The sequence below is a fragment of the Brachyspira hampsonii genome, assembly GCF_001746205.1.
Classification (GTDB): domain Bacteria; phylum Spirochaetota; class Brachyspiria; order Brachyspirales; family Brachyspiraceae; genus Brachyspira; species Brachyspira hampsonii_B.
The window spans coordinates 526,542-584,212 of the sequence record NZ_MDCO01000001.1 but is presented as its reverse complement, the minus strand read 5'-3'; the positions used below and the strand labels follow the sequence as shown (position 1 = coordinate 584,212).

General features: G+C 26.8%; 48 protein-coding genes, 5 tRNA genes and 1 pseudogene (2 of these 54 cut by a window edge). 24 read left to right on the top strand and 30 right to left on the bottom strand.

The annotated features are described in order from the left end of the window. The 7 genes from BFL38_RS02610 to BFL38_RS02590 form a co-directional block, all read left to right on the top strand. Positions 1 to 2,509 carry the end of an Ig-like domain-containing alpha-2-macroglobulin family protein gene (locus BFL38_RS02610; protein WP_069725583.1) on the top strand. The gene continues 3,254 nt to the left of window position 1, outside the view, so 2,509 of the gene's 5,763 nt are visible here — the last part of the coding sequence; its start codon lies beyond the left edge, outside the window; its stop codon occupies positions 2,507 to 2,509. Positions 2,510 to 2,690: 181 nt separating this feature from the next. Next, the gene (locus tag BFL38_RS02605) at positions 2,691 to 3,308 is read left to right on the top strand and encodes a hypothetical protein (protein WP_069725582.1); all 618 of its coding nucleotides are present in this window, start codon (positions 2,691 to 2,693) and stop codon (positions 3,306 to 3,308) included. Next, complete coding sequence (locus BFL38_RS02600) at positions 3,271 to 3,591, top strand: hypothetical protein (RefSeq protein WP_069725581.1); 321 nt, start codon at positions 3,271 to 3,273, stop codon at positions 3,589 to 3,591. Before BFL38_RS02605 ends, BFL38_RS02600 begins: the two co-directional genes overlap by 38 nt. A gap of 400 nt (positions 3,592 to 3,991) precedes the next feature. After that, a complete protein-coding gene (locus tag BFL38_RS15335; protein ID WP_256097173.1) occupies positions 3,992 to 4,162 on the top strand; it encodes a hypothetical protein in 171 nt (56 codons plus the stop codon). Between the two features lie 9 nt (positions 4,163 to 4,171). Continuing rightward, positions 4,172 to 4,978 (top strand): bifunctional metallophosphatase/5'-nucleotidase, encoded by an 807-nt coding sequence (locus BFL38_RS15330; RefSeq protein ID WP_256097172.1) that lies wholly within the window; start codon positions 4,172 to 4,174, stop codon positions 4,976 to 4,978. Between the two features lie 3 nt (positions 4,979 to 4,981). Beyond that, positions 4,982 to 5,419, top strand: coding sequence for a 5'-nucleotidase C-terminal domain-containing protein (locus tag BFL38_RS15325; RefSeq protein WP_256097188.1), 438 nt, complete (start codon positions 4,982 to 4,984; stop codon positions 5,417 to 5,419). A gap of 684 nt (positions 5,420 to 6,103) precedes the next feature. Further along, on the top strand, positions 6,104 to 6,811 hold the full coding sequence (locus tag BFL38_RS02590; RefSeq protein ID WP_069725580.1) for a DUF6198 family protein: 708 nt from the start codon (positions 6,104 to 6,106) through the stop codon (positions 6,809 to 6,811). A 14-nt stretch (positions 6,812 to 6,825) separates the two neighbouring features. Here the strand turns inward: BFL38_RS02590 and murB are convergent, their stop codons facing one another. The 3 genes from murB to BFL38_RS02575 are packed head-to-tail and all read right to left on the bottom strand — an operon-like array spanning position 6,826 to position 9,286. Further along, positions 6,826 to 7,731: a UDP-N-acetylmuramate dehydrogenase gene (gene murB / locus BFL38_RS02585; RefSeq protein ID WP_069725579.1), complete on the bottom strand. Its 906-nt coding sequence runs from the start codon at positions 7,729 to 7,731 to the stop codon at positions 6,826 to 6,828. Between the two features lie 55 nt (positions 7,732 to 7,786). Beyond that, positions 7,787 to 8,296: a BspA family leucine-rich repeat surface protein gene (locus tag BFL38_RS02580; RefSeq protein WP_069725578.1), complete on the bottom strand. Its 510-nt coding sequence runs from the start codon at positions 8,294 to 8,296 to the stop codon at positions 7,787 to 7,789. Positions 8,297 to 8,299: 3 nt separating this feature from the next. Continuing rightward, positions 8,300 to 9,286, bottom strand: coding sequence for a segregation and condensation protein A (locus tag BFL38_RS02575; protein WP_069725577.1), 987 nt, complete (start codon positions 9,284 to 9,286; stop codon positions 8,300 to 8,302). 123 nt (positions 9,287 to 9,409) lie between these two features. On the opposite strand from BFL38_RS02575, the gene BFL38_RS02570 reads away from it, so the two are divergent. Further along, on the top strand, positions 9,410 to 10,390 hold the full coding sequence (locus BFL38_RS02570; RefSeq protein WP_069725576.1) for a Gfo/Idh/MocA family protein: 981 nt from the start codon (positions 9,410 to 9,412) through the stop codon (positions 10,388 to 10,390). A 54-nt stretch (positions 10,391 to 10,444) separates the two neighbouring features. Here the strand turns inward: BFL38_RS02570 and BFL38_RS02565 are convergent, their stop codons facing one another. From BFL38_RS02565 to BFL38_RS02545, 5 genes are all read right to left on the bottom strand, one after another. Next, positions 10,445 to 10,951, bottom strand: a complete 507-nt coding sequence (locus BFL38_RS02565; protein ID WP_069725575.1) for a GNAT family N-acetyltransferase — start codon at positions 10,949 to 10,951, stop codon at positions 10,445 to 10,447. 102 nt (positions 10,952 to 11,053) lie between these two features. Then, positions 11,054 to 11,632, bottom strand: a complete 579-nt coding sequence (ruvA, locus tag BFL38_RS02560; RefSeq protein ID WP_069725574.1) for a Holliday junction branch migration protein RuvA — start codon at positions 11,630 to 11,632, stop codon at positions 11,054 to 11,056. Further along, the gene (locus BFL38_RS02555; protein ID WP_008726163.1) at positions 11,632 to 11,841 is read right to left on the bottom strand and encodes a heavy-metal-associated domain-containing protein; all 210 of its coding nucleotides are present in this window, start codon (positions 11,839 to 11,841) and stop codon (positions 11,632 to 11,634) included. The genes ruvA and BFL38_RS02555 overlap by 1 nt, the downstream gene beginning before the upstream one ends. A gap of 67 nt (positions 11,842 to 11,908) precedes the next feature. After that, positions 11,909 to 13,672 carry a sensor histidine kinase gene (locus BFL38_RS02550; RefSeq protein ID WP_069725573.1) on the bottom strand — a complete coding sequence of 588 codons (1,764 nt, stop codon included), beginning with the start codon at positions 13,670 to 13,672 and terminating at the stop codon, positions 11,909 to 11,911. A 12-nt stretch (positions 13,673 to 13,684) separates the two neighbouring features. After that, positions 13,685 to 14,371 (bottom strand): response regulator transcription factor, encoded by a 687-nt coding sequence (locus BFL38_RS02545; RefSeq protein ID WP_008726166.1) that lies wholly within the window; start codon positions 14,369 to 14,371, stop codon positions 13,685 to 13,687. A 211-nt stretch (positions 14,372 to 14,582) separates the two neighbouring features. Between BFL38_RS02545 and BFL38_RS02540 the strand changes: the two genes are divergently transcribed. Then, complete coding sequence (locus BFL38_RS02540) at positions 14,583 to 14,996, top strand: metal-dependent transcriptional regulator (RefSeq protein WP_008731242.1); 414 nt, start codon at positions 14,583 to 14,585, stop codon at positions 14,994 to 14,996. 214 nt (positions 14,997 to 15,210) lie between these two features. Here the strand turns inward: BFL38_RS02540 and lysA are convergent, their stop codons facing one another. From lysA to BFL38_RS02515, 5 genes are read right to left on the bottom strand one after another with little or no spacing between them, the layout of a single operon-like run. Continuing rightward, positions 15,211 to 16,449 (bottom strand): diaminopimelate decarboxylase, encoded by a 1,239-nt coding sequence (lysA, locus tag BFL38_RS02535; protein WP_069725572.1) that lies wholly within the window; start codon positions 16,447 to 16,449, stop codon positions 15,211 to 15,213. Positions 16,450 to 16,482: 33 nt separating this feature from the next. Then, positions 16,483 to 17,391, bottom strand: a complete 909-nt coding sequence (locus BFL38_RS02530) for a divergent polysaccharide deacetylase family protein (RefSeq protein WP_069725571.1) — start codon at positions 17,389 to 17,391, stop codon at positions 16,483 to 16,485. 60 nt (positions 17,392 to 17,451) lie between these two features. After that, on the bottom strand, positions 17,452 to 17,736 hold the full coding sequence (locus tag BFL38_RS02525; RefSeq protein WP_069725570.1) for a hypothetical protein: 285 nt from the start codon (positions 17,734 to 17,736) through the stop codon (positions 17,452 to 17,454). Between the two features lie 26 nt (positions 17,737 to 17,762). After that, positions 17,763 to 18,458 carry a metallophosphoesterase gene (locus BFL38_RS02520; RefSeq protein WP_069725569.1) on the bottom strand — a complete coding sequence of 232 codons (696 nt, stop codon included), beginning with the start codon at positions 18,456 to 18,458 and terminating at the stop codon, positions 17,763 to 17,765. A 4-nt stretch (positions 18,459 to 18,462) separates the two neighbouring features. After that, complete coding sequence (locus BFL38_RS02515; RefSeq protein WP_069725568.1) at positions 18,463 to 19,665, bottom strand: HPr family phosphocarrier protein; 1,203 nt, start codon at positions 19,663 to 19,665, stop codon at positions 18,463 to 18,465. A 377-nt stretch (positions 19,666 to 20,042) separates the two neighbouring features. Between BFL38_RS02515 and BFL38_RS02510 the strand changes: the two genes are divergently transcribed. After that, positions 20,043 to 21,626: a helix-turn-helix domain-containing protein gene (locus BFL38_RS02510; RefSeq protein ID WP_069725567.1), complete on the top strand. Its 1,584-nt coding sequence runs from the start codon at positions 20,043 to 20,045 to the stop codon at positions 21,624 to 21,626. Positions 21,627 to 21,717: 91 nt separating this feature from the next. Here the strand turns inward: BFL38_RS02510 and BFL38_RS02505 are convergent, their stop codons facing one another. From BFL38_RS02505 to BFL38_RS02495, 3 genes are all read right to left on the bottom strand, one after another. Continuing rightward, positions 21,718 to 22,332: a DUF1318 domain-containing protein gene (locus tag BFL38_RS02505; RefSeq protein ID WP_069725566.1), complete on the bottom strand. Its 615-nt coding sequence runs from the start codon at positions 22,330 to 22,332 to the stop codon at positions 21,718 to 21,720. A 33-nt stretch (positions 22,333 to 22,365) separates the two neighbouring features. Then, positions 22,366 to 25,620: an AsmA family protein gene (locus tag BFL38_RS02500; RefSeq protein ID WP_069725565.1), complete on the bottom strand. Its 3,255-nt coding sequence runs from the start codon at positions 25,618 to 25,620 to the stop codon at positions 22,366 to 22,368. Between the two features lie 104 nt (positions 25,621 to 25,724). Further along, the gene (locus BFL38_RS02495; RefSeq protein WP_069725564.1) at positions 25,725 to 27,404 is read right to left on the bottom strand and encodes a peptidase; all 1,680 of its coding nucleotides are present in this window, start codon (positions 27,402 to 27,404) and stop codon (positions 25,725 to 25,727) included. A 156-nt stretch (positions 27,405 to 27,560) separates the two neighbouring features. Here BFL38_RS02495 and BFL38_RS02490 point away from each other — a divergent pair. The 4 genes from BFL38_RS02490 to mtnK all read left to right on the top strand — a co-directional run bounded on the left by BFL38_RS02490 (position 27,561) and on the right by mtnK (position 30,430). Beyond that, positions 27,561 to 27,643, top strand: a tRNA-Tyr gene (locus tag BFL38_RS02490). Between the two features lie 41 nt (positions 27,644 to 27,684). Next, positions 27,685 to 28,008, top strand: coding sequence for an STAS domain-containing protein (locus BFL38_RS02485; protein WP_069725563.1), 324 nt, complete (start codon positions 27,685 to 27,687; stop codon positions 28,006 to 28,008). 102 nt (positions 28,009 to 28,110) lie between these two features. Beyond that, positions 28,111 to 29,154 (top strand): S-methyl-5-thioribose-1-phosphate isomerase, encoded by a 1,044-nt coding sequence (mtnA, locus tag BFL38_RS02480; protein ID WP_069725562.1) that lies wholly within the window; start codon positions 28,111 to 28,113, stop codon positions 29,152 to 29,154. Positions 29,155 to 29,167: 13 nt separating this feature from the next. Beyond that, on the top strand, positions 29,168 to 30,430 hold the full coding sequence (gene mtnK / locus BFL38_RS02475; RefSeq protein WP_069725561.1) for an S-methyl-5-thioribose kinase: 1,263 nt from the start codon (positions 29,168 to 29,170) through the stop codon (positions 30,428 to 30,430). Between the two features lie 63 nt (positions 30,431 to 30,493). Here mtnK and BFL38_RS02470 read toward each other — a convergent pair whose 3' ends face one another. Then, entirely contained in the window at positions 30,494 to 31,693 is a 1,200-nt protein-coding gene (locus tag BFL38_RS02470; protein WP_069725560.1) for a pyridoxal phosphate-dependent aminotransferase, read from the bottom strand. A 162-nt stretch (positions 31,694 to 31,855) separates the two neighbouring features. Continuing rightward, positions 31,856 to 33,052, bottom strand: coding sequence for a pyridoxal phosphate-dependent aminotransferase (locus BFL38_RS02465; RefSeq protein WP_069725559.1), 1,197 nt, complete (start codon positions 33,050 to 33,052; stop codon positions 31,856 to 31,858). 321 nt (positions 33,053 to 33,373) lie between these two features. Between BFL38_RS02465 and BFL38_RS02460 the strand changes: the two genes are divergently transcribed. From BFL38_RS02460 to BFL38_RS02445, 4 genes are all read left to right on the top strand, one after another. Then, positions 33,374 to 34,972, top strand: a complete 1,599-nt coding sequence (locus BFL38_RS02460; RefSeq protein WP_069725682.1) for a PEGA domain-containing protein — start codon at positions 33,374 to 33,376, stop codon at positions 34,970 to 34,972. Positions 34,973 to 35,063: 91 nt separating this feature from the next. Next, the gene (locus BFL38_RS02455) at positions 35,064 to 35,621 is read left to right on the top strand and encodes an adenylate kinase (protein WP_008724503.1); all 558 of its coding nucleotides are present in this window, start codon (positions 35,064 to 35,066) and stop codon (positions 35,619 to 35,621) included. Between the two features lie 119 nt (positions 35,622 to 35,740). Beyond that, entirely contained in the window at positions 35,741 to 36,289 is a 549-nt protein-coding gene (gene nusB, locus BFL38_RS02450) for a transcription antitermination factor NusB (RefSeq protein WP_069725558.1), read from the top strand. Continuing rightward, the gene (locus BFL38_RS02445) at positions 36,261 to 38,150 is read left to right on the top strand and encodes a tetratricopeptide repeat protein (RefSeq protein WP_069725557.1); all 1,890 of its coding nucleotides are present in this window, start codon (positions 36,261 to 36,263) and stop codon (positions 38,148 to 38,150) included. Before nusB ends, BFL38_RS02445 begins: the two co-directional genes overlap by 29 nt. A 409-nt stretch (positions 38,151 to 38,559) precedes the next feature. Here BFL38_RS02445 and BFL38_RS02440 read toward each other — a convergent pair. The 4 genes from BFL38_RS02440 to BFL38_RS02425 form a co-directional block, all read right to left on the bottom strand. Continuing rightward, positions 38,560 to 38,633 (bottom strand) — tRNA-Glu (locus tag BFL38_RS02440). 26 nt (positions 38,634 to 38,659) lie between these two features. Next, positions 38,660 to 38,732, bottom strand: a tRNA-Lys gene (locus BFL38_RS02435). Between the two features lie 84 nt (positions 38,733 to 38,816). Next, entirely contained in the window at positions 38,817 to 39,530 is a 714-nt protein-coding gene (locus BFL38_RS02430; RefSeq protein ID WP_069725556.1) for an RluA family pseudouridine synthase, read from the bottom strand. A gap of 74 nt (positions 39,531 to 39,604) precedes the next feature. Continuing rightward, a tRNA-Phe gene (locus BFL38_RS02425) sits at positions 39,605 to 39,677 on the bottom strand. A 205-nt stretch (positions 39,678 to 39,882) separates the two neighbouring features. Between BFL38_RS02425 and BFL38_RS02420 the strand changes: the two genes are divergently transcribed. From BFL38_RS02420 to radA, 3 genes and pseudogenes are all read left to right on the top strand, one after another. After that, complete coding sequence (locus BFL38_RS02420; protein ID WP_069725555.1) at positions 39,883 to 41,925, top strand: GldG family protein; 2,043 nt, start codon at positions 39,883 to 39,885, stop codon at positions 41,923 to 41,925. A 62-nt stretch (positions 41,926 to 41,987) separates the two neighbouring features. Next, positions 41,988 to 42,902, top strand: a pseudogene (locus BFL38_RS02415) (Rpn family recombination-promoting nuclease/putative transposase). 50 nt (positions 42,903 to 42,952) lie between these two features. Continuing rightward, on the top strand, positions 42,953 to 44,344 hold the full coding sequence (radA, locus tag BFL38_RS02410) for a DNA repair protein RadA (RefSeq protein WP_069725554.1): 1,392 nt from the start codon (positions 42,953 to 42,955) through the stop codon (positions 44,342 to 44,344). 463 nt (positions 44,345 to 44,807) lie between these two features. Here radA and BFL38_RS02405 read toward each other — a convergent pair whose 3' ends face one another. After that, complete coding sequence (locus BFL38_RS02405; RefSeq protein WP_069725553.1) at positions 44,808 to 45,653, bottom strand: histidinol-phosphatase; 846 nt, start codon at positions 45,651 to 45,653, stop codon at positions 44,808 to 44,810. A 136-nt stretch (positions 45,654 to 45,789) separates the two neighbouring features. Here BFL38_RS02405 and BFL38_RS02400 point away from each other — a divergent pair. Beyond that, positions 45,790 to 45,871, top strand: a tRNA-Leu gene (locus BFL38_RS02400). Between the two features lie 26 nt (positions 45,872 to 45,897). On the opposite strand, the gene BFL38_RS02395 is transcribed toward BFL38_RS02400, so the two are convergent. After that, on the bottom strand, positions 45,898 to 47,196 hold the full coding sequence (locus BFL38_RS02395; RefSeq protein WP_069725552.1) for a hemolysin family protein: 1,299 nt from the start codon (positions 47,194 to 47,196) through the stop codon (positions 45,898 to 45,900). Positions 47,197 to 47,944: 748 nt separating this feature from the next. Here BFL38_RS02395 and BFL38_RS02390 point away from each other — a divergent pair. Then, positions 47,945 to 49,009, top strand: a complete 1,065-nt coding sequence (locus BFL38_RS02390) for a thiamine biosynthesis protein (protein ID WP_069725551.1) — start codon at positions 47,945 to 47,947, stop codon at positions 49,007 to 49,009. Between the two features lie 66 nt (positions 49,010 to 49,075). On the opposite strand, the gene BFL38_RS02385 is transcribed toward BFL38_RS02390, so the two are convergent. Genes BFL38_RS02385 through ftsZ form a run of 4 tightly spaced genes read right to left on the bottom strand, consistent with a single transcriptional unit; the run spans position 49,076 to position 54,361 of the window. Next, positions 49,076 to 49,891 (bottom strand): SPOR domain-containing protein, encoded by an 816-nt coding sequence (locus tag BFL38_RS02385; protein ID WP_069725550.1) that lies wholly within the window; start codon positions 49,889 to 49,891, stop codon positions 49,076 to 49,078. Continuing rightward, on the bottom strand, positions 49,842 to 50,462 hold the full coding sequence (gene coaE, locus BFL38_RS02380) for a dephospho-CoA kinase (RefSeq protein WP_069725549.1): 621 nt from the start codon (positions 50,460 to 50,462) through the stop codon (positions 49,842 to 49,844). Before coaE ends, BFL38_RS02385 begins: the two co-directional genes overlap by 50 nt. A gap of 20 nt (positions 50,463 to 50,482) precedes the next feature. Further along, on the bottom strand, positions 50,483 to 52,417 hold the full coding sequence (locus tag BFL38_RS02375) for a tetratricopeptide repeat protein (protein ID WP_069725548.1): 1,935 nt from the start codon (positions 52,415 to 52,417) through the stop codon (positions 50,483 to 50,485). A gap of 15 nt (positions 52,418 to 52,432) precedes the next feature. Continuing rightward, positions 52,433 to 54,361 carry a cell division protein FtsZ gene (ftsZ, locus tag BFL38_RS02370; protein ID WP_069725547.1) on the bottom strand — a complete coding sequence of 643 codons (1,929 nt, stop codon included), beginning with the start codon at positions 54,359 to 54,361 and terminating at the stop codon, positions 52,433 to 52,435. Between the two features lie 280 nt (positions 54,362 to 54,641). Between ftsZ and mtaB the strand changes: the two genes are divergently transcribed. Continuing rightward, the gene (gene mtaB, locus BFL38_RS02365) at positions 54,642 to 55,895 is read left to right on the top strand and encodes a tRNA (N(6)-L-threonylcarbamoyladenosine(37)-C(2))-methylthiotransferase MtaB (RefSeq protein ID WP_069725546.1); all 1,254 of its coding nucleotides are present in this window, start codon (positions 54,642 to 54,644) and stop codon (positions 55,893 to 55,895) included. A 110-nt stretch (positions 55,896 to 56,005) separates the two neighbouring features. On the opposite strand, the gene BFL38_RS02360 is transcribed toward mtaB, so the two are convergent. After that, positions 56,006 to 57,307, bottom strand: a complete 1,302-nt coding sequence (locus tag BFL38_RS02360; RefSeq protein ID WP_069725545.1) for a hypothetical protein — start codon at positions 57,305 to 57,307, stop codon at positions 56,006 to 56,008. A gap of 350 nt (positions 57,308 to 57,657) precedes the next feature. Further along, positions 57,658 to 57,671, bottom strand: the final stretch of a protein-coding gene (locus tag BFL38_RS15320; RefSeq protein WP_256097187.1) for an FAD-binding protein. The gene runs 649 nt beyond the window's last position; the window shows 14 of its 663 coding nt (coding positions 650-663); its start codon lies off the right edge, out of view; it ends in the stop codon at positions 57,658 to 57,660.

Here is a 57,671-nt window from a genome sequence, read left to right as displayed (position 1 = left end):
TGAAAAAGAGCTTAATGTAAAAATAACAAAATCTGCTGACAGCTTAGAGCCACGCGATGAGATGACAGTTGATTTGTATGTTGAAACAAAAGAAAGCAAACCTATGGAAACAGAGATAATGTTAAGTGTTGTTGATGTGGGAGTATTAAATTTAATAGGATACAAAACTCCTAATTGGTTTAATACATTCTACGGAAAAAGACCTTTGAGTGTTGCTAGTGCCGATACAAGAATACATTTGATAGGTCAGCGTAACTACGGAGAGAAAGGAGACACACCAGGCGGAGATGGTATGAGAGCTGCCAATTCATTAATGGCTAAAGCTGAAGCTATGGGTATGGATGTATTCAGCATAAGAAAAAATTTCCTTACTACTGCTTTCTATCAAGGAAGAGTAAAAACTGATGCTAATGGTAAAGCTACAGTTACATTTAATTTACCAGACAATATTACCTCATTTAGAATAATGGCTTCTGCTATAAACAAAGATGGTTATTTTGGAGCTTCTGATGATGTTGTTGTAGTTAAGAAAAATATTATGCTTATGCCTACACTTCCAGAGTTTGCTTATGTTGAAGATAAATTAAAAGCTGGTACTTTGGTTTATAATTATTCTGATAAAGATTTAGAAATAGAAGTTCAGGCTGTTGCTTCTAATGCTATGATAGAAAATGATGTTCAGAAAATAACAGTTCCTAAAGGCGGAAACGCTGATGTTAGATTTGATATTATAGCTACAAACAGAGGAGAGGCTAAAGTTACAATACTTGCTAAAGGCGGAGAATATACTGATGCTGTAGAGAAATCATTTGAAGTTAATGTACCTATGACTACAGAGTCAGTTGCAGTATTCTCAAGCACTACAAACAACAGTACCGACTTGATGATAAGAGTACCTAATATTACAGAAGCGTATAAAGGTGCTGGAAGTTTGGAAGTTTATATGTCTCCTAGTGCATTTAGTGAACTTTCTGGAGGAATTAATTATCTTATTAATTATCCTTATCTTTGTTTAGAGCAGCAGTTGTCAAGAGTTTATCCTATAATAACAAGCAAAAGATTATTAGTAGACATGAAACTTACTGATATAGCAGAGGCAGAATTAGATAAAACAGTAACTGATTTCTTAAAAACTATGCCTACATATCAAAGTCTTAATGGCGGATTCTCATACTGGCCTAGTAAAACTTGGATATCACCATGGCTTACTGCTTATGCTGCTGATGCTATGATTAAAGCTAAAAAAGAAGGATATGCTATTGATGAAAACTCTTTAAAATTAGCATTAGAATATATAAACAATTATGCTAAAAGCGGAAATGCTGAAAAACCTAGCTTCTGGAATGATGAATACATTAATTTATCTTCTATAGCTTATATTGCTGCAGTTCTTGCTGAGGGCGGATACAATGCCAATGATGTAAAAGCTATAATAGACAGAATATATCCAGAAGTTAATAATATTCCTTTCTACGGACAGGTGCAGTTAATGAGGGCTATGTACTATAATAAATATGACAATAATGCATTTACTAATGTAAGACAGTATATACTCAATACTATTAAAGAAGACCCTACTACTGCTCATTATGAACTTGAAGTAAGATATGCTAACCTTTATTGGATACACTCTTCATCAGTGAGAGATACTTCTGTGGCTTTATATGCATTAATAGAAACAGGATATGATAATGCTATTAATGAAAAAGTGGTTCGCTGGCTTGTTCAGTCAAGAAAAAACGGCAGATATTTAAATACTCAGGATAATGTTTCAGTATTTGATGCTATGAATATGTATTATAAAAAATACGAAAATGTTAGTCCTAATTTCAAAGCAGAGTTTATATATCAGGGACAAACTTTACTTGCCGAAACATTCAGTTCAAGAACTCAGCCTAGCCTAACAAAAAATTATGCATTAGATGAGTTTATGAATGACAGGCTAAGCAATTCAAATACTAGAAGTGCTTTAGCAAATATTAAAAGAAACGGAGACGGCAGACTTTATTATGGAGTAAGACTTACTTATGCACCTCGTGACTTAGCTGTTAATAGAGATGCTGGAATAAAAGTTGTAAGAGAGTATCAAACTAAAGACGGAAAAGTATTAGACCTTACAAAAGATAAATTCAAACAAGGCGAAGAATATGTTGTTGTAGTGAAAGTTACAGTTCCTTATGAGAGACATTTTGTTGTAGTTGACACTCCTATTGCTTCTGGCATGAGAATATTAAACTCTTCATTTGCTACAGAAAGCAGCGAAGTTAAAAACATCACCGGCAATCAAGGTACAAGCTGGTGGGGCGGATTTAATCATACTGAAAACTACAATGACAAAATATTATTATTTGCCGATATTCTTGATAAGGGAGAGCATGTATATAAATATGTAGTTAGAGCAGCTACTCCGGGTGAATATTTGCTTCCTGCTACTAAAGCTGAAGAGATGTACAATCCAGAAGTATTTGGTTATGACGGACAGTATAAAGTAATAATTGAGGCTAAATAATTTAATATTTTAATTATTATAATAAAATTTTAAGGGTGGTATCTTTTTAAGGTATCACCTTTTATTATTTAAAAGAAATTATAATACATTAAAATTAGAAATTTAGTATATTATATGATGTTTATTTATTTCTATTCTTACTTATTATAACTAAATAAAAATATAAATAAGGAGAATGTATATGGCTAAAATAAGAGATTTTATAAATAGGTTTTCAGGACAAGAGGAGAAGAAAGCTAAGGAAGAAGTTGATAAATTAGTAATGTTAGCGAATTTAAAGCTTGATACATTGGAAAATAAATTAAAAGATTTATTTAAAAATAAGCAATTAGATGGACAGATACAAATAATTGGCGATCATATGGGAAATTTTTCTAGAGAATATAGAGTTAATTATAAAGATGGAAATATATCTAAGGCAGTTAATGATTTGGTTGAGCAGATATTATTTATTGGAGATAAAAGTGCAAAGGATATTATAAGTAAATGTATAACAAATACTTTAAATGCTATGTTTACATCTATAGCAGTAACTGAAGAAGAGAAGAGACTATTTGTAATTATGTTAGAAGGGGTAGCTTTAGTACGTTATGATTTTTATGTTTGGAGAAGTGCTGAATGTGATAAGTCTATATTTAAGCATGCCACTGATATAGTTGCAATTACATATGCAAAATCAGTAATTGATCATATTAGGGTTAGTGAAGATGAACTAAATGATGCTATTTACAAATTTTTAGGCGGTAATGTACCTTTAGCTGATGTCATTAAATATAAAAAAGAACTTATTAATTACTAATATAAATGTTAATAGCGTGGATAGTTTAGTAGCAGATAGAATAGTAAATTCTAATAATATAGAAAATTTATCTTCAGATCCTCATAAAATTCTTAAAACTATAAATTCTATTCTTAATATGATGAAATCAATTAAAGTACCTAATGGTGAAGAACTTGATAAACTTTTGAAAACAAAAAATAATAAAGATAATGATTACATTAAAGAAAATCTACCAAAAATGGTTAATAAATTTTCTGAAGAAAATAAACAAAAACTCCTTAGAGAGTATGCTAAAAAATAATATGTAATAAAATTTTAGTTTTTTTGCTAAGTTATAGGATTGCAATACTATTTTTATTATAAATATATCAATTATTATAATTGAGTAGATTTTAATATATATAACTCCTTTAATGTATTGATTTTTTTATAATCTAAATAATTATAATTTACAAAATTCGATAATTTAGGAATTACATATTGTTTATTTTAAAAATATAGTAATTGAACTAAATAATAGTATTTATTTTATTAATTTTTTATATATAAATATTAAATAATACTATAATTAACAAGGGTATAATTTTATGCTTAGAAAAAATTACTATATTTTTGTTTTTGTTTTAATGACAATTTTATTATGCCAAAATAATGTTTTAAACTCACAAGGGACTTCATTATGAAATCTTATTATAATACATATGAATGATACTCATAGAAAAGATGAAGAGGAAAACGGAAAGTACGGAGCAGCCAGAAGAGCATCGTATATAAAACAGGTAAGAGCTACTAATAATAATGTTTTGGTTCTTCATGCAGGTGATACAATGATAGGAAGTATATATTCTAGTATTTTTAAATGTGATGATTAAGTAAGAATTATGAATAAACTTGGAGTAGGAGCAGTAACAATAGGAAATCATTTTACAGATTACGGATTAGATAATTTTAATAAAATAATGAAAGATAGAAACTTTCCTACTCTTTCAGTAAATATAAAAAACAAGAATAATAACAGCTATTATGAAAAGCCTTATATGGTGACAAATATCAATGGGATAAAAATTGCTGTAATAGGTGTAGCGTCAAAAAATTCAGGATATAATACAAATGATCTTAAAAACTTAATACTTGAAGATGAAATAACTGCATTAAAGAAATTTATGGAAGAGATTCCTTTAAACACTACTAATGATGTAACAATATTTCTAAGTCATGCAGGATATAATATGGATGTAGAAATTGCCAAGGCCATAACAAATAAATTTGATTTTATAATAGGAGGTCATACACATACTGTTATGGAAAAAGCTGAAATTGTTTATGGTACTCCTATAGTGCAGGCAGGTTCTTACGGACATTATTTAGGAAATATAAATGTAAAAATAAATAATGTGGAGATTTCAAACTTTAATTATAAATTAGTTGAAATGTACGAAACAATAGAGCAGGATGCTGATATGCTTGCATTAGTTAATGAAATGAAGAAAGAAGTTGATATTCGAGTTAATATAAAAATAGCTAAATTGCCAAAAGATTTACCCTATGATGCTGTTACTATAAGAAAGCAGTCTACAGCTTTAGGAAATTTTATGTGCGACTTGGTATTAGATTCCAATCAGGGAGGAGATAAAGCTGATATGGTTTTAATTAATGCAGGAGGCATTAGAGAAGGATTTAATAAATGAAATATAACATTAGCAAATATAATGAATATTTCATCATTTGATAATGAGGTAATATTAGTGTCATTAACTGGAAAAGATATACTTGATTTGCTTAAAATATCTTGTAAAAATAGTACAGTAATTCCTACAAATTCAGGCGAAAGTTTTTTACAAGTTTCAAGAGGAGTGGAAGTTGTATATAATAGTGATGGAAAATTAATATCAGCTAAATTAAATGGTAAAGATATTAATGAAAAACAGTATTATAGAGTGGCTCTATCTTCATACATATACAGCGGAAAAAGTTATGTTGATGAAAATGGAAATTTTATAGCTCAAAAAGGAAGGAATGTTAATAAGACAAATAAAGATTTTAGAAATGATATGAAATCAAAGATTAGATCTCTTAATAATATACCTTCAAGCTATATAGACGATACACTTAGAGTAAAATTGCAGTAAATATAGAAATTAATGGTTTTATCAAATAATAAAAATAATCTTAAATGTATAATAGATTAGTATATTAAACTTGTTTCAAAACTATTTTAATAATTATTTATGTAAATTTTAATAAAGTATTTAAAATTTATATATAAACTTTGCTGCAAGCATACATCTAAACCCAATTATTTTACTTATACTCTGAGTATCATATACAGGCATATGGTTATCTTATATAAGAGTCATACATTTGTTATAAAAGAACTTGGGCAGGTGCTGTAATTTCTATGTAAATACTAAATATAATAAACACTAGAATATCAAAGTAAAATTATATAAAATAAAGGGTGGGATATGTAAATAATATTTTAAACTTAATTACATTTTCCCGCCCTATATATTTAAAAACTTTTATCAGTTATTTTTACTTTTTATTTCTTTAAAATATTTACTGTGATTACAAAGCCCGCCCAAGTGCTATTTAACTTTATAGTTTATTAAACGCACGCAGAATGAAATTATAAATATACATTAATTATGAATTCTAATTTTTATTATATTATAAATTTAGTTAACCGTGCGTACAGAGTTTTTTAAATAAAAAAATTGTAAATTATAAAAAATTTCTTGATTAATATATAATTAGCTATATAATATTTGCATCTAAAAATTAATATTGAGTATTTTTCCAGAGGTTGTAATATGATAACAGAAAATAATATTACATTAAATGATCATAATAATCACTTTATAATAAGCGGAGAATTAGCTCTCATTTTAGTTGTGATTATGAATAGTTTCGGTGTGGTTTTGATGCTTTACTCAGGATCTGGAATATCTGCTATATCAAGCGTTCCTTATGCTTTTTCTGAAGTTATAAAAAATATATCGCTTGGCACTTTTACTTATATTTTTCAAACTTTACTCGTATTAGTACTTATGATCTTAAGAAAAAAATTTGTAGGTGAATATTTATTTAGTTTTGCCGTAGGATTCTTTTTCGGTAAATTTATAGATATACATAGTTTATGGATAAATCATTTACCTTTGAGTTTAACATATAGAATTATATATTTTATAATAAGTTATATCATACTTAGTTTTGGAATAGCTCTATCTAATAGATGCGGACTTCCCATAATACCTACAGATCTATTTCCAAGAGAATTATCAAATATAATAAAAGTACCTTATTCTAAAATAAAAATAATATTTGATGTAAGTTCTCTTTTAACAACAGCATTAATAACATTCATTTTTCTAGGACATATAAAGGGACTTGGAATAGGTACTGTGCTTGCTGCTTTTACAATGGGTAAATCAATATCTTTTATAGGAAGCCTTATTGATAAAAAGATAGAATTTGTACCATATATAAAAAAATTATTACATAAAGAAAATAAGTCATAATTCTATATTGAATTTTAAAATTTTTCATTTTCGTCATTAGATATGATTTTAACTTCAGCATTCAAAGTAATCCCTTTGTGATTATAAACTTCTTCTCTTACCTTTCTCATAAGATTTAAAATATCTCTTCCTGTAGCATTATTGTAATTAATTATAAAATTGGCATGATAAGGTGAAACCATAGCTCCGCCTACCCTAACATTTCTCATATTAATTGAATCTATAACTTTACCCGCTATCATATTAGTTTCATAATCATTTAAAAATGTACTTCCTGCTGAAGGATATCTAAATTGATTCTTATTTTTTCTATCTTTATAAAATTTCTTCATTTCAGGCTTAATTAATTTTTTTGATACCTTATTCAATTTAAATCTCACATCAATAATTATATAGTTTTTATCCTGAAAAACACTTTTTTTATAAGCATATTTACAATCATCAATACCAATATGCATATATTCTATATTATCATCTATTATTCCAACACTATCTATAAACTCAGATACAGAATGTTCATAACATCTAGCATTCATATAAGCGGCACCGCCTATAGTACCCGGAAGTCCGTATAAAAACTCTAAACCTGTAAATGCATTTTTATATGCATATTTAACAACATCAAAAACCTTGGCTCCTGAATATGCTAAAATATTATGAGATGTATGCTCTATACGAGAGAAAAATCCTGTATAAATAATAGGAAACTCTATAATCTTGTCCAAAAATAATATATTGCTTCCTCCGCCTAAAATCATATATCTTTTATTATTATCATTAAGATATTTAATCAAATCTATAAAGCCATTAATAGTTTCAGGTATATAAAATTCTAAAGCCTTAGCATTAACTCTGAAAGTATTAAATTTTTTTAAAGAAACATTTTTTTTAGTTAAAACACCATTAAAAGATTTAGCCATTAAATCAACCTCTAATATAATTATAACATATTAATAAAAATATAAAAAATAATTTTTATAAAATATACCAAATAGGTTTTGAATCAATTTTTGTATTAAAAAACATATCTTTGATATCAGCATCCTTATTTATATCCCAAGAATTCAAATCCTGATTAAAATTAAAAGCATTTTTAAACATACAAGCCATATATTTGGCATTAGAAACATTCCATTTATTTAAAGGCTGATTAAAATTTTCTGCCCCATAAAACATATAAGAGAAATCAATAACTTTAGAAACATTCCAATCATTAATATTTATATTGAAATTTTTTATATTATGAAACATAGATCTCATATTAACAACATTAGAAGTATTCCACTTTTCTATTCCTGCAAAATCAGACCTTACATTATAACTTTCATATTCACTATAAGAGCCTTCAAAACATGCATAATTAGGCTTATCAAAAAGCATAGACATGTCAGTTATTAATGAAGTATCTATATCTCCTAAATAAATATTATTATTTTCTATTAAACTTCTTAATTCTATTTTATTATTTGGTTTATATTTACTCATAAGTTAATTATTATCATCATTTCCTAAAGAATCATCTTTAATATTTTCATTAGTTTCTATAATAGTTGTTATTGAACTATCTTTATTATTATCAGCATTTTCAGTATTATTATTTTCTTCTTTTGAAGTATCTTCATTATTTTTATTCATAAAACTCTCATCTCTTTTGAACACATAAATCTCTCTGAACTTCATCTCTTGCTTAAGAAGAATTTCTTTTTCTTTAACAAGTTCAAGCATAGCCAAAAAGAATGTAACAAGCTGCCTTTTAGTAACTCCGTCTTTAAATAAAGTAATGAAAGGAAAAAAAGCCGTTTCAGATAATTTTATTCTTATCATATCAATAGCATTATCTATATGGAAATTAGACATTCCGGAAAGAACAGCTAAATCCGTTTCCGGTACAAACTGCACTTTTGTGAATGCATAAACTAAATCATAAAGTGTAATATCCTTCCAAGCTATTTCATTGTCATCAGCATTCACAGTTTTAAAGAATTTCACTCTTTCAGTATCTTTCCTTTCAAATATAGAATCTGATGTATCTTGCATTTTATCAAGTTCTTCTGAAACCATTTTATATCTTTGAAATTCCAGCATCTGCTCAACTATTTCAAATTTAAGTCTGTCTGTAAACTTGTCATCGTCCATATCATGAGGAAGAAGCATTTTTGATTTATAAAGATGAAACTCTGAAGCAACAACCAAAAAGTCCCCCGTAGAATCCAAATTCAAAGCAGCCTGAGCTTTCAAATATTCTACAAACTGATCTATAATTTCAAGTATAGACACTTCATATATACTTTTCTCGCTTCTTTTAAGCATATCAAAAAGGATAGACAAAGGTCCTTCATAATCTATACTAGATAATGAAACTGTAAACTCTTTATAATCAGGATTACTATTTTCCGTTTCTTCTTTGGCTGAAGCATTTGTATTTATATTATTATTATTATTTTCTTGCTTTGTTTCGTTTATATTCTCTTCCATAATGGATTATAATATATTATAAAAATATAAAAATTCAAGTATATAATTTTCAATTAATATTGACAATAAATGAAATTCTAATATTATTTAAATATATTAAAATAATTTATAAGGGGTAACATAATGAAAAAAATCAATATAGGTTTTATAGGAGCAGGAAATATTGCAGAAAAAATGGCTCAAACTATTTCAAAAATTAAAGAAGCACAATCTTATGCGGTAAGTGCAAGAGATATAAAAAGAAGCAAGGCTTTTGCCAAAAAATACGGATTCAAGAAATTTTACGGCTCTTATGAGGAAATGCTAAAAGATGAAAATGTAGATTTGGTATATATAGCTACTCCGCATTCTCATCATTATGAACATATAAAATTATGCTTGGAAAATAATAAACATGTTATATGCGAAAAAGCTTTTACTGTTAATGTGAAACAGGCAAGAGAAGTTTTAATACTTGCTAAAAAGAAAAAACTTTTACTTGCCGAAGCTATTTGGACTAGATATATGCCTAGCAGACAAATAATTAATGATACTATAAAAAGCGGAATTATAGGAAAAGTAACTTCATTAACTGCAAATCTAGGTTATGTTATAAATAAAGTACCTAGATTAATAGAGCCTGAACTTGCGGGAGGAGCTTTGCTTGATGTAGGTGTTTATACTATCAATTTTGCTTTGATGGTATTCGGTAATAAAATAAAAAAAATAGATTCTTCATGCATAAAAACCAAAAAAGGAGTAGATGAGCAGAACTCTATTACATTAACTTTTGAAGACAATAAAATGGCTATACTAAACTCTACAATGTCAGCATTAACTAACAGAGAAGGTGTTATTAATGGAGATAAAGGATATATAGTTGTAAAAAATATTAATAATCCTGAAAGCATAACAGTTTATTCTCTTGATAGAAAAGCTATAAAAACTATTAAAGTTCCTAAACAAATAACAGGCTATGAATATCAAATAATTTCCTGTATTAATGCTATTAATAATAAAAAATTAGAATGTCCGGAAATGCCTCATGAAGATATTTTAAGAGTGATGAATATAATGGATACTTTGAGAAGAAGCTGGAAAATAAAATACCCCTTTGAAAAATAAATTATAAAATAAAAGCCGCTAATATTTATATATTAACGGCTTATATATATTTCTTTAATTAATATCATAAACATATACGCTTTCTGCTATATCTTCATCATCTATTTTTAAAGTATTTTTTGTACCGGAATCTTTAAAACCGTTTTTCTCATAAAATTTTTTAGCTTCTTCATTTTTATCAAAAACACAAAGACATATATTAGTATATCCTGACTCTTTCATATATTTTACAGCCTGCTCTAATAATAACTTACCTATTCCAGAACCCTGATATATAGGGTGAACATATAATGATATTATCTCTCCATATCCTTGCATATTGCATCTGCTCTTTCCATGAGATATAACTGCTATAGGCTTTCCATCAATATATGCTAAATGTGCCTCTCTTGTTTTATTATTAATACCGTCTTCAAACTCCTCGCACCAATCATCTAAATATATTCTTTTAAGATATGAATCAGGTATAATATTTTTATAAGCATCTTTCCAGCATATAGCATGAAGCTTGCTTATATCAAAAACATCTTCTAATCCTGCTTTCTTTATAGTTATATCCATTTAATTATACCTCAGCATTTTAATGATAATAATTACTATTAAATAAATTATATATCTATAATAAGTTATTTTCAATTATTTATTATTATTTTTAATAAAAAATTATAAAGTGCTGAGATTCCTTAAAGCATTACTTATCAAATCTTCTGTAGTCATATTATCTTTATTTTCTACTTCCGACAAAGCCTTAACAGCTTCATTATTTGAAAAACCTAATGATATCAAAGCCTTTATAACATCGCTTTCATTATCATTGCTAATAACAGATGATGAAATATTAATATCGATCTTTTCTATTTTATCCCTAAGCTCAAATAAAAGTTTTTCAGCCTTCTTAACTCCCATACCCGATACTTTTTTTAGTAAATTTATATCCTTATTAAAAAGTATATGCATCAAATCATTTATGGAATAAGTAGAAAGAACTTCCATAGCCAATTTAGGACCTACTCCTGAAGCAGACATCAGAGTAGTGAACATATTTTTTTCTTCTCTAGTCAAAAAGCCATAAAGTATCATAGCATCTTCTCTGTGTATGAGTTTTGTATAAAGTCTTATATTATCATCATTTTTTACATCTAATTTTTTTGATACTATAATCTCATAACCAACACCATTACAAAGAAGAGCTATGACACCTTCAGATATTATTTGAACTTTACCTTCTATAAAAGCAAACATTATAAACTAGGTTCGTATTCCAATTCTTTTATAGCTTCAAACATTTTATCAGTACCTACTTTAGACTCATCATATTCCACTTCAGCACAAGCATTTTCTAAACTTACATTAACTTTGCTTATACCGTCTAAAGCACTTAATTCTTCTGTAACCGCCTTAACACAATTTTGGCAGCCCATACCTTTTATTTTTATAGTAATATTTTTCATTTACTGCTCCTTTGTTATAATTATCTAACAATTATATACTACATAAGGGTATTTTTCAATTATTTTTTCATTTTTTTTCAATTTTTTTAACATCTTCTTCTTTATATAAATTAAATACAACTGTCATCTCTGTACCAACATTCTCTTCACTCTTAATATGTATGTCAGCATTGTAATAATTGCATATATTTTTTACTATTGTAAGTCCAAGACCTGTACCATGAACTTTTAAATATTTATTGTTTTTAACTCTGAAAAATCTCTCAAAAACTCTATTCAAATACTGCGGAGCTATGCCGCATCCTGTATCCTTCACTGAAAATATAGCTTTATCCGCATTCTTCTTTAGATATATCTTTACTTTACCTTCATCATCAGTATATTTTATAGCATTATCAACTAAATTATTAACAACTTCAGTAATTTTTTCTTTATTAGCCATTATAACAACTGATTCTATATCTAATTGCACATCTATATTTCTCTGTTCAGCTTTTATTCTATTGCTCTCAAATACATCAAGAACAATATCCTTAATATCTATTTCTTCATCAATAGTCTCTTTCCAATTAGCTTCTATCCTGCTCAATGTAAGCATATCAATAACAAGGTCTTTCATTCTTAAAGCCTCATTATTAATCCTTTTAATAAAATCAGCCTGATTCTTTCCTCCGCCTGTAGCAATAAGAAGTTCAGAATATCCTATAATAGAAGTAAGAGGGGTTTTTAATTCATGAGAAGCATTTATAAAGAAATCCTGCTTTTCTATTTCAACTTTTCTTATATCTGTAACATCTTCAAATTTTATTAATGCCGATATATTTTCATTGTTTCTTATAGGAATGATGCTTATTTCTATATCCATATTATCTTCTTTAACATCGAATTTTGAAAATCTGCTGAACTCTATGGCATTATCTATTTTTTCTATTACATCATTATCTTTTATAATCTCATTAAGTTTTTTTATATTACTGTCAGAAATTTCAAGCAAATCTAAAGCATATTGATTAATAAAAAATATTTCTTTATGTTTATTAACTGCAATAATACCCTGTGCTATATTCTCAAGCACATAATTAAGTTTTTCTCTTTCTGTTTGATAACCTGTAATATTTTCATTTAAACTCACAGCTAATTCATTTATATCATAAAGAATAGCATTTATATCATTATATCCCGTTAAATTTTTAGGTGTTGTTGATTTATTATTGTATATATTATCAAGAGTTTCTTTTATCATATAGAAAGGAATCATAATATTACGGCTCATCAAAGGAAGGACCAAAGCCATAACTATAATAACTACCCCTATAACCATAACAGCTGTAAATAAAAAACTTATTAAATATTTATTAACAGACTCTATAGGAATAGAAACTCTAAGTATATAATCTCTTTTGTCATCAGCTTTAATTTTTTTGGACACATACATATAAGGAGTTTTCTGACTAATAGAAGTATTAATAGAAAAAGCCGGTTTATTTTCTATACTATGCAGTGCTGCTATAACATCGCTTCTATTGGTATGATTTCCCATAGGATTTTTGGAAGTATCTGTCATAGTATCAGCTATTACAACTCCATTTGTGGATATTATACTGATCCTTAATTCTTCTTTATCCGACTGCAGTACGAATTTTCTAAAAGCATCTTCAGTTTGTACATCATATAAATCAATCTCTTTTTCAAGCATCTCAATAATATTTACTATCATAACCTGACTGTATACAATATTATTATACTGCACAGTAAACAGTATACCTATAAACATTAAAGCACTTGACAATATCAAAATGAGTAATGATTTATAAAATATATTCTTGATCATCTTTTATTAAAATTATTGTACATCTGTTAATTTATATCCCATACCTCTAATGGTTATAATGTTTTCTTTAGTTAAATCAAGTTTTTGCCTTATTGATTTTATATGCATATCAATAGTTCTTGTTTCCATAGTATGATCAACACCCCATACTTCTTCAAGCATAGTTTCTCTATCAACTACATTATTAGCATTTTCCATCAATAACTTAAGCAAATCAAATTCTTTCTGTGTTAAAATAACCTGCCTATCTCCTACAAAAACATTTCTCTTCTTAACAACAAGTTTTATATCACCAAAAGTAAGTTCTTCTGCATCCAATCTTACATCTTTCTTTCTTAAATTTGCCTTAATTCTTGCAAGAAGCTCAAGCACAGAAAAAGGCTTAGGCATATAATCGTCTGCACCCAAATTTAAACCTGTAACAATGTTTATTTCACTAGTTTTAGCTGTAAGCATTATTACCTTAATAGGAAGATGGGCATAATCTGTTCTAATAATCTTTAATATTTCTGTACCTTCTATGTCAGGGAGCATTATATCAAGCAATACCAAATTAGGAGTTTGTTTTTTCAATGCCTCAAGCATATCATTACCATTAGAAAAACATTCTATAGTATATCCTGCCTCTTCAACAGTATATTTAATAAGATCTCTGATATTATCATCATCTTCTACTGAGTAAATAAGTTCTTTATTCATAAAATACTACCAAAATTAAAATAATTTATTGTCAAATTAAACACTTTTTATATCATAAATATAATAAAAAAATATTTTTTGTCAAAATATTTTATTCAGACTAAAATAACTAATTTATTATGAAATATAAAACTTCTATATTTTACATTATGTAAAAAAATAGGAATTTAAATATTGACTTATAATATTTTTATATTAAAATCATTTATATATGAAACAAGAAATAACACCTATATTAGAAAATTATTTAGAAACTATCTACAACCTTGAAGTAGAAAAAAATTTTAAGGAAGCAATTAGAATAACAGATATAGCTGATTTGGTAGGACGCTCCAAAGCTAGTGTTAATACGGCTATTAAAACTTTGTCAAAATTAGGGCATATAAAACATGAGCATTACGGAGATATAGAGCTTACCGAAAGCGGCAGAGCTATTGGAAAGGATATTGCAGAAAGGCATGCTATATTCTACTACTTCCTTACAAAAGTATTAAATGTAGATGAAAAAATAGCTGATGAAGAAGCATGCTTAATAGAACATGCTATGAGCAAAGATACTGTACATAAGTTTAAAGAGTTTCTTTGCGGATACTGCAAAAAAGAAAATATTTTTAATAAAAATTAATATACTGATAATTTCAGCTAAATATTTTAATACAATTTGTATAGTAATTATGAATTTTCTTTGCTTACAAGGAAATTAATTAATATAGTATTTTTAATACAGTCTGCAGTATATTAATATTTAAATAAATCAAAATAAATATCAAGTGCAATTAAAAAAATAATTATTAATATGTCAAAACTATTTTTATATAATTCTGACATATTAAATAAATTTATATTATTTCATCTTTTATCATATCATCAAAAGTCTGTCTTTTTCTTATGATATAATGTTTTTTATCATCAATCATAACTTGAGGTATAAGAAGTCTTGAATTATAATTGCTTGACATACTAAACCCATAAGCTCCTGCATCAAGTAAAGCTACATAATCACCCTGCTCTAAAACACTGCATTTTCTCTCATAAGCAAAAAAATCTGAACTTTCACATATAGGTCCTACAAAATCATAATTTGCAATATTATCTTTTTTAACTAAAGGATATATTTCATTATAAGCATCATACATAGCTGCCCTTACATAATCATTCATACCCCCGTTTAATATAACATACTTTCTTCCGAGTTCTTCTTTGATATATTCAACTTTCATTATTAAAGCACCGGATTCTGCTACAAAATACCTTCCAGGCTCTGTTGTAACTTTTAAATTCATTTCTTTCAATAAACTAATGCTTTTAGATTTAAATTTATCAAAATCAAATCCTGAATTAGCCCTATTATATCTTACTCCGTATCCTCCCCCTATATCAATATCTGTAATATTAAAACCAATACTTTTAATTTCAGCAATTAAATCTTTCATCACTGAAATGGCTCTGTAAAAAGGCTCGGCATCTATCATTTGTGAGCCTATATGCATTGATAATGATTCTATTTCTATATTATCCAAAGATTTTAATAATTCAGAATTATCTTTTATAGTTTTTATACTTATACCAAATTTATTTCCGCTAACTCCTGTAGTAATTTTCTCATGAGTATGAGCATCAACATTAGGATTAACTCTTATAGAACATTTAACTCTTTTTTTAAGCTCCTTAGATATATTATTAATTCTTACAGCTTCAGGAATAGATTCTATATTAAAACGTTTTATATTAAGCTCTATTGATTTTCTTATCTCTTCCTCTGTTTTGGCAACTCCAGAAAATACTATATTTTCAGCCTTTCCCCCAGCTTTTATATATTTCAAAGTCTCTCCTATAGATACAACATCAGCACCTATACCCTCTTCAGCCATAATTTTTAATATAGATAAATTATTTTCTGCCTTAACGGCATAAACTATCAAAGCATCATTTAAAGGTGAAAATACTTCCTTTAAAAACCTTATTTTACTTAAAATATCATTCTTTGAATAAATATAAAAAGGAGTACCATAAATTTCAGCAATATCCCTAATATCAATATTTTCGCACATCAATATATTATTTTTATACGCAATCATTATTCATTTCCCCTAATTTTTTATTTAAATTTTCTAATTCAATATATCCGCTATATTCACAGACATAATTCCTTCATCTGATAAAAGCGGTAAATTATCTTCTAAAATTTTTAATGTTTCTTCGCTTTGATAATGCCCTATTCCAATCGCTATGCCGTACTCTTTAGACATTTTTATTAACTCCATCCATTGCTTCATTATATAAGAATAATCTCTCTCATTATCTAAAAATACGGATCTTCTAGCTGTCTTTACTCCATATTTTAAAGCCATATCATATATCAAACTGCCGGACACCGTATAGGAATCTATAAAATATTTATCATTATTCTTAGCATAATTAAGCATATAAGAAACTATGCTCTCATCACAGCTTGCAAGCGAACCCGTATGATTATTCATTCCCTTCGCATAAGGCACCTTTGAAAATGAATAATCTAATAGTCTAAATACTTCATCTTCATTCATTGACTTTCTTATCAAAGTCTTTTCTCCGAAATAATCACTGCCCTCCATAGGTATATGCAAAATAACATTAACATTATTACTATATGCCGCATAAGAAAAATCTGTACTATGATAAGAATCAGGAAGCACTGCAAAAGTTATATTATATTCATTAGCCAAAGAAAAATATCTTTCAGAATTATCTAAGGTATTTCCGCTGTCATCTATAATAATACTTATACAATTACTATGTTCATTTATTTTATTTAAAATAGGTTTTGTAATATCAGGAGCGTTTATATCAGCTAAATGAAATATATCATTTGAGTTTTTTTCTGTTATCTTTTTTGTCAAAATTATATTTTCATTTGAGGTATTAGAAATATTATCTGCATATTCAAAACTAATATTATAGTTATCCTTAACCTTTATAAAAGTAAAGGCAAATATAAAAAGTATAATAACTGATAGTGCAAATATAAATATATTTTTCATAAAAATATTAATATAAAAAAATAATATGTTGATAATATCTTATATAGTAATAAAAGTCAATTACTTATGCACCATACAATCAATACTTACAACAGCATGTTCATGGCATTTTGGACATTTTGGACACTTGGGAGAAAATTTTTTGAAAATTTTTTGTATGAAAGATTCTTTTTTTGATTCTGAATTAATTCCAACTATTTTCTCTCCATTTTCATCTTTTTCTATATCTTTAAAATCAAATGATACAAAAGAAAGCTCTGAAGGTGCATTCAATTTTTCATCTGCAGTGAAAAAATATCCGCAGTTTCTGCATCTATAATGAAAAGGCGGCTTATCAGGAAACATAAATTAACTCCTCTTATATAACAAAATTATATATCTAATACCAATAATTTATCCTGCTCAGTATCAAAATGATCTGACATATAAACAGCATAATTATCTTTTTTTATAACACTTCCCGCTTTTACTCTATTATGCCCTACAACCTGATTATATCCTGTCCATGCATCATCATATAAATCTCCTGTATCAGCCCATAATATTCCAGCAAATTCACTGCCTCCTCCTCTTCTGAAAGAAGCTATATTGCAGTCATTTTTATCATTTTTATAAACTAAACTCACTATATCATAAACATTATCGATATTAATATCTTTTATATCATATTTATGCCTTATATATTCAATCCAGCCATTTGTAATTCCTGCATGAGTAAATATATAATTATTTTCTATATGTATAGGACTAAAAATATCAGAATTATTATTAAATATTTCATGCATCTCTTCAGCATAACTTTTTCTATATCTGCTAGCTGTAGGATATCCCACTATATACTGAAAGTCATGATTGCCTATAAGAAGAACAATTTTATCATTATGATTCTTTTTAAACTCTATCACATCTTTTAAATTATTAACTATTTCTTCATCTGTAAAAGTAACCCAGCTGTCATCGCTGTAATCTCCCATAAAAATTATCTTATCAAAATTATCAAATCTTCCTTCAATAAGTTTTTTCCAACAGTTTTTTCCATGCAAATCTCCTATAACTGCAAACCTCATTTTATTAAATCCTCCTTGCAAGTTTAACTATATTCTGATAATCAATATTTGAATTATCATTATTTTTTCCTGAAACTACAGAAACATAAATACTCTCAAATTCTTTTTGCAAATAATCTTTAAACTCTTTTAGATTATTACTATACTCTTCCGCATCAGATTTATTATTAATATATAAAGAAGGTTCATAATCGCCTCTTATCCTATCAATAATATTATCTATAATACTTTCTTTTATTTCATAAATCTTTCCTATAGTCTGTACTATGTTTATTACCCTGTACATATTACTATTTGAAGTAATATTTGCCATTGCCATATTATCCATCATATAAATATTAATAGAATAATCTGCTGATTTTCTTTTATCTTCAATAACATAATCCAAAGTCTTTATAGATTCCTCAACAAAATTATTAATGATTATCGTATCATATTCTTCATGCAAATCTTCTATACATATAAGTTTTTCTATAAATAATTTATAAAACTGATCTGATAAATATTTTTTTATGTCATTAAAAAACATATATGTATCAAAAAATTTCATATCTTTTCCTTTTACTACGCTTATTAGATATGAAATAAAATTCTTTGTCCTGCTCTCTTTTATAGATATTTCATAATGCAATGATAAATGCTTTATTATATCGTATATATCATTATTAATAATATCAATAATTTTTGTTTTATCATTATCTTTAATATACAAAATATTATTATCCAAATTCAGACTTTCTAAATGCAGAGAATCCCTTTTTTCTTTTAGAAGTTTTATCTTTTCTTCTATATTGATTTTTACTATTTCTTTTTTGTCATCAGGTGTTAAAGATAATATTTCTTTTTCTATATATCTATTATGTTCAGCTTCTTCTTCTTTTTTTAATTTTTCTTTTTCCTTTTCTAATTCTTCTATTTTTTCTAAAGTATAAAATTTATTTTTACACAAAAACTCTTCTATATTTTTAATATTATTCTCTCTCTCATCACCGTAAACATACAGTATAAATCTATCTCCATATCTTATATTAACAGCAGATACTCTCACAAAAGACTTGGCATTGACTCTTTTTCCATTCTGATTTTCTATTTCAATCTTATCATCTATAGTCTTAAAATAATCTACAATAGGATAAATCTCTTTGACATCTTGCAGCGTATCATTTCTGCATTCAAATTCTTTAGATATAAAATCATTATTCTCCATATAGTATCCTATATAATTTTATTTAATTATCTAAATACAATTATATACAAATATAGAAACAAATCAATTAGTTATGTATAAAAACATATTAAAAACTATATAGAGCAGTTATATATATACCTATATAGGATATATAAAATATCTATATTAAATTAGAATAATTTAATTAATTATCAATGACATAAATAAAATAACTTTAAACAATTTTATTTTTTAACATTTTTAAACTTAAAAATTTCATTAAAAATGCTATATTTATTTTAAATATATACATAAGAACATATATTATACAAATCATACATAAAAACCCTTGAAATTCTAAATAATATTGTTTATAATAATAAAAAATAAAAATAACAGAGAAAAACAGAAAAAATATGATTGATTTTAATTTAAAAGATATTAGAGAAAAAATTTTGAAGCTAACACAAAGCCAATTCGCTAAAATGTTAGGTGTGCGTCAGGATTATATTTCAAGACTAGAAAGAAATGCAAATAATATAACTCTTGACCTTTTGGATAAGCTTGCAGAAAATACCGGACTTACTATTGATGAACTTACAAAATATAAAAAGAATTCTTTTGAAAGTGAAAATCCATATCTTTATGAGAATCTTATTAATATACAAGTCATCATAGATAAACTTAATGAAGAAATAAGTGCGGCGGATAAAAAGAATAATGAAAAAATATCTGAATTGACTTCTGATATTTATAATAAAATCAGTGAAACTTTTGATATTGTTGTTTATGGAAGATACAGTTCCGGAAAAACTTCATTTATAAATGCAATATTTGATAAAAATATTGATACGAATCCTTATTCTGAAGAAACGAATAATGATGAATATTATTTAAATGATGATTCCAAACTATTTAGAATTATTGAGTACAAGGAAAATCTTCTTAATACTAGAATATACAATAATCAAAATATGTTTATTTATTTATGTGATATAAATGCATTTTCTCAGGAAGATATCACAAATATAAATGCCTTAGCAAATTTTATAGATGATTTCAGCAATATATCTATAATATTCTCCAAAGCTAATATATTTGATGAAAATGAATTAGACAGTGTTATTGATAAAAAATTTCAAGTATTGAAAAACTTCATAGAATCTTCTAATAATATAAAGAAAATAGATTATTCTTTACTAAGAAAAAGATTTTTCCCATTTTCAATTAATAACAATAATTTAGTTAAGCAGATTAAAGATGACTTTGCTGAAAATATAAAATATGCTTACTATAATAAAATATTAACAAATATTAATTTCATTACAGAAATAATAGACAACAAAAATAGTTTCCAAGAAAATGACAAATTAGAAGTTAATTTAAATAAAATAAAAATATCTGTTAAAGAATCATTTAATGAAATATATAAAAATACACTCAATATAGACAGCATAATTCAATCTATTGATGATAATAATGTTTATAGAAAAAAAGATGATATAAAAGTATTATGCAATAGTATAAACTTAAATCTTGATACACAATTATACAATATGATTGCTCTTATAAAAGAAGATTTTAACAGCAAAGAGCCAAACAAAATAAAAACAAATTTAATAAATACTTCCATAGGCATTTTACCCTCATTTGACTTATTGAAAAACAGTTCAATGAAAATAATAAATATTATAGGTATATCTTTATCATTTCTTCCTAGTGTTGTATTTATATTATCAGGTTTTATGTCTTTCTCAGGAAATTGGAAAAAAACACTTTCTAAAAAAGTTATTAAAGCTTATGAAGAAGAGAATGTGGTATCTAAATATAATAAAACTATAGATGAATATTTTAATAATTATTTAGCAAATCTAAAAGAAATAGATGCTAAAACAAAAGAAACTTTGAAATATCAGGAAGATGCTAAAATGTATAAAAATATAAAATCTATATTGAATAACTTTGCTTCTTATATAGAATCAGAAAAAAATAAAAAGTAAATAAAAACAATATAAAATAAAAAAGAGCAGGTATTATTTTCATACTTGCTCTTTTTTATTATATTAAAATTTTATTATATTAAAAAACTATTTAGCTATTAGTATTCTCATTGCTGTAAACAGTCCAGCTGCTGTCTGGAAGCTGATAATATGAATTATCTATAAGTTTCTGTACATTTCTTCTATACAAAGCAGTTTCAACTTCTTTTATATTAGCCATACTTAATTTAGGATCTGATAATATTAAATATTCTGCTATAGTTCTTCTGTCAGTATTTTCTTTTTCCATTATTTCTTTTATATATTTTATTCTCTCTTCACTGTATTCAGTTTTTGGTTTGGAAACATCGAATGCTATATATGATAAATATCCGCCGTTATTTTCACCTATATAATAATTAGTTTTATATAAATTTATTTCATCTTGATTAAACATGCTTCTTATTAAAGCTTCTTTATATCCCTGAGCTAATTCATCAGAAACATTTGTACTTACCATTATAAGATTTAAATCTTCATCACTAGAAAGAGTAGATATTTGATATGCACTTTCATCTATCTGTCTGTATCTTCCTAAAACTTGAGCTTCTATTAAAGTTTTTCCTCCAAGCACTCTCATCTCAGGCTCCTGTACAACTATAAGTTTTGAACAGCTTGCAATAAATACCGCAATAAGTAAAACAAATATCATATTATACAATTTCATAAAACGAATATCTCCTCTCTATTTTATATATTATTAATTACCGCCCTCTAAATATGAAATAACATCAGAGAAAGGCATAGGCTCAAGTCCGAATTTATCGCCTTCAAATGCTATAAGCTGCTGCTTCTGCTGATTAGGCTTATCTAAGTTTTGATCTCTGAAATAGAATGTAGTAAACACTTTATTTGCAGATATACTAAACTCTACTGAATTAGGATCATAACCGAATTGTACTATATTTTCAACTGTAGATATACCGGGGTTAATAGGTCTTATCATCTCTATTAAGAATTTAGAAAACTCTGTAGACATTTTGCTTATACCTACAAAAAATGTTGTAGGTTTAATATTATTCAAAGGACTTACACCAACTCCGGCAATATCTGCTGTAAGATTAACCAATAATTTTTCATCATTAATTTTTTCTCTATTTTCAGGAGCAAGCAGATATTTAAAGTTTATATCACTAGCTAAAACACGCATGTCATATTTAATAGTGCTTGTATTGAAGCTGCCCAAATCTACATTAAGCCAAGGCAAATGTATAGCCCCCCTTCTTGGTGCTGTATTATTTGATATTGAAGCTAAAAATAAATTATCATCAAATTTCTCACCGCCTATATATAAAGATGATTTCAAATCTTGTATTGTAAGTCCATGTCCCTGAACTTTAACAGAAGAAGAAAAATCTCTTATTCTAATACTGTCATCTATAAACGGAGGTATTTTTAGATATACTCTTAACTGTTCAAAAAATACATTTGGAATTTGCTCTATAAGAGGAGTATATCTGGTGGCTGTTGCAACTACCTCATTATCTGTAGGAGTCAAATCAAAATGATAGTCTATATTCGAAGTTAATCCTTTTAATACTATTGACATTTTATCAGGTGAATCCATATTAGCAAAGAATTTATCTGTTTTAAAAACTCCGTCTGCTATATTATTTCTCAAATTACCATTAACATTAAATAGCCCTCCTATTTCAATACCAAAAGGAAGGTATAAACTTTCTGTATCTAAACCAACATTATAATTTAAATTAGCATTTTTTATAACAGGAGTAAAGTATCCATCAAGATGCACTAATAATTTATTAGCTGGACTTTGTAAATTAAATTGCCTAATATTAGCGTATAGATTATCTCCGAAACTAACATCGGTATCTATTTTCATAGTAACATCTTGAAGTTTATATTGTTTTTCTGTTACATAAAATGTACTGAAATTTGTAACTGTTGCAAATTTATCCTCTAATGACAAATCATATCCCAAAGCACTAGTCATTTTTATATCATCTTCAAAAGGCAGACTGTCAAGAATCTCAGCAAATTTAGTAGATAGCCAATTTTTCATAGCATAAGGAGCTATTCTAAAAGTTGTTATATTAACAAAACCTCTTTTTAATCCTAAACCTTCTAAATCAATATTAGATCTAAAATTTAGAAAATTATCCAAATCTAAATTAAGTTCTGAAACCTTAACATTCTGACTAATCAGATCCGCATTAGCAAGAACATTAAGTTTAGCTGTAGCAGTAGAAGAAACTTCACCGCTTAAATTATAAGAGAAATTTCTAATGATACCGTTTACTGTAGTATTTATATCATTTATCATCTCTCCGAAAACATGAACATCTAAATTAAGCGAACCTCTAGCAAGCCCTCCTGAAAAATTAGCAATAGGCAATGATGTTACACTTATATTCAAATCTGTAGGATCATCAAATTTCACAGCCCCATTAACCTTTATATCAGAATTAATATATTTTGAAGATATATTATCAATATAAAGAATCGTATCGCTTTTTTTATTAGGATCATTAATAGCAGGAACAACATCCAATGCCCCATTCAAAGATGATAAAATCCTTAATGATATATCTGTATTATTTAATCTATACAATTTCAATGCCGTTACTCTATCAATAGTAGTATTATGCTCCAATTTTATATCTTCATTTGAAATGTTATTGGGATTTAAAGTAAAATTTAATTTTGTTTTTGAATTAAGATTATTTACAGATATAGTCTCTCCCATAGAAAAATTTATCTTATCTAATACAAGATTTATTGTATTAGATAAATTATTTATAGTACCGATGCTTTTATCAGCATCAACATTAACCATACCGCTCATACTAATACCTAAAGAAGGTACGAACATAGATGCTAAACTATTTATTTTATCTAAATTAAGTCTTGCATATAAAGTATCTAAATTAATCCCTATATTGCCGCTGAATATTTGATTGGCAGAGGCTATAACTTTTAATATCTCATCATTTAAAAGCTCTGAAGATAAATTCTCTATAGATACACTCTGATTTCTTATATTGTATCTTGCAAGAAAATGTGCCGCAAACTGCATATCATCTCGTTTTTTACCATTATAGCTAAAATTAGGATCATCTATTTCAAAATCAAATCTTATTATTATTTCATCTTTATTTTCTGTGCCGTCAGGATTTTTAGGATAAGATACATCTAAATTAAATAAAGGATTATCATTAAAGAAAATACTGCTGTCATTATAAGCTAAACTATTGCTTATGAAACTTTTTAAATAAATATCTTTTAAAGCCTCCGGAGCAGATATTCCCATTACTTGAGACAATGAGAATCTTTTTGTATGCAAATCTAAATGAAGATTATAATTACTTAAACTTGCTATAAGTCCATTATTAGGTACATTAGTTAGAAATGATTTACTGTCTGCTTTAAATGCTAAATTATTGATTCTGATATTTTCTACATCAGCTTTTAATTTGAGAAAATCAAGTTTGCTGAAATCAAAAGGCTCTTTATTTGTATCTTCTACTTTAGGCTCAGATGGAGGCATATCCGGCAAATTCCAATTTCCGCTTTCATCTGTAAACATATAAACATATAAATTATCTATAGTTAAATCCTGAACATGAAGCTTCAAAAAGAATAAAGAAAAAAGAGAAAATTTTAATCTAAAATTGTCTATCTTTATATTTTCTTCATTATTAAAATTAGCTGAATTATAAAGAATAACATTGCTCATCTCTATTTTTGGAAATAATAATCCGTATTTGAAATCCCCTATTTCCAATTTTCTATCAGTAGCAGAATACACTATATTTTCAATAAGATTTTTCATTCTTTCATTATTAAAATATATTCTAGCTCCTGCAATACCTATAATAATCAAAAAAAGAAGTATTAGAGGTATATATCTCTTTTTAAATCTTCTTTTTTTCTGATTATTTTCTTGTTCTGATGATGTTTCAGTTTTTTCTTTTTTCTTAAAAAATTTCTTCATAATAAACTTCTATAACAATATATTTTACATGTTTATAAAACAATTTTACACTTATAAAGATAGTATATTATAAAACAGACTCTTTATCAATAGCTAATGAATATTTAAAAGCCATTATTATTATAATATGTACTATCTTCATAGTATGTATTATCCTGACTATTATCATAATAATAATCATCATTATACCTGTATATATCTTCATTAGTATTTTCAGAATTATTGGTTTCTTCTTCATCACTATAATAATAATATTCAGAATTATAATCTTCCGGTCTTATAATTATAACATTATTAGTATTATTGAAATTACTTTCCAAATTTTCTTCAAACTGCTCTTCAGGAATATTATTATCATTTAAATAATTATTACTATAATTATAATAATCAGTTTCATAAGTATTTGTATTATTATATAAATCATATCCGTAGTTATAATCACCGCTTATTTCATTTGATATGCTCATATTAAATTCATAGTTTCTAGCCTTTGAAATTCCTTTCTTCCAGCCTTCTTTAGTCAAATCTCTTTCAAATATAAGATAATACCTTCCCTGAGATAAACTTATCTCATACTCATCATCTGTCTGCGGCATAGTAACAATTTTACCCAATATATCATTAGAAATGCTTATATTAATAGCCTGAGAATCTATTAAAAAATAAGAAAGTTTAACACTTGACTTAATAGGTATGCTGAAACTGTAATAATCTCTGTCATAAGAATAATCTATAGCTCCTTTGTATGTTTGATTAAACTCTATAGTCTGAGCCTCTGAATATTTATTATTAGGTTCATGTTCTGTATATTTATCATAAGGCTTAGCTATAATGCTTACTCTGTATGGTATATTATTAACAGCATTAGTAGAAGCTAATATAAAATAATATGACATATAAGGATATAGTATAAGTTTATCAACTATTTCACCATCTCCCGTATTGTTAATATCTTTCATAGTTATCCAATTTCCTTTCTGATCATATAATCTTATGCTGGCATCTATGGCGGGAACTCCTGAAAGTTCTATAGAAATGGAATATGTATTAAAAGAACTATTAGTTATTTTATAGGCATCTACTTCCATATTTTTCAAATCACCTGTTTTTAAAGTAGGATTATAAATTTGGCTATAGTATCCTTCTATTGTATAGAGTCTGTTATCGCTATTAACATCTATAATCTGAGATGCAGAAATTTTATCATTAGGCTCTTTCTCATCGCTTTCTTTATAATCTCTTTTTTTAATTATGAACATGTAATCAAGATTTTCTTTTACAGTGTCTTTAGGAGATATTGATATGTAATACTTATTTTCTTCTACATTATTATTTTGAGAAGTTTCAAAATATATATTTTTCATAACTTGAGTAGTATATATCATTTCTTCTTCTTTTTTATTTTGATTATTATTGCTTATTACTGTTTCATTAGTATCAATATCATTTTTAATAGAATTTGTATCAGTATATGGTGTTTCATCAGGTTCATTTATTACTTTTATAATATTAGTATTATAATCATATATAGTCATTATAACAGGAGAATATGTAGAATTTGAAACATAAAAATCTATAATGCTTGCTTTTCCATCAAAAGTAAAATAGTAATAATCTGTATTATCACCTTCCAGCTGTCCCATTATACCATCTTTATTAATTTTCTGAGCAGTTTCAAAAGTATTATTTCCGCCTGATTTCTTTTCCAACTTATATTGGGAAGAACTGCAGGATAATAAAATCATCATAATATTAATAATTAATGCAAAACCAATTTTGTTCATTTTATCTCCGCTTATAAAAACAATATATAAAAATTATACATCATTCTATAATAAAAAGATACTTAATATTTTTATATATTGAAAAAAATATTAATATAAGCTATTGACATTTTTATTTATATATGGTATTATTTTTTTACGTTTTCAAATTAATATGGGTAGGTGGCCGAGCAGTCAATGGCAGCAGACTGTAAATCTGCCGACGCGAGTCTACGGGGGTGCGAATCCCTCCCTGCCCACATTCTTTTTACGAATATTTATCTTAAAATGAGGTATTGCTTTGGCTATAGAATTTAATAATGAATACATATCTATAGTTATGGAAGCTAACCTATCTGCTCCCGAAGAAATAAAATCTTTTATAGAAGACTCTAATGAAGCATGCAATATAAGAATGCCTGTAGTAGTATTAGATATGAAAAATGTTAAAGAAATTAACAGTGCCGGAATAGCTAAAATACTTAAACTTTATAAAAATCTTCAGTCTCTAAAAGTTAAATTATTTATGACTAATTTAGATGAATCTATTAAACCTACCATAAAAAGTTTAATGATGTTCAGTTTAATAAAATATTTTGATGATCCTAAAGATTTCACTATATAATAACCGCATAATAATACTATTGTTAAAATAATTATTTTAATTTATTGAATTTTGATAATCATTTTATTATACTTATTTTAGTAAAATAATCGGAGAATTCTTATGCATAATAATATACCAACTGTAAGATGGACAGGAGATGAACTATATATATTAGATCAAACATTAATACCTGTAACAGTCAAAGAAATAAAATTATCTAATGAAGAGGAAGCATATAATGCTATAAAAGAATTAAAAGTAAGAGGGGCACCTGCTATAGGAGTAGCGGCGGCTTATTCTTTACTCATAGATTTAAAAAATAAAACTAATTTACAATCTAATGATTTTATAAACTTTGTTCAAAAAAGAGCAGAATATTTAAACTCATCAAGACCTACCGCAGTTAATTTAAGCTATGCTCTAAATAGAATGCTAAATACAATAAAGGATAAAAATAATAAAACCTCATTAGAGTTATATAATATACTAGAAACAGAAGCTAAAAAAATAAATTCTGAAGATGTAGATATATGCCAAAAAATAGGAGAATACGGGAATGAGCTTTTAAAAGAAAATTCCGGCATACTTACTCATTGTAATGCTGGAAGATTAGCTGTAAGCGGAATAGGTACCGCACTTGCCCCTATGTATATAGCTCATCAAAAAGGTAAAAAAATAAGAGTGTACGCTGATGAAACAAGACCATTGCTTCAAGGGGCTAGATTAACAAGTTTTGAATTGCAGGAAGCTGGAATAGATGTTACTTTGATATGCGATAATATGGCTGCTTTTATAATGTCTAAAGGTCTTATTGATTTGGTTATAGTAGGATGCGACAGAGTAGCTGAAAATGGAGATGCTGCTAATAAAATAGGCACTATGGGAGTAGCAATATTAGCAAAACACTTTAATATACCTTTTTATATAGCTTGTCCTTCTACTACTTTTGATTTGAATACAAAAACAGGTGATGATATAGTCATAGAAGAAAGAGATGCAAAAGAAATTATCAATTTTGCCTGTATTCAAACAGCACCTTTAAATATGAAAGTAAGAAATCCTGCTTTTGATGTTACACCTCATAAACTTATAACAGGCTTCATTACTGAAAAAGGTATAATTAAAGCTCCTTATATAGAAAATTTAAAAAAGGCTTTTAATTAATTGGAGGAATAATATGGCTTATGAACAATTAAATATTAATACAATAATAGATTATTTAAAAACTATAGATGAATTAAAAAATATATTTTCAAGTTTTGATGATTTAGAAATAAAAGAAATTGGAGACGGTAATTTAAATTATGTTTACAGCATAACAAATAAAAAAAATGATAAAGAAACTATAATATTAAAACAATCTGTCCCTTTTTTAAGATGCGTTGGTGAAAGCTATCCTTTGGAAAAAGACAGAATGAAAATAGAAATTAAAGCATTAAAAGAACAATATAAATTATGTCCGAATTTAGTTCCTAAAGTACATTATTTTTCTGAAGATATGTGCGTTGTAATAATGCAGAACTTAAATAAACATAAAGTTCTTAGAGGAGAAATAATAAATGGCAAAAAATTTCCCAAAGCAGCTGAACATTTAACAGATTTTCTTTCAAATACTTTATTTTATACTTCCGACTATTATTTGGATACTAAAACAAAAAAGAATCTTGTTGCTGAATATATGAACCCTGAATTATGCAGCTTAACTGAAGATTTTGTTTTTACTCATCCTTTTGAAGAAAATGAAACTAATATTTATCATGAAAAATTGAATTTAGATGAAGTGAGAAAATTTCAAAGAGATTCCAAATTGAAAACAGCTGCCGCTGAGATGAAATATGCATTTATGACTAAAGCAGAGGCTTTGCTTCATGGTGATTTTCATTTAGGAAGTTTTATGGGCAATGAAGAAGAAACTTATGTTATAGATCCTGAATTTGCATTTTACGGACCTATTGGTTTTGATATAGGAAAAGCTATGGCTAATTTCTTTATAGCATATATATCTCAGGAATATCATCAAAAAAGATTGGGAACAAATTCAAAAGAATTTAGAAAATGGCTTTTTGATACCGCTAAATATATGCTGACAGGAACTTTAGATAAATTTGAAATATTATGGAAAAAACATTTAGAAGAAACCAAGCCTTTATATTGGAATTATCCTGAAGGAGAAAAACATTCTGAAGAATATATAAAAACTGTATTAAATAGAATATTTAAAGACTCCATAGGTTTTGCAGGATGCGTATTTATAAGAAGAACTTTGGGGCTTGCTAAAAATAAAGATATTTCAGGTATTGAAGATTTAAATGAAAGAGCAAGACTAGATTGGATATGCTTAAATGTAGGAAGGGAATTCTTAATAAATAAAGATAGTATAGATAATATAGAAAAAGCTGCTGACATAGTAAATAAATATTCTGATATAGAAAAAATTTAATAATTATAATTATGGGCTATGAAATTAATAATAGCCCATAATTTTTTAATAAAAAACAGTTATTTACTTCTCTACTTCTCTTTTATATTTAATCAAACCTTCTTTTAGAATTCTCATAGCCTTTTTCAAATCTTTTGAATCAATTACATAGCACATTCTTACCTCATTCTTTCCCAATCCCTCAGTAGCATAAAAACCTTCAGCAGGAGCAAACATCACAGTTTCATTATCAATATTAAAATCTTTAAGAAGCCAAATAGCAAAATCCTCAGCATCTTTAACAGGAAGTTTGGCAAGAACATAAAAAGCCCCCTCAGGCTCTCTCATAAATACGCCATCCATTTTTGTAAGCTCCTCAAAAAGAATCTTTCTTCTAGTATCATATTCTTTTCTTGAAGATTCAAAATAATCCGCAGGCAAATCATATAAAGCAGATGCCCCTATCATTTCAAGCGTAGGTACTGATAATCTAGCCTGACATTCTTTAAAAATAGCCTCCATAAATTCCTTATTCTTACTAATTATACACCCTATTCTAGCACCGCATGCAGAAAACCTTTTTGATATAGAATCTATTATAATAACATTCTCAGCTATATCATTATAACTTCCGAAACTTATAGCCTTTTTATCCCCATAAACAAATTCTCTATATACTTCATCACTTATAACAAAAAAATCATGTTTTTTAGCTAAATACGCTATATCATCTAGTTCTCTTTTTGTAGATACAACCCCCGTAGGATTTGAGGGGTTTGAAAATAAATACCCCTTAGTTTTTTTTGTAATACTTTTCTCTATAATTTCACGGCTTGGTAAATGAAATCCATCTTCAGCATAAGTTCTAATAATATTCCTTTTTATATTAAGTATATCATAAAAGCTATTGTAATTAGCATAATAAGGTTCTGCTACCAACATTTCATCGCCTTCATCAAATATTGCAATCAAACTAAGAAGTATCGCTTCGCTTCCTCCATTGGTTATTATTATTTCATCTTCATCATAATGAAGTCCTAATCTTTCATAATATGCCTGAATTTTTCTGATGAGTTCTTTTGTTCCTCTTGAATGTTCGTATTTAACTGTTTTCATATTGCAATTAGCAATGGCATCAAAAAATACACTAGGCGTCTCTATATCAGGCTGCCCTATATTAAGATGATGTATTTTTATTCCTCTTTTTGCAGCTTCTTCAGCATAAATATTTAATCTTCTTATAGGAGAAGCCTTAAGCTGCTGTACTCTTTTAGATAGATACATGATAAACTCCAATTTGTTATATACATAATAAACAAAATTTTAATAATATAAAAAATTATTTACTAACAATAAGTAATATTTTAATATATGCTATATAAAAAAATAAAGGAGCTATAAGATAAATTACAGCCCCTTTTAATTCTCTTTATATTTATAAGACTATTATTTATCTATTTCCCTATATTTAATCAACGCTTCTCTAAGTATATGCATTGATTTCTTTAAATCTTGAGAATCTAAAGCATAGGAAATTCTAACCTCATCTTTTCCTAATCCTTCAGTAGCATAAAATCCTTCCGCGGGTGCAAACATTACAGTTTCATTATTTATATTAAAATCTTTTAAAAGCCATATAATAAAGTTTTCAGCATTTTTTACAGGAAGTTTAGCAAGAACATAAAAAGCTCCCTCAGGCTCCTTAGCAACAACGTCTTCCATAGTAGCAAGCTCTTCAAATATGATCTTTCTTCTATGATCGTACTCTTTTAAAGCCTCGTCAAAATAATTATCAGGCAAATCATATAAAGCAGCAGCTCCTATCATATCCAATGTAGGAAGACATAATCTAGCCTGACATTCTCTAAATATAGCTGTCATCAATTTTTTATTTTTACTTATAAGACAGCCTACCCTAGCTCCGCATGCTGAGAATCTTTTTGATATAGAATCTATTATAATAACATTTTCTTCTAAATCTTTATAAGTACAAAAACTAATAGCTTTTCTATCTCCATATACAAATTCTCTATATACTTCATCACTTATAATATATAAATCATATTTCTTAGCTATATAAGCAATATCGTCCAACTCTCTTTGAGTATAAACAACACCTGTAGGGTTGGAAGGATTAGCAAGCATAAATGCTTTAGTTTTAGGAGTAATATGTTTTTCTATCTCTTCACGGCTAGGAAGATGGAAACCGTCTTCAGCATAAGTTCTTACCGCATTATATTTTATATCATAAACATCATAAAAACTTTTATAATTCGCATATAAAGGCTCAGATACTAATATCTCATCACCCTCGTCAAATATAGCAAGCATAGCAAAAGATATAGCCTCAGAACCTCCGCTAGTAATTACTATATCTTCTTCCTCATAATGGGTACCTAATTTATCATAATATGCTTGAATTTTATTAATAAGCGGCTTCATACCTCTTGAATGTTCATATTTAAGAGTTTTTCCGCTGTATTTAGATATAGCTTCAAAAAATATTTTAGGTGTTTCTATATCAGGCTGACCTACATTAAGATGATATATTTTTATACCTCTTTTTACAGCATCTTCAGCATAAGGATTTAACTTTCTAACAGGTGAAACTTTTAATCTCTGAATTCTTTTAGATATATCCATAATGGCTCTCCGTAATTATTATAAACAGTAATTTTTTAACTAATTAAATATATACGAAACAATAAAAATTGTCAAGATATTTTATTTCATTATTAATAAATAAATAGAAAAAAATCATCAAATATAACATTATCTATGAATAAAAATTATATTAAAAATATATAAAATCATATTATAAAGTGAAAGCTAGTATTATAATTATTGAATTACAATAGCTGTAAATTATTTTTTTGAGATAAGTTAATAAAATATTAAAAAATATTGATAAAAGATGTTTTTTGATATAAAATGACCGATAAAATAAAAGAATTAATTTTAGGTATGCATATAAATAAAATTATAACATTAATAATCGCAGCTGTTTTACTATATCTTCCGCTATATCCTTTCGGCGGAAAACCCATTACAATAGAAAAAGTAAGACCTTACTATACAACTGAAGAAAATGTAAAAATAGACATATTTATATATACTAATCTAGGAGATAATACAAATTATAATTATTTATGTTTCGCAGTAGCTGATGCCGTAGCAAATCAAATAGAATATAATAAAACATTAAGACTTCAGTCAGAAACTAATTACACAATTATTCCTGTAGATTTTGAAAAAGCATACAATTATAAAGTATTTCAATTTACCAACATAACTTATACCAGCAGAAGCGAAGGGAGCAATATAACTATTATCACTAATTATGAAACCACAACTTATACTAATTGGGGAGATGTAAGAAGTAATGTTCAATTAATTACACCAGATACTGAAGGGTTTTTCTTAGAAACCAATGAAATGCTATTTGATTATAATGGAAGTAATGTAATATTAAAAGGCACCAATGATTTTATTCAAAAAGTAGATATAGGTAAAACTTACTATGAATATTTCGGAGATGATATAAAAAAATATATATTCACTAGGGATTCTGATATAGCAGTATTCGGCTCAATAAAGTATGATAGACCCAATATAAATGTTGTAACATACATAGCATATATTAAAGATAGAAAAATAACATCATATTCTATAACAATACCGGAAGCAAAAATTGATGAGCAAATACCAAATTATGCATTGGAAATAGCAAACAAAATAAGTTATTTAGATAAAACAGGAGTTATAGCAATAGATGTAAGCCCGGAAGATGCTTTTGTATATGTAGATGATGTATTTATAGGAAAAAGCGGACAAACATTATATGTGCCGGCATTAACAACGAATAATCACAGATTTACAATAAAAAAAGAATATTATGAAACCATAGATACTATGCTTTCATTTGAAAAGCCAAATGAAAACATTCTTCTTAATTTCAAATTACAAGAATTAAGTGAAAGTGCAAGGGTTCAGATAAATATACCAGGAGAAGAAGAAAGTTCTGTAATTATTAATGGAGTAAAAGAAACTCCAACTAATGTAATAAATAGGTATTTCGGTTTCGGAACATATTCTATAAAAATAACAAACACAAATTATATAGATTATTATGGAACATTTACAGTAAACAGCACAAACTCCCTAGTTCTCACACCTAATATGAAAAAATATTATGAACCTACTTTGACTGACAAAATATTTAAAAATTATGAAAGAAATACAAAAATATTTTTAGGACTCACTATAGCAAGTGCAATATTTACCGTTGGAACATATATATATGCTGGGGAAATATTAGATTCCACTATGGTTAATTATTATAATCAATATAAAAATGACGCTAACAGACCGCCTGTAAATTTAAATAATTACAATACTGCAATGAATATATATATAGCTGGAATGGTAATAACAGGTGCTTTTGCTTTAACTGCCGGAGTATATTATATGCTTTGGATAAATGAAAGCAATTTTTCTGTTGAGGAACTTTCATTTAATGCAGATTACAGCGGAGTTAACCTTATGTATGCATGGCGGTGGTAGCTGCCAATATAAATAAAATTCTAAATTATATTTGACAAAACATTATTATTTACTATACTACTAAATAATATATAATTTTAGGAGTTATAATATGCTTAATATAATTTTTATAGGAGCTCCCGGAGTTGGAAAGGGAACTCAATCTGCATTAATAGAAAAAGATTATCACATATCACATATTGCTACAGGCGATATGTTAAGGGATAATATTTCAAATGGCACAGAATTAGGAAAAACAGCTAAATCATATATGGATAAAGGGGAATTGGTACCTGACAGTTTAGTAATTGATATGCTTAAAGACAGAATAAAAAAAGATGACTGTAAAAATGGATTTATGCTTGATGGTTTCCCTAGAACTATAGAACAAGCTAAAGAATTATCTAATATATTAGAAAGTCTTAACTATAAAATATCTGCTGTAATAGATATATATGTTTCAGAAGAGGTAATCATAGAAAGATTATTAAAAAGAGGCCGTGCCGATGATAATGAAGAAACAATTAAAAACAGATTAAAAGTGTTTGAAAATCAAAGCAAGCCTGTATTAGATTATTATAAAGATAAAGCAAAAATAATAAAAATAGAGAGTATAGGCACTCCTGAAGAAGTGTATGCTAAGATAAAAAAAGAATTAGATGTATTATAATTTATAATTATTATATTTTTAGGCTATGATTTATAATCATAGCCTTTTTTATATGCAAATTATTTTTATGATATATATTCCGAAAATATAAAAAAGAAATATTATCAGCAGGTTTGTATATGTCTGAAGAAAAAGATATAAATAATAATAATAATGAAATTGAAAATACTGAAGCTCTCCCTAGAAAAGCTGTTAAGAAAAAAATGATAATAAAATCTAAAAATAAAGAAAATATCAAAGATTTAGATTTATCATCTTACGGAGCAAGAAGACAGGCTAGAATATATGCTGTTATGTCATTATATTCCTATGAAATTAATGATAGAAAAGAAAATATAGATGAAATACTTAGTTTTGATTATGATAAAAAAATACCTGAAAATATATTCGCATTCACTAGAACTTTAGTAGAAGGAACTATAAATAATTTAGAAAGAATAGATAATTTAATAGAAAAATATTCTGATAATTGGGATATAAAAAGAATACAATATGTAGATAAATCAATTATTAGAATGTCAATATACTCGCTAATATTTTTGAAAGATATACCTAAATCTGTAGTAATAGATGAGGCTGTAGAAATTTCTAAAATTTTTAGCGATAAAGATTCTTATAAATTTGTAAATGGGATTTTAGATGGTATACAAGAAAAAGACATACAATAAAAGATTGGCCAAATATAAAAATATTCAAATGATAGTTTTTATATTATCTATAGGTGCATTAGGTTTAATAGCTATAATATCTTTAAATGTAGCAATAATACAGGGAAAAGTAAAACTAAATTCTCAAATTGTAGATGATTATACTTTGGCTAAAGAATATTATGACAATAAAGATTATAATAAAGCCAAATCCATATTGAAAAAAGAAATAAGAAATACAATAGATCCTAAAAAAGAATATGAAGCTAATATACTTCTAGGAAAAATATACAATGAAACTAAAGATTATGATGATGCTATAAAAATATTTAATACTATGACAAATTCATTGTATTTAGATGAGCAGTTAAAACATAATTTAGGAATATCATATCTCAAAAAAGAAATGTATGATGAAGCTTTAGTATCATTGGAAACTTCATTATCAATAAACAGCAATTATATACCTAGTCTGCTCACATTGGGAAGATTTTATATGGAAAGAGATCTGCCTCGTTTAGCTAAAGGATATTATGAGAGAGTTTTAAATTTAGAAGAAAATGATGAGGCTTTATTTTATGTAGGATTAATAGCACTTAATGAAGGTTTCCAAAGTGTTGCTTATGATACTTTAACTAAATTAGTGAGAAGAAGCAAAGGAGAATATGCTGATAAGGCTGCTACAATATTAGGAGATATATATGTAATATCAGGAGATACTGACAGTGCTATAGAAATGTATTTAAAAAGTTTGGCTAACTCAGATACAAAACCAGACTCTATAAAAAGACTTGTGAAAATATATGAGCAGGTTGAAGATTATGACGGAATAAAAAAAGTATATGAGCAGATATTAGAACAAAACCCTAATGATGTGGATACAATACTTGCCTTGGGTGAATTATATGAAAAAGAAAATACTTATGACAGGGCTATAAAATATTATTTAAAATTGGTAAAAATGAAAGATTACACCAATACTTATGAAGCTATAGGTTTGCTTGCTAATGCATACTACAAAGGAAGTATGTTAAAAGAAGCAGAATCAAATTATAAAAAAATTATAATGGCTGATAATAAAGATGATTTATATAAAACTGCATTGGAAAGACTTGGAGATATCACATACAGGCAAAAAGATTTTATATCATCTTTAAGATACTATCAGGAAATATATGGTATAGAAACTAATAATGCTATATTTATGCCTAGACTTGGAGAATTGGAATTATACTACGGAAACTCTGATAAAGGAATAAAATTATTAAAAGACTCTATTGCCGAAGATGTTGGAAATGCCTTCCCTAGCAGAACATTAGCTATTTATTATGAAAGTATAGGTAATAATAATGAGGCATTAAATTATTATAATTACACGCTTTCTAAATACCCTAAGGACAGAGAAAGTATATACAGAGCCGGAATGCTTTATTATAAAACCAAAAATTATGAAAAATCAAAAGAATCATTGCTCATAGCTGCTAATGATGAAAATAACACTACATTAGTAAGAGAAAATGCTTGGATAACATTAGCTACAATGATGGAAGAAATACGCTCTTATAATGATGCTTCTGCCTATTACAGACAATTAGTAGAGATGTCTCCTAGTGTTGAAAATTATATGCTTTACGGAGCATTTTCTTATAGAAGACTTCAATATAATGAAGCTATATATGCCTATAATGAAGCGTTAAATTTGGCATCATCAAAAAGGGATATGTTTGACATTAATTTAGTTTTAGGTAAATGTTATTACAGGATGAATGAGCTTGATAATGCTGAAGAAAGCTATAGAAATGCTTTAAGCTATGACAGCGGAAATTCTCAGGCTAAAGACGGTTTAAGACAGGTACTTAGCAAAAAAGAACTTATGTATTAATAATTAATATAAGTAATATAAAAATAAGCAGAATATTTAAACTATTCTGCTTTATTATTTTAAAATTATTATTTTTTTATTATTGCTAATAAAAATTGTTCGCTAAAAATGTATAGCAAATAGATTTGCTATACGCTCACAATTTTTATATTTGGCTTTCTAGTATTCAAAAATTATTATTTTTTTATTATTGCTAATAAAAATTGTTCGCTAAAAATGTACAGCAAATGGATTTGCTATACGCTCACAATTTTTATATTTGGCTTTTCTAGTATTCAAAAATTATTATTTTTTTATTATTGCTAATATCACTAATAAAAATTAATTATATTATAGCTTTTTAAAGCGATAAACTAGCTAACAATAATAATACAAAAAAGCCGTACTAATTATCAGTACGGCAGCAATGAACCGGTGACGGGTTTCGAACCCGCGAGTGCAGGAATGAAAATCCTGTGTGTTAAACCTCTTCACCACACCGGCATATATTAAAGAACTAAAGTTTGATATGAGCCAAGAAGGGTTCGAACCTTCGACAACCGCCTTAAAAGGGCGATGCTCTACCGACTGAGCTATTGGCCCGGTTATTTTCACATTCTTTCAAATGTTTGTATATAATACTATATTATTAATTTTTTGTCAAGTAGAAAATAGATTTTTTTTCCATTAATTAAATATATTCCAAGGATTATTTAAAGGCAAATCAGCTTCAACATGTATTTCTTCATCTTTTGTAGGATGAGGAAATTTAAGACTTTTAGCAAATAAAGCCAAAGGTACATCATTTCTATCATACTTTATATAACTTCCGTACTTCCTATCGCCGTATATAGCATGACCTATATTAGCAAGCTGAACCCTTATCTGATGGAACCTGCCTGTTTCTAATTCTATTTTTAACAAACTTAAATTTTTTATTATATCCTCTTTTATAACATTATATTTTAATTTGGCTATTTTGGCATTTTTGGTATTCTCGAAAACAACCTGAGCTATATTACCCAATTTATTTGTTTTCTTAATGAGATAATTTTCAAGCTTACCTTCTTTTTCTAATAGTATACCATTAACAACAGCATAATAATTCTTTTCAAATTTTCTATCTCTTATAGCTTCGCTTAATCTTGAAGCAGCCTTTGAAGTTTTGGCAAATACTATGACTCCTGACACAGGTCTGTCCAATCTATGCACAAGTCCTAAAAATACATTTCCTTTTTTATTGTACTTTATTTTTATATAATCTTTAACATTCTCAAAAAAAGAAACATCACCTGTTATATCGCCTTGTGTAGGTATATTAGGCGGCTTTACAGCTGCTATTATATGATTATCCTCATAGAGCGGATTAATATAATTACTCATTTCTTTTTCTATATTCATATTATTTGCCATTATTATTTATTAAGAGTTATATAGTATATAATTGACTTATTATATTGGCGACGGGGGGAATGTGCCTAGTCAGGGAATCGAACCCTAGACACAAGGATTTTCAGTCCTTTGCTCTACCAACTGAGCTAACTAGGCAAGTGAAAGTTATTATAGCATACAAATAAAAAATGTCAAGCAATGAATTAAAAATTATTACAAAAAATATTTTTTTTGGTTTATAAGTTATATATTTTGACAAATAGCCATATTAAATATATAATATATAGAAATTTTTTACTATTTCTGATTTATAGATGCAGTCAGAATATTATAATTTTATCATTTTATATGCAGGTAATATATGACAAAGAAAAAAGACAGAATAATAACATTTTCATTAATAGTTGTAATTATAATATTAATAAATGCAATAGCAAATCAATTTACTCCTATGATAGATTTAACCAAAGATAAAGTTTATTCTTTGAGTAAAGAAAGTAAGAATTTAGTTAAAAATTTAAAAGAACCAATGAGTGTAAAATTTTTTGTTACACCAAATTTACCGCCGCCATTTTCTACTTATGAAAAGTACATAAAAGATTTATTTGAAGGATATAAAGCAGCAGGCGGAAAAAATATTAGCTTTGAAGTAATAGATGCATCAAAACATTCAGATTTAGCCAATCAGTACAGAATAAATCCTACACAAATAAGCGTATTAGAAAAGGATCAAACTCAAACTAAAGTAGCATATATGGGACTTTCTTTCATATATGGTGATTCCATAGAAACAATACCATTCGTACAATCAACTGAAGGTTTAGAATACAATATAGATACAACAATAAGAAAAATGATGGATAAAAATGACAGATTAGCAAGATTAGAAAATAATTTGAATGTTTATTATGTATCTTCAAAAGAAATATATGATCTTCTTCCTATAGGAGCGTTTGAGCTTATACCTGACTCTATTATGAAGGCTGTTGCTGATGCTAATATAGATTTAATGAATAAAGTAAGATTTATAAATGTAGATATGTCTAACCCTAGCCCTGAAAATGAAGAATTATTAAAAAAACTTAATATTAAAAAAATTGAATGGGACGATATAAAAGATCCTAATGGAAATATAGTAGCAAATAAAGGAAGTGCTTATTTTTCATTAGTTTTAGAAAATGGAGATGATATAAGACAGCTTTCAACATCATACATATTGTATGGAGCCTTCGATGAAATAAAAAATGAAATATCAAAAAATATAGACAGTATACTTGGACTTAAAGCAACCATAGGATATGTACAAGGACATGAAGAAGCTAATTATATAACAATACCGCCTCAATTCGGAGGAAATCCTAATGATGCTTATGACAGTGTAAGCGAATATGTAACTGAAATACAGGGCAATTATAATTTTGAAGCTGTTGATATAGCATTGAATGATATACCTTCTAGTATAGATGCATTGATTATAGCAGGAAGTAAAACTGCATTCAGCGATTATGAATTATATAAATTGGATCAGTTTATTATGAGCGGAAAGCCTGTATTATTTATGCTTAATGGTGTAGAGATAAATCAAGATGATCCTGCTGCTCAGATGTATGGTCCTAAACTTATACCTGTTACAAACAGACTTAATGAAATACTTAATAATTATGGATTTACTGTAGCAGAAAATATGATATTTGATGATAATGCATATAAGGCTCAATTACAGCAAGGTATGCCGGAACAAAAAATGTACTATATACCTTTGATAGCTTCTGAAAATATAAATGCCAAAAATGATATAACTAAGAGTATCAATCTTCTTCTCACACCTATATCATCAGAAATTATAACAAATACAAATAATACAGATATAAAAGTTACACCTCTTATTTATACTAGCGGTAAAAGCTGGGTTGAAACAGAAAACTTTGCATCTTCTATGACAGGAATGCCTCAGGATTCAAGCAGATTATCAAAAAGACTTTTAGCAGCTTCTTTTGAAGGAAAGATGAATAGTGCATTTGCTGGAAAAGATATACCTTCTTCAACAAATGCCCAAAATAATATTAACAGCGGTATAAACAGAATAAACTCTACTACAAGCGGAAGAGTTATAGTTGTTGGTTCTTATGAAATGGCAAAAAACAGTGCTTATACTGCTAATAAAATATTCCTAATGAATTTAGTTGATTATATGGCAGGTGATACAGGACTTATGAGCATAAGAAGAAAAGGAGCCGTATTTAACCCTCCTTATCAAGTACCTGAAACAGTTAAACTTTTTGTAAGAGTAATAAATATAGTTATGCTTCCTGCTGCAATTATAGTATTTGGGCTTATGTTATGGAGTTCGGATAAGAAAAGAAGACAGAAAATTTTTGAGAAGTTTAACAGCAAAACTGAATAATTTTAAAGCTTTATAATTATTTTTCGCTTTGACAATTTACACTCTTTTGTTATAATAAAATTATGAAAAAAACAAAAGATATTAATGTTTTAAATGATTACTTTGTGAGATATCTATTCTCATCGGCAAATAGTAATCCTATACTGCTTGACTTTATTAATTCAATAATGCTTGCTTCTAATATGAAAACTTTTAGGGCTGTTGAAATTCTTACACCTTTTAACTATAAAGAAAATTATCAAAATAAAGAAACAATAGCACCGAAGGCAGCACGCAAGGTGGACAGATGTCGCAGACGCCTTGATGTTAAATGCATTACACAAAATGGTACAGTAGTGATAATAGAAATTCAGCTTCAAGGCAATTCAAGATTTCCAGAACGAATATTATATTATTGGGCTTCAAATTACAGTAAATTATTAAAACATGTAGAAAAATACGATGCTTTAACTCCTGTAATTAGTATTAATTTACTTAACTTTAATTTAGATGATTCAAATAATATTCATTCATGCTATATGATTTATGAAACGCTTAATAATAGATTATTGACAGATCATTTACAAATTCATATAATTGAACTCGACAAATTTCAATATAATTTATTACAGCCGGATTTAAACTGTTGGCTTAATTTTTTCACAATGAAAGAAAAAGATAATAAGGAGGTTATTATGTCTTATATAGTAAGAAAAAAACCTATAATGGAATAAGTACAAAAAAGATACAATAACTTTATTAAAGATAGATTAATGATGAATGAATATGATAAAAGGCAGGCATATTTATACGGTAATCAAATAATGCTTGAAGAAGAAAGAAAATTATGAATTGAAGAAGGCATTAGAAAAGGTATAGAACAAGGTGAAAAAAATAAAGCAATATCTATGGCTAAAAATATGAAGAAAGATAGAATAGATTTTGATAAAATTTCTAAATATACAGGATTAAGTATACAAGAAACTGATAGTATATAATAATAATACTAGCAGTTGTTATAAACAAAATAAATAAAATTAACAAAAATATGGCTAAGAAAAATAACACTATATTCGTATGCGATAATTGCGGAGAAAGCACAATTAATTGGATGGGGAAATGTCCTTCATGCGGTTCTTGGAATAGCTTAAAACCTGTTACAGAGCCGTCTCAGGACAACAATAAATCCATAAGAGAAAGAACTTCCGCATCAGCTAATACTGATAAAGCATCATTAACCCCATTAAAAAAAATAAAAACTAATGACAGAACTAGAATATCAACAAATATAGATGAGCTTAACAGAGTATTAGGCGGAGGAATAGTACAGGGAAGCGTTATATTAATAGGCGGAGAGCCTGGAATAGGTAAATCTACCCTACTCCTTCAAACTGCCTCTAATATTGCTAAAAATGAAAAGGTTTATTATTTCACAGGAGAAGAATCTCTTGAACAAATAAAATTAAGAGCAGACAGACTCACATTAGAAGATTCTGACTTTTTAATATCTTCAGAATCTAACTGTGATAATATAATAAATACTTTATTAGATGATACTCCATCTCTTGCTATAATAGACTCTATACAAACAATATACAGTCCTTCTACAAATAGCATAGCAGGCTCCCCAGCACAAATAAAAAACTGTGCTTGGGCTTTGATGCAGACTGCCAAATTAAAAAACATAACAATATTTTTAGTAGGTCATATAACAAAAGAAGGTACTATAGCAGGACCCAAGATACTAGAACATATTGTAGACTGCGTATTATATTTTGAGGGCGATGATAAAGGAATATACAGAATATTAAGAGCTGTGAAGAATCGTTACGGTGCTGTTGATGAGGTTGGAATATTCGAGATGGCAGAAAAAGGATTAATGGAAGTAAAAGATCCTTCAAGAGTATTCACAAGAGGCATCAATGAATCAGTATTTGCTGGAAATGTTATAACTCCTGTAATAGAAGGAAGCAGAGTATTTTGCGTAGAACAAGAGGCATTAGTAGGAAGCAGTGCATTCGGATATCCTAGAAGGCTTACTATAGGTTATGATCAGTACAGACTTCTAATAATAATAGCGATACTAGAAAAAAGGGCACATTTAAATCTTTCAAATCAAGATGTATACATAAACATAGCAAACGGACTCAATGTAAAAGAAACCGCAAGTGATTTAGCAATAGCAATGGCAATAGCTTCAAGTATGTCAGGAATATCAATCCAGAGAACTACTGCTTATATTGGAGAATTGGGGCTTTCCGGTGAAGTAAGACCGGTTAGATTTATAGAAAGAAGGATAAAAGAGATGCAGAAATTCTCTCTTAAAGAAGTGTACATATCAAAGAGAGCTGTAAAAGAAATTAAAAATCCGGGTAATATAAAGATAATAGGTATAGATCATATATCTGAAGCCGTTAAAAGGCTTGGTATTGGAAATTAATAAAAATTTACGAATTAAAAAAGACTTGGGCGGGTGTGCTTTTTCTAATTAAACTATAAAATTGTTTAAATTAGAATTTCAATTAAAGCTTTAAATAATAAAGGGTGGGGTATGTAAATAGATTTTTAAATATAAAGTTCTTTTAAAAAACCCACCCATTATACTTTTTAATTTTAACTGCATATAAAAGTTTTTATTAATTTTTTTAGCCAATTTATAAAAGCATGCCTACCCAAATTTTATTAGGATTTTTGCTTTATTTAACGCACGTTAAATAAAGATATATATTTATAATTGAAATTTTGATTTTTAATTATTTTATATTAAAAATTTTGTTTACCGTGCGGTGATAAGATCAATAATTTAATAAAAATTTATCTACTATGACTTTTATAATTAAACTAAATTTAAGTTAAAGCTTTAACTAACCTAGTATCTAAATAGTTAATTATATAAATTATTATTATACATTCTCACCTAATTTACTTATATCAATATCTTTAAACTCATTATCTATTAACATTTTTATAGATTTCACACCAAGTTTATTTAGTTCATCAGCAGTTTCAAAATAAAAATTATCTATATTATTACATTGATGAGCATCTGAATTTATAGTAATAGGTACATTCTTCTCTAATAATTTTTTTATAATTCTTTTATTAGGATAATGTGCATTCAAATTATTTTTGTTCATTAGTTTAGTATTTATTTCAACTATGCATTTACTCTTTTCAATAACATCTATAACTTCATCTGCCTTTTCTATATACCAATCTTCTTCTTCAGTAAAATATTCTTTATTCAAATTATATTTTTTCACCAAATCTAAATGACCTATGATATCCGGTTTTTGAGTTTCTATCATTTTTATAACATTATCATAATATCTAAAAATAACTTCTTTAATATTGCCAAAATGATTTATAGTTTCATTAAAAGTATCTCTTGACATATCTATAGGAAAGTACGAATTATGACTATCATCAATATAATGTACAGAACCTATTCTATAATCAAGTCCCATTTCTTTATCAGTATCCTTATTTAAATTTGAATAATAATCACCTTCTATTCCCAAATAAATCTGTATTTTATCTTTATAAATATCTCTTGCTTTTTTTATATTATTTAAATATTTAATAGTATTTTCTTCAGACATAGAAGTATCATCTATATAAAAATGAGAATGCCCTGAAAAACCTAAACTTATTAATTCTTTATCTATAGCATATTGTATATTTTCTTCAACCGTATTTTTACCGTCGCAGTATATAGTATGTGTATGCAAATTTGATATGTATTTCATTTATATTCCTTATATAATAAAATAAACAATAATATAAATATATATTAAAAAATATTTTTTTAAATACAGAATTGAAAATATTTGACAAAATAACAATTTAATATATAATTGTCTTCGTTAATATTTAAATATTTAAGCTCGGGTGGTGGAATAGGTAGACACAACAGCTTGAGGTGCTGTCGGGTAACACCGTGCTGGTTCAAGTCCAGTCTCGAGCAAATATTTTTATTCAATATTTCTAATACTATTTATTTTCTGAGTTATTATCTTTATCAGTATTTTCTATTTTATTTACTATCACCTTATCTATTCTGGCCCCGTCCATATCAACTATTTCTAAATTTAAATTTTTCCATTCTAAAGATTCACCCTCTCTAGGCACATGCTGTAATAATTCTAATATTAAACCGCTTATAGTATTATAATGATTGGAAGCATTTTCATCTTCTATTTCAAAATACTCTAAGAAATCATACATTGGACATTGCCCGTCCACAAACCAACCTCCATTCTTTCTCTTTCTAATATCTTTACTGTCTTTTCCCTCAGTTACAGAACCTACTAAAGCCTCAAATATATCGCTTTGAGTAATCATTCCATCTATATTTCCAAACTCATCTGATACAAGTCCTATTTTTGTATTATTCTTTTTCATATCTTCAAGAACCAAATAAACTTCCATATTATTATGAAAATAATTGGCTTTCTTCACAAATTTTTCTATTTTAGCCTTTGAACTATTCAATTTATCAAATATATCAGTTACCCTTACAACTCCCAAAATATTATCCAAATTTTTATCAGCAACAGGATAAGCAGAAAAAGAATGTTTTGATACTATTTTTTTTATCTCATCATTACTCATATTGACATCTAAAAATACTATATCATTTCTATGCGTCATTATAGATTCTATTTTTCTGTCTCCCAAAAAGAAAGCTCTCTCTATAATATCCTGTTCTATCTCCTTAACTTCTCCGCCTTGTCTTCCCTCTTCTATCATAGATTTTATTTCTTCTTCAGTTATAGGAGTCTTATCATCTTTTATTCCTAAAACCCTAGAAACTAATAATGCACTATTAGATAACACCCATACAAATGGAGCACCTATCTTAGAAAGTATTGTCATAGGAGCCGCAACAACTTTTGCTATTCTTTCAGGCATTACCATTCCTATTCTTTTAGGCACGAGTTCTCCGAATATTAATGTAAGATATGTTACTAATGCCACCACTAATATCTGAGCTATTATAGAAGAATAAGATGAAGGAACATTTATTTTTATAAGTAAATCGGCAAGCTCTTTAGCAACAGTATCCCCTGAATAAATACCTGTTAATATACCTATTAAAGTTATACCTATTTGTATTGTAGATAAAAATTTATCAGGATTATCTGCTAAAGTTAATGCTGTTTTTGCCCCTTTATTTCCTTCTTTACTGTCTTTCATAAGTGAAGATTTTCTTGCAGAAATTACTGCTATTTCTGACATGGCAAAAATACCATTTAAAAGTATTAACACTATTATTATTATTATATCCATTTTAATTTATCCTTAAAAATAAAAAAATATTTATTAGATTTAAAAAATTGAAAAGAAAATAATACGATTTTATAGAGGGAGGTATTAAAATATTTGTATAAAAAGAGTAAGTACTGAAAGTATTATCCTTAATAAAATTATTTTCTATTATTGCTGATAAAAAATATATTAAATTTTTAAATAGATAAACTAACATCTGATAACTGATTAAAAAACTTGTCAGATATTTATAAGAGAGTTTATCTTTAGCAATAATGAATATATATTATAATATAATATAAATAAAACTTCAAGTATTTGTAAATAAAATTTTACTAATAATATTAATTTGTTTTTAATAATATATTATACTTGTTTCAAAACTAATTTTATTTATTAATTGAGTAATCAAAGTCCAGATATGGTGTCAGCAGTAAAAAACTACATATATTCATATACTAAAATATCAATTATACAACATAGAAAACATTATTTTTATAATTGATAAATAATTAAAATTTTATATACAATCCTATCAGGTACTTTTGAAAAAATCTAATATAGTGAATTTTTCTTACTATTTATTTTGTATAAATACAAAAACGCATATATTACAGTATTTGCACTTTTGCAGTTTTTACGGCGGGAAAAGTTAATAAAATAACTTTTAAATAATTTTAATTATTAAATAAAACATTGACAAAATAAAATCATTTTAGTATATTATAAAAATTAAATAATAATTAAATTTATAACAAAGGAAAATTTGATGAGCGATAAAAAGGCAAAAGCTATTTTACTATTATCCGGAGGCTTAGATAGTACACTTGTAGGCGCTATATTAAAAAGAGAAAATATTGATGTGCTTGCTTTAAGATTTGTTACAGGATTGGAATATTCTGTCATAAAAGAAGAATTACTTGAAATATATAGTGAAGATCCTGCTAAAAAAGCTGCAGATTTTCTTAATATACCAATAAGATTTGTATCATTAAAAGATGTTTATTTAGATATGTTTTTAAATCCTAAATACGGCTATGGAAGTGCAATTAACCCATGTTTAGACTGTCATATATTAATGCTTAAAACTGCTAAAAAAATAATGGAAGATGAAGGATTTGATTTTATAGCGACAGGAGAAGTAAAAGGACAAAGACCTATGAGTCAGAAATCTCAGGACTTGATAAATGCTATAAAAGAAAGCGGACTTGAAGGAAAATTATTAAGACCCTTATCTGCTAAACTTTTACCTATAACTAAAGCTGAAGAAGAAGGGCTTATAAACAGAGAAAATCTTTATGATATATACGGAAGAAGCAGAAATGTACAGATGAAATTGGCAGAAGAGTTTGGAATAACAGACTACCCTATACCTGCAGGTGCAGGATGTTCTATAGTGGATAAAGGATATGCCAGAAGATATAATGATTTAATTTCTAATAATGGAAAAGATATACTTAATATAGAGCTTATGCAGTATTTGGCTATAGGAAGACATATAAGAATGAATAAAAATGTTAAGCTTTTGCTTGGAAGAAATGAAAAAGAAAATGATGCGTTTGAAAAAAGAAAAAGAGTAAACTGTATAATATTAAAACCTAATTATAATAGAGGACCTTTAGGATATTTAGAAATATATGATGATAATGCAGAAAATATTGATAAGGATATAATATATAAGTCAGCTATGATAATGGGATATTTTTCAAAAGAGGAAAATGAAATTCTGTCAATAACAGCATCATACTATAATAACTGTAAAGAATATAAGAATGAAGTAATACAAATAAATAATAAAGAATCTAAAAATACTAAATTTGAGCAGATAGTTTAAAATAATAATACCCTTTCAAATTATTCATTCAAAAGGGCATCACTATAACTTTTAGGATATTTTTATTTAACTTACTTTCTTATCGGAATAAATATAACTATCTTTATATGCTGGTATCTTTTTTATTTCAGCTAAAGCCTTCTGAGCTTCTTCTCTAGTTTCATATCTGCCTACTTTTAATTTATACATCATTTTTCCGTCAGACATAGTTTCTTCTTTTATAAATGCTTTTGGGAATTTAGCTTTTAAACTATCTCTAGCAGAATAAGTATTATCTTTGTCATAACCTACAGCAACCTGTATAAAGTATATAGAATCTGATGAAGAACTTCTAGTATAAGGCACGGTACTCTTTGCAGGAGTTGTTGTCTTAACAGGAGCTATACTAGCCATTTGCTGAGGCGGAGTATATGTTGTGTTAGGTGCCAATCCAGCTGTATCTTTTTCTTTAATATTTTCATTGATAGCATCCAATTCAGAAGCCAAATTCTGAGTATATTCATTGTATCTGTCTGCAGAAGTATTTCCTTCTCTGATAATGCTATTATTATTAACTGAAGCATCGTATTCACTTAATGCAGTAATGTCATCATTAGGCATATCAGCTGTACTTGTTTCTGTTGATGCCATATTTTCACTGTCCTGAGCATTTCTCATTAAAGCTGCAATAGAATCATCGGTATTATTTGCATGAACAGGTTTTGAACCGCCTAAATGAAAACCTAATACAAATATAAATAAAATTAAAGCAACAGAACTGATAGAAAATATCAATAATCTTATAGGGGTAAAATTAACTATATAAAGAGTTTTTTTTCTGCCAATATTGTGATTAATAGAAGATCCTTTTTCTTCTATGTTTGGATTTTGATTTAACTCCATAATACCTTCCTAATTTTTTAGAGATTATAATTAAATTATTATAATCTTTCATGTTGTTTATTAGAATATCGGCATTGAATCTATTATTTTTAACATCTCTTTGCATTTTTAATCTTTTTCTTGCTTCAGTTTCTGAAATATTTCTAGTTTTTCTCATTCTTTTAATAATATCAGAAGTTTTGGCATTGACATATATTAGGCTGCTGCATATAGAAGGAATTTTACTTCGCATGATAAGTGCCGCTTCTATAACAACATCTTTATCTGTATTTTCTACCATCTCTTTTACTTTATTTTCTATATACGGATAATTAAGTTCCTGAAGTCTTTTTAATTTTTTAGAATTGCCAAACACTATATTGCCAAGTTTTTTTCTGTCTATATTATTATTTTCATCTAATATAGATTCTGAGAACTCTTTTACTATATTATCTTTATTATCAATTAAAGCTCTATGCCCTATCAAATCGGCATCAATATATAATGCATTCATTTCCTTAGCAAGCATCTTAGAAAATGAACTTTTTCCGGAGCATATAAGTCCATATACTCCTATGATATTTCTTTCCATAAACTATTTACTATTTAAAATTAATTAACAGCATTAGCATTGGTATTAGTGCTTTGAACTGTATTTGTTATATAAGGCATTACTATTTGATTTAAATTAACTTTATTCAAAAGCCTTCCGTCTATAAGTTTAGCCAAAGAAACATTCTCATCTGCTGTTATAACCTTTATCATACCTACAGCACTATTATAACCTCTAGCAGATAAATCAGTTCTAGGAGTAGATGTATCATAAAGAATCAAATTCATATTATTAGTTACACCCTGCATTCTTCCGGCATTGATGTATATATTATCATTATGAATCTTTATAACTTTTGAATAGAAAGGAATACTATTATTTATAACCCTTCCTGCCATAACAGCAGCACCCATTACCTTTTCTCTGCCTCTGGTCATAACAGTAAAATTAGTAACAACTTTTTCACTCTTAACATCCACTAAATCAAGCATAATAGTAAAAGTATCATTATTTTGAAAAGCAGAGCCTCTTAAAAAATAATCAGCATTTATTCTATTAAGTTCTCTATATAAATCTACTGTATCATAATAATTTGTATACATTTCTAATACTTTAAATCTTCCAAATTGAGGAAGTACATAAGCAAATGTCTGATATAAAGATGTATTCAAAAATAAAGGACTATCTTTTTGTGCCGTAATAGTATCTGTTATTGCAACTGTGAATCCAGGAGTTTCTATATTATATTGTTCTATTCCCCAAGATTTTGAAACTATATTTTTATCTAATCTTCTTTTATAACTATCATATTTATATATTATAGATTTTTCTTCAGGGTTAACATTTTTTGCTATCTCTAATTCTTCTAAAGATTTTTCTTCCAAGCCCATTCTTCTATAAACATCTGAAAGCATTAATCTTGCGTAAGTATTAGCAGGATTTAATTTTAACATATGTTTTAAATATGCCTGAGCTCTTATATTATCTGCAAGTCTTGTATAGTAAGAAGCTAAATTTCCATAGTATAAAGCGGCTCTGTCCCTCTCATAATCAGGAGTAGGATTAGTATGCAGCAATACTCTTTCGTATGCAAGTCTTCCAAGCTCATCTTCAGGCTTAGTTCTAAGGTAATTTATATATGCATTTTTAGCCCGCAAATAATTATTAGCCCCCTCATAAACATTACCTATATAATAATATTTAGAATTATTTTTAAACCCTGTATCAGGCATATATTCTAATATAGCTATAGCTTCATCGTATCTATTTAAAGAAATAAATACATTAGCTTTCAATATATTAGCATCATTATAATTGGTATAGTAAAATAGGGCATTATTAATTTCATCTAAAGATTTATTATATTCTTTATTTAAATAATAATAATTAGCTAAATTATAATAAGATTCAGCCATTCTAGGATTATTTGTCATATTCTCATTAAATAGTTTTAAAGCAGCATTACTGTCGCCATTAGCAAGATACAAATATGCCAATGAAACAGTAGCCTCAGGTCTCACCCTATTAATAACCCTAGCCCTTTCATACATATTCATAGCTGTTTGATAATATCCTGCTCTCTCACTAAGAACACCTTCTGCATAATTAGCTATATAATTCTTATTATCTAATTGCTTTATAGTATTAACAGTTGTTCTCGCCTCTGAATTTCTATTATTCATAAGCTCCATAATTAACTTTCTTTCAAGCAATCTATAATTTCTTGAATGATATCGTTCAGCATCTGCTATTAAAGTTTCCGCCATAGCAAAATTATTAAGTTTTATATAATTATCTATCAATAATAAATATAAATCTAAATCGCTAGGCTTAACATTAAGAGATTCTAATATTCTTATGGAACTTTCATAATTTCTTTCATTATACAGTTTCAAAGCATTTTCTGCAGTATTTTGAGAAAAAGCATGAAAAACCAATATTTGAAAAATAAAAAGACTTAACAATAATCTTTTTTTAAAAATATTTTTCTTCATATTTTAAATAACACCTTATCTCATAGTATTTCTTGCCTGTATTTGCCTTCTTAAAAATGCCGGTTTTTCCAAATCATTATCAATAGTAGAAGTTTCACCAAATATAGACATTTTTGAACCCATTTTATTATGCTTATCCATATAATCATCTGATACTATATCAAATGGATTTTTGTGATAATCTGAATGGGGATTATTATGTTTCTCCTCTTCTTCAAAACGCATCTCTTCTGATATTCTTTCTTTTGTTTCATATCTATGAGCATACTCTGAATTATTATTAACTATAGTTCTATTAAATGTTTCTTTAATATCTTCATTATCATTTTCTTCTTCATTATCATTGCTAATGATGCTCTCATTGAGATTATTAAACCTATTTGATTTAGTTATTATAGGTTTTTTAAGGTTTCTAATATAATTTTCAAATTTATATTCTTTAGTTTCTTGAATTTTATCATTATTATCTGAAATTAATACCTTTTCTTTAACTTCTTGTTTTTCTTCTTCTATTACAGCTTCATTTTTTTCTGATGCTTTATCTTTTTGAATATTGATTTCTGAATTAATATTCAAAGTTTCAAGTTCTACTTCATGTCCTTCCTGAGGTTCTTTTACTATTGTATTTATATTATCTATATCAACTATATTTTCAGCTATATTTTTTGATGATATTTTACTCTCAGATATGATCTTTTCGCTTACTTCTGCTTTATTAATTTCATTTTTACTGCTGCTTATATCTTCTTCTTTTTTATTATCAGTATTAATATCTTCAACATGAGAATATGTATTATTAGAAGATACATCATTAGAACTATTAGAATTATTATTATTTATAATTGCACTTTTATTAACTGATGCAGATTTATTTATTATATCATTTGCATTTGAGTCTAAATCTTTATTTTCAGAATTATTCTTAGCATTTGCATCGAATCCTGTAGCAACTATTGTAACGATAATTTCATCTTTTAGTTCTTCCTTAGGACAAACACCTATTTTTATATTAGCATTATCATTAGCATAATTATTAATGATTTTACTAGCCTCTCTATACTCTTTCATAGCAAAATCTTTAGGACAAACTATATTAGCAAGTATACCTCTTGCATTTTTTATGCTTGAAACATCTAAAAGAGGATTTTCAAATGCATTAGTTATAGCTTTTTGAAGTCTTTCATCTCCCTTACCTACACCTATACCTAAATGAGCTCTTCCATTAGATAGAGAAATCATAGTCTTAACATCTGCAAAGTCAACATTAATAAATCCTGTCTGAGTAATTATATCAGATATTCCTTGTACGCCCTGACGAAGCACATCATCTACAACTGATAATGCCTCTTCATAACTATAATTATCCATATCAACCATATCATAAAGGTTTTCATTAGGTATTATTATAAGAGAGTCCACTACAGTAAGCATTTTATCGATTCCAGACTCAGCACGGTTCATTTTCAATTTACCTTCATATTCAAAAGGCTTAGTTACTACTCCTATAGTTAAAGCTCCTGCTTTTTTAGCAGCTTCAGCAACTACAGGACTTGCTCCTGTTCCTGTGCCCCCTCCGAAACTGCTTGCTATAAATACTAAATTAGCTCCATTTACAACTTCTTCTATATTGGCAATATCCTCTCTGGCAGCCTCAGCACCTTTTTCAGGATCTGTACCAGCCCCTAGTCCCTGAGTTACTCTGTCTCCTAAAACTATTCTTGTAGGAGCATTAGAACGAGATAGAGCTTGGGCATCTGTATTCATAGCAATAAACTCTACATCTTTCAAACCTTCTTCTATCATTCTGTTTACAGCATTACAGCCGCCGTTTCCAATACCTATTACTTTTATTACAGTATCTAATGATGAAGAATCATTATTAAATGCCATTTTTTCGCTCCCTTTCATATTGTCTGCTAATTCTATGCGATAGTTAGGATTCATTGCAACTCCCCTTGCGATATAATAGAATTTTTAATTATAAAATAAATTTATAATAAACATATTTCAATAAACATAATTATATTAACATAATTGTCAAATTCCGCAAGTAGTAAAAACAAAAAAATATGTTATTATGTTAATCGGATTATTTTATTTTTTTATTATAAAAAATGTTATGTTAATTAAATATTTTTAAAATGTTTGAGTTATTATAGATTTTAATATATACTAATAGAGAATTAATACTATTTATTCAATACTATTTACAAAAGAGAAATTTATGAATATACATTTACATACTTTCGGATGCCGTCTTAATCAATATGAAAGCGAAAAAATATCTTATGAATTAAAAAATATGGGAGCTAATATTACTGAATTAAATAATGCCGATGCAATAGCTATAAATACATGCACTGTTACTAATGACAGCGATAAAAAACTCATTGCATATTTAGAAAAACTTGGGGACATATCTCAAAAAAAAGTATTTTTAATAGGATGCTATGTTTCAAAAAAAGATAAAGATTCATCTATTATGCAAGATAATATTATACTAATACCAAATGATAAAAAAGAAGAGGCTTCAGAAATAATATTTAACACTATGCATAATAACTCTGAAAATAAAATAAATAATCCAATATTTTTTCCTCAGGAGCAAAGCAGAGCATATTTAAAAATACAGGACGGATGTGAAGTATTTTGTACATACTGCATAGTTTCAAGGGTGAGAGGAAGGCATAGAAGTGTAGAGCCTCAAAAAATATTTGATGCTGTAAAAATGGCTAATGATTACGGATATAAAGAAATAGTATTAACAGGGCTTAATTTGGGTTCATACAACTATAATAATGAAATCAGCTTCTATAATATACTCACTCAAATATTAGAACATTCCTCAAAATACGGCATTAGAATAAGACTTTCATCTGTAGAACCGCTTTATTTTGATGATAATCTTATAAGTCTATTTAAAAATGATGATGTACTATGTCCTCATGCTCATATACCGCTTCAGTCCGGGAGCAACAAAATACTTAAACTTATGAACAGAAGATACACAAGAGAAGATTATCTCTCAGTTACAGAAAAACTATATGAAACTAATTCAAATATGGCAATAAGCAGCGATGTAATGGTAGGCTTTCCTCATGAAGAAAATACAGATTTTAATGATACTTATGATTTATGTGAAAAGTCAAAATTTATAAAAATTCATATATTCAGATATTCAAACAGAGAAAATACTCCTTCATCAAAAATGGACTCTCAAGTCGGATACAGAACAAAGTTAAAAAGAGCTAAAATATTAAATACTCTAAACAGCAAATTAAAAGACTTATACTACAAAAATGCTGAAGGAAGAAATCTAAAAATAATAATAGAAAAAACTTTATCAGACAATAATTATATAGGAACAAGTGCTGAATACTTAAAATGCAAACTTCATAGCGAAACTAATCTAAACAAAAAAGAGCTTGTATATGCAAAGGCATTGAAATATGAAAGCGGCATTATGATATCTGAATAAATATATAATTAAAAAATATTATTTATCTGTTTTATTATTTGGTAAAAACTTCATCTTTATAGAGTAATTTAAAATAAAATACAAATTATAAAAAATAGTTTAAATATTTATTAATTCATATTTGAAAAAAATATATTATGTCTAAATTTTATAATAAAAATAATATATGATATTAAAGCATGAAAAATCATACCTAAACCAAACATAATAATAATAGTATTCATATTGAAAACAATATATCCTTTCAAATATAAAAAATACACAATACCATAATAAACAAAATTAATAATTATAGAATTAATAAGATTATATAATGTCTTACCATAACCTATAAATATATTATCAGGTATTATTGACAAAGCATAAAATATATAAAAAGGTGCCAATTTTAATACTATTAAATATACATCATTATGATTTTCAATTCTCTCCACATGTTCAAAAAATATATTTGAAAATAAAACTGCTGCTGATGCTAAAATGGTTATAAAAAATATTATCCTAAAATAATTCCAAAGCTGATTATTATCTTTATATTTACAATTAGTTCTTATAACTTCGTTTAAAGCAAGCACAGGCATCAATAACCAACTCCATATAAAATTATTTGCTATCCAATAATTGCCCTGTTCAGCTACTAAATTAACCATTTTTACAATCATTAAAGCATATACTATATTATCAACGAGAATTTGAAGTGCTGAAAATATTCCTATTTTAAAATAGGAAATAAATATCATCTTATCTTCTCTGTTAAACCATGATAATTTTATTAATCCATTTTTTATTAAAATAAAAATACCTAATATCCCCATAAGCAAATTTATAATCATATTTGAATAAGCAACACCAAAAACATTAAATTTTAGCACCAAATTAATATCCAATAAAATAATAAGTAATGTTTTTACAAATGCAAATATTATAAAAACTTTATACAATTCTCTAGATACTATTACTATGTTTATTGAAGTAATAATAAAACCAATTACAAATGCTATAGTTTCCAAATTTAAATACTTTGTAACAGCTTCAATATCAGGCTCATTAACATTCATAAATACTATCATACTTTTTGATTTTATATAAATTACTATGGAAAATAAACAATACAATATAAAACCAATTAAAAATGTTTTAAATGTTACTTTAGCAAAATCTTCTTCAGAATGATTTTTTATCACTCTATTAAATATGGCATACAAAGGTATATGTAAAAAAGCAAGCAATGTTTCATTTATTAAATCAAACCATTCAAGATGTCCCATAATATCAAACGATGAAGAATCAGCTGATATTGAAACTATAATAGTTCTTATAGTTTCATATAATGCCGGAAACAAAGATAAAAATATCAGTGAAAAATATAATTTATAATTAAAATTTTTAAAATAAAAAAGTTTTTTAATCATAAAATATCCTTATTTTATTGAATATTAAAATAATTAATAAAATTATTTTTTAAGTTTTAATAATAATACTTCTATATATTATATATCATAATTAATAAATATTAATAGTTATGCAATGATTATTTATTAACAAAAATAAGTAAAATGAATACTAATCTATAAATTAATAAAAAAATATATACAGAATAAAAAGACATTTGAATTATAATTGTTTCAAAAGACTAGATATTTATATATTTAAATAATAATTTATACAATATATAAAATATTGTTTTTATAATTGATAAACTACAAAACTTTTATATAATCTTGTCAAATAGTTTTAAAACAAGTCTATTTATTATAATGTTTTAATTATTAATAT

What these genes read in the sequence shown, in the direction of transcription:
- BFL38_RS02570 (WP_069725576.1), top strand. Translation starts at nt 9,410, where the DNA reads ATGAAAAAAATCAATATAGGTTTTATAGGAGCAGGAAATATTGCAGAA.
- coaE (WP_069725549.1), bottom strand. Translation starts at nt 50,462, where the DNA reads ATGGAAAGAAATATCATAGGAGTATATGGACTTATATGCTCCGGAAAA.
- BFL38_RS02390 (WP_069725551.1), top strand. Translation starts at nt 47,945, where the DNA reads ATGAGCGATAAAAAGGCAAAAGCTATTTTACTATTATCCGGAGGCTTA.
- BFL38_RS02375 (WP_069725548.1), bottom strand. Translation starts at nt 52,417, where the DNA reads ATGAAGAAAAATATTTTTAAAAAAAGATTATTGTTAAGTCTTTTTATT.
- BFL38_RS02430 (WP_069725556.1), bottom strand. Translation starts at nt 39,530, where the DNA reads ATGAATATAGAAAAAGAAATGAGTAATTATATTAATCCGCTCTATGAG.
- mtnA (WP_069725562.1), top strand. Translation starts at nt 28,111, where the DNA reads ATGCATAATAATATACCAACTGTAAGATGGACAGGAGATGAACTATAT.
- BFL38_RS02520 (WP_069725569.1), bottom strand. Translation starts at nt 18,458, where the DNA reads ATGAGGTTTGCAGTTATAGGAGATTTGCATGGAAAAAACTGTTGGAAA.
- BFL38_RS02580 (WP_069725578.1), bottom strand. Translation starts at nt 8,296, where the DNA reads ATGAGTAAATATAAACCAAATAATAAAATAGAATTAAGAAGTTTAATA.
- nusB (WP_069725558.1), top strand. Translation starts at nt 35,741, where the DNA reads ATGTCTGAAGAAAAAGATATAAATAATAATAATAATGAAATTGAAAAT.
- BFL38_RS02395 (WP_069725552.1), bottom strand. Translation starts at nt 47,196, where the DNA reads ATGGATATAATAATAATAATAGTGTTAATACTTTTAAATGGTATTTTT.
- BFL38_RS02515 (WP_069725568.1), bottom strand. Translation starts at nt 19,665, where the DNA reads ATGGAGAATAATGATTTTATATCTAAAGAATTTGAATGCAGAAATGAT.
- BFL38_RS02540 (WP_008731242.1), top strand. Translation starts at nt 14,583, where the DNA reads ATGAAACAAGAAATAACACCTATATTAGAAAATTATTTAGAAACTATC.
- BFL38_RS15330 (WP_256097172.1), top strand. Translation starts at nt 4,172, where the DNA reads ATGAATAAACTTGGAGTAGGAGCAGTAACAATAGGAAATCATTTTACA.
- BFL38_RS02445 (WP_069725557.1), top strand. Translation starts at nt 36,261, where the DNA reads ATGGTATACAAGAAAAAGACATACAATAAAAGATTGGCCAAATATAAA.
- BFL38_RS02500 (WP_069725565.1), bottom strand. Translation starts at nt 25,620, where the DNA reads ATGAAGAAATTTTTTAAGAAAAAAGAAAAAACTGAAACATCATCAGAA.
- BFL38_RS02575 (WP_069725577.1), bottom strand. Translation starts at nt 9,286, where the DNA reads ATGGAAGAGAATATAAACGAAACAAAGCAAGAAAATAATAATAATAAT.
- radA (WP_069725554.1), top strand. Translation starts at nt 42,953, where the DNA reads ATGGCTAAGAAAAATAACACTATATTCGTATGCGATAATTGCGGAGAA.
- BFL38_RS15335 (WP_256097173.1), top strand. Translation starts at nt 3,992, where the DNA reads ATGAATGATACTCATAGAAAAGATGAAGAGGAAAACGGAAAGTACGGA.
- BFL38_RS02360 (WP_069725545.1), bottom strand. Translation starts at nt 57,307, where the DNA reads ATGATTAAAAAACTTTTTTATTTTAAAAATTTTAATTATAAATTATAT.
- BFL38_RS02470 (WP_069725560.1), bottom strand. Translation starts at nt 31,693, where the DNA reads ATGTATCTATCTAAAAGAGTACAGCAGCTTAAGGCTTCTCCTATAAGA.
- ruvA (WP_069725574.1), bottom strand. Translation starts at nt 11,632, where the DNA reads ATGTTTGCTTTTATAGAAGGTAAAGTTCAAATAATATCTGAAGGTGTC.
- ftsZ (WP_069725547.1), bottom strand. Translation starts at nt 54,361, where the DNA reads ATGAATCCTAACTATCGCATAGAATTAGCAGACAATATGAAAGGGAGC.
- BFL38_RS02385 (WP_069725550.1), bottom strand. Translation starts at nt 49,891, where the DNA reads ATGGAGTTAAATCAAAATCCAAACATAGAAGAAAAAGGATCTTCTATT.
- BFL38_RS02420 (WP_069725555.1), top strand. Translation starts at nt 39,883, where the DNA reads ATGACAAAGAAAAAAGACAGAATAATAACATTTTCATTAATAGTTGTA.
- BFL38_RS02530 (WP_069725571.1), bottom strand. Translation starts at nt 17,391, where the DNA reads ATGAAAAATATATTTATATTTGCACTATCAGTTATTATACTTTTTATA.
- BFL38_RS02495 (WP_069725564.1), bottom strand. Translation starts at nt 27,404, where the DNA reads ATGAACAAAATTGGTTTTGCATTAATTATTAATATTATGATGATTTTA.
- BFL38_RS02405 (WP_069725553.1), bottom strand. Translation starts at nt 45,653, where the DNA reads ATGAAATACATATCAAATTTGCATACACATACTATATACTGCGACGGT.
- BFL38_RS02460 (WP_069725682.1), top strand. Translation starts at nt 33,374, where the DNA reads ATGCATATAAATAAAATTATAACATTAATAATCGCAGCTGTTTTACTA.
- BFL38_RS02590 (WP_069725580.1), top strand. Translation starts at nt 6,104, where the DNA reads ATGATAACAGAAAATAATATTACATTAAATGATCATAATAATCACTTT.
- BFL38_RS02465 (WP_069725559.1), bottom strand. Translation starts at nt 33,052, where the DNA reads ATGGATATATCTAAAAGAATTCAGAGATTAAAAGTTTCACCTGTTAGA.
- BFL38_RS02455 (WP_008724503.1), top strand. Translation starts at nt 35,064, where the DNA reads ATGCTTAATATAATTTTTATAGGAGCTCCCGGAGTTGGAAAGGGAACT.
- BFL38_RS02505 (WP_069725566.1), bottom strand. Translation starts at nt 22,332, where the DNA reads ATGAAATTGTATAATATGATATTTGTTTTACTTATTGCGGTATTTATT.
- BFL38_RS02555 (WP_008726163.1), bottom strand. Translation starts at nt 11,841, where the DNA reads ATGAAAAATATTACTATAAAAATAAAAGGTATGGGCTGCCAAAATTGT.
- mtaB (WP_069725546.1), top strand. Translation starts at nt 54,642, where the DNA reads ATGAATATACATTTACATACTTTCGGATGCCGTCTTAATCAATATGAA.
- BFL38_RS02550 (WP_069725573.1), bottom strand. Translation starts at nt 13,672, where the DNA reads ATGATCAAGAATATATTTTATAAATCATTACTCATTTTGATATTGTCA.
- BFL38_RS02565 (WP_069725575.1), bottom strand. Translation starts at nt 10,951, where the DNA reads ATGGATATAACTATAAAGAAAGCAGGATTAGAAGATGTTTTTGATATA.
- lysA (WP_069725572.1), bottom strand. Translation starts at nt 16,449, where the DNA reads ATGATTGCGTATAAAAATAATATATTGATGTGCGAAAATATTGATATT.
- BFL38_RS02545 (WP_008726166.1), bottom strand. Translation starts at nt 14,371, where the DNA reads ATGAATAAAGAACTTATTTACTCAGTAGAAGATGATGATAATATCAGA.
- murB (WP_069725579.1), bottom strand. Translation starts at nt 7,731, where the DNA reads ATGGCTAAATCTTTTAATGGTGTTTTAACTAAAAAAAATGTTTCTTTA.
- BFL38_RS02510 (WP_069725567.1), top strand. Translation starts at nt 20,043, where the DNA reads ATGATTGATTTTAATTTAAAAGATATTAGAGAAAAAATTTTGAAGCTA.
- BFL38_RS02600 (WP_069725581.1), top strand. Translation starts at nt 3,271, where the DNA reads ATGTCATTAAATATAAAAAAGAACTTATTAATTACTAATATAAATGTT.
- mtnK (WP_069725561.1), top strand. Translation starts at nt 29,168, where the DNA reads ATGGCTTATGAACAATTAAATATTAATACAATAATAGATTATTTAAAA.
- BFL38_RS02605 (WP_069725582.1), top strand. Translation starts at nt 2,691, where the DNA reads ATGGCTAAAATAAGAGATTTTATAAATAGGTTTTCAGGACAAGAGGAG.
- BFL38_RS02525 (WP_069725570.1), bottom strand. Translation starts at nt 17,736, where the DNA reads ATGTTTCCTGATAAGCCGCCTTTTCATTATAGATGCAGAAACTGCGGA.